Annotated in this window: 39 protein-coding genes (1 of these 39 running past the window's edge); 13 read left to right on the top strand and 26 right to left on the bottom strand. The window is 70.1% G+C overall.

Translation table 11 applies throughout. From position 1 onward, the window contains the following. A protein-coding gene (locus ABZ845_RS26795; RefSeq protein ID WP_360984182.1) for a CapA family protein crosses the window boundary here: on the bottom strand, positions 1 to 361 show its start. 857 nt of this gene lie to the left of the window's left edge; only the first 361 of its 1,218 coding nucleotides appear in the window; it begins with the start codon at positions 359 to 361; its stop codon lies beyond the left edge, outside the window. Between the two features lie 20 nt (positions 362 to 381). Between ABZ845_RS26795 and ABZ845_RS26790 the strand changes: the two genes are divergently transcribed. Next, on the top strand, positions 382 to 1,347 hold the full coding sequence (locus ABZ845_RS26790) for a hypothetical protein (protein ID WP_360984179.1): 966 nt from the start codon (positions 382 to 384) through the stop codon (positions 1,345 to 1,347). 20 nt (positions 1,348 to 1,367) lie between these two features. After that, positions 1,368 to 1,784: an NTP pyrophosphohydrolase gene (locus tag ABZ845_RS26785; protein ID WP_360984176.1), complete on the top strand. Its 417-nt coding sequence runs from the start codon at positions 1,368 to 1,370 to the stop codon at positions 1,782 to 1,784. 46 nt (positions 1,785 to 1,830) lie between these two features. On the opposite strand, the gene ABZ845_RS26780 is transcribed toward ABZ845_RS26785, so the two are convergent. The 9 genes from ABZ845_RS26780 to ngcE all read right to left on the bottom strand — a co-directional run bounded on the left by ABZ845_RS26780 (position 1,831) and on the right by ngcE (position 14,162). Continuing rightward, positions 1,831 to 3,354 (bottom strand): amino acid permease, encoded by a 1,524-nt coding sequence (locus ABZ845_RS26780; RefSeq protein WP_360984173.1) that lies wholly within the window; start codon positions 3,352 to 3,354, stop codon positions 1,831 to 1,833. Between the two features lie 181 nt (positions 3,355 to 3,535). Then, the gene (dxs, locus tag ABZ845_RS26775; RefSeq protein WP_360984170.1) at positions 3,536 to 5,473 is read right to left on the bottom strand and encodes a 1-deoxy-D-xylulose-5-phosphate synthase; all 1,938 of its coding nucleotides are present in this window, start codon (positions 5,471 to 5,473) and stop codon (positions 3,536 to 3,538) included. A 262-nt stretch (positions 5,474 to 5,735) separates the two neighbouring features. Further along, positions 5,736 to 7,028 (bottom strand): sugar ABC transporter permease, encoded by a 1,293-nt coding sequence (locus ABZ845_RS26770; RefSeq protein WP_360984167.1) that lies wholly within the window; start codon positions 7,026 to 7,028, stop codon positions 5,736 to 5,738. Further along, on the bottom strand, positions 7,025 to 7,816 hold the full coding sequence (locus ABZ845_RS26765; protein ID WP_360984164.1) for an ATP-binding cassette domain-containing protein: 792 nt from the start codon (positions 7,814 to 7,816) through the stop codon (positions 7,025 to 7,027). Before ABZ845_RS26765 ends, ABZ845_RS26770 begins: the two co-directional genes overlap by 4 nt. Before the next feature lie 177 nt (positions 7,817 to 7,993). After that, a complete protein-coding gene (locus ABZ845_RS26760) occupies positions 7,994 to 9,094 on the bottom strand; it encodes a sugar ABC transporter substrate-binding protein (RefSeq protein ID WP_360984220.1) in 1,101 nt (366 codons plus the stop codon). Between the two features lie 133 nt (positions 9,095 to 9,227). Next, positions 9,228 to 10,427, bottom strand: coding sequence for an ROK family transcriptional regulator (locus ABZ845_RS26755; protein ID WP_360984161.1), 1,200 nt, complete (start codon positions 10,425 to 10,427; stop codon positions 9,228 to 9,230). A gap of 277 nt (positions 10,428 to 10,704) precedes the next feature. Then, the gene (locus ABZ845_RS26750) at positions 10,705 to 11,628 is read right to left on the bottom strand and encodes a carbohydrate ABC transporter permease (protein ID WP_360984158.1); all 924 of its coding nucleotides are present in this window, start codon (positions 11,626 to 11,628) and stop codon (positions 10,705 to 10,707) included. Positions 11,629 to 11,686: 58 nt separating this feature from the next. After that, a complete protein-coding gene (locus tag ABZ845_RS26745) occupies positions 11,687 to 12,613 on the bottom strand; it encodes a sugar ABC transporter permease (protein ID WP_360984155.1) in 927 nt (308 codons plus the stop codon). Positions 12,614 to 12,710: 97 nt separating this feature from the next. Then, the gene (gene ngcE / locus ABZ845_RS26740) at positions 12,711 to 14,162 is read right to left on the bottom strand and encodes an N-acetylglucosamine/diacetylchitobiose ABC transporter substrate-binding protein (RefSeq protein ID WP_360984152.1); all 1,452 of its coding nucleotides are present in this window, start codon (positions 14,160 to 14,162) and stop codon (positions 12,711 to 12,713) included. Between the two features lie 490 nt (positions 14,163 to 14,652). Between ngcE and ABZ845_RS26735 the strand changes: the two genes are divergently transcribed. Together ABZ845_RS26735 and ABZ845_RS26730 are read left to right on the top strand one after the other, a co-directional pair. Continuing rightward, positions 14,653 to 18,030 (top strand): GH92 family glycosyl hydrolase, encoded by a 3,378-nt coding sequence (locus tag ABZ845_RS26735; RefSeq protein ID WP_360984149.1) that lies wholly within the window; start codon positions 14,653 to 14,655, stop codon positions 18,028 to 18,030. A 414-nt stretch (positions 18,031 to 18,444) separates the two neighbouring features. Continuing rightward, positions 18,445 to 18,810 carry a hypothetical protein gene (locus ABZ845_RS26730; protein WP_360984146.1) on the top strand — a complete coding sequence of 122 codons (366 nt, stop codon included), beginning with the start codon at positions 18,445 to 18,447 and terminating at the stop codon, positions 18,808 to 18,810. Positions 18,811 to 18,916: 106 nt separating this feature from the next. Here the strand turns inward: ABZ845_RS26730 and acnA are convergent, their stop codons facing one another. Beyond that, on the bottom strand, positions 18,917 to 21,646 hold the full coding sequence (gene acnA, locus ABZ845_RS26725; protein WP_360984143.1) for an aconitate hydratase AcnA: 2,730 nt from the start codon (positions 21,644 to 21,646) through the stop codon (positions 18,917 to 18,919). Between the two features lie 280 nt (positions 21,647 to 21,926). Between acnA and ABZ845_RS26720 the strand changes: the two genes are divergently transcribed. Both ABZ845_RS26720 and ABZ845_RS26715 read left to right on the top strand, forming a co-directional pair. Then, positions 21,927 to 23,135: a PP2C family protein-serine/threonine phosphatase gene (locus ABZ845_RS26720; protein WP_360984140.1), complete on the top strand. Its 1,209-nt coding sequence runs from the start codon at positions 21,927 to 21,929 to the stop codon at positions 23,133 to 23,135. A gap of 162 nt (positions 23,136 to 23,297) precedes the next feature. Then, positions 23,298 to 24,827 (top strand): UDP-N-acetylglucosamine 1-carboxyvinyltransferase, encoded by a 1,530-nt coding sequence (locus tag ABZ845_RS26715; RefSeq protein WP_360984137.1) that lies wholly within the window; start codon positions 23,298 to 23,300, stop codon positions 24,825 to 24,827. 139 nt (positions 24,828 to 24,966) lie between these two features. Here ABZ845_RS26715 and ABZ845_RS26710 read toward each other — a convergent pair whose 3' ends face one another. The 7 genes from ABZ845_RS26710 to ABZ845_RS26680 form a co-directional block, all read right to left on the bottom strand. After that, the gene (locus ABZ845_RS26710) at positions 24,967 to 26,148 is read right to left on the bottom strand and encodes an argininosuccinate synthase-related protein (protein WP_360984134.1); all 1,182 of its coding nucleotides are present in this window, start codon (positions 26,146 to 26,148) and stop codon (positions 24,967 to 24,969) included. After that, the gene (locus ABZ845_RS26705; RefSeq protein ID WP_360984131.1) at positions 26,145 to 28,010 is read right to left on the bottom strand and encodes a non-ribosomal peptide synthetase; all 1,866 of its coding nucleotides are present in this window, start codon (positions 28,008 to 28,010) and stop codon (positions 26,145 to 26,147) included. Before ABZ845_RS26705 ends, ABZ845_RS26710 begins: the two co-directional genes overlap by 4 nt. Continuing rightward, entirely contained in the window at positions 27,991 to 28,806 is an 816-nt protein-coding gene (locus ABZ845_RS26700; RefSeq protein WP_360984128.1) for a thioesterase domain-containing protein, read from the bottom strand. Before ABZ845_RS26700 ends, ABZ845_RS26705 begins: the two co-directional genes overlap by 20 nt. Positions 28,807 to 28,923: 117 nt before the next feature. Further along, positions 28,924 to 30,231 (bottom strand): M18 family aminopeptidase, encoded by a 1,308-nt coding sequence (locus ABZ845_RS26695; RefSeq protein WP_360984125.1) that lies wholly within the window; start codon positions 30,229 to 30,231, stop codon positions 28,924 to 28,926. Continuing rightward, positions 30,228 to 35,882, bottom strand: coding sequence for a MupA/Atu3671 family FMN-dependent luciferase-like monooxygenase (locus ABZ845_RS26690; RefSeq protein ID WP_360984122.1), 5,655 nt, complete (start codon positions 35,880 to 35,882; stop codon positions 30,228 to 30,230). Before ABZ845_RS26690 ends, ABZ845_RS26695 begins: the two co-directional genes overlap by 4 nt. Then, the gene (locus ABZ845_RS26685; protein WP_360984119.1) at positions 35,879 to 39,076 is read right to left on the bottom strand and encodes a beta-ketoacyl synthase N-terminal-like domain-containing protein; all 3,198 of its coding nucleotides are present in this window, start codon (positions 39,074 to 39,076) and stop codon (positions 35,879 to 35,881) included. Before ABZ845_RS26685 ends, ABZ845_RS26690 begins: the two co-directional genes overlap by 4 nt. After that, complete coding sequence (locus ABZ845_RS26680) at positions 39,036 to 40,367, bottom strand: MFS transporter (protein WP_360984116.1); 1,332 nt, start codon at positions 40,365 to 40,367, stop codon at positions 39,036 to 39,038. The genes ABZ845_RS26685 and ABZ845_RS26680 overlap by 41 nt, the downstream gene beginning before the upstream one ends. Before the next feature lie 345 nt (positions 40,368 to 40,712). Between ABZ845_RS26680 and ABZ845_RS26675 the strand changes: the two genes are divergently transcribed. After that, a complete protein-coding gene (locus ABZ845_RS26675; protein WP_360984113.1) occupies positions 40,713 to 41,198 on the top strand; it encodes an NUDIX domain-containing protein in 486 nt (161 codons plus the stop codon). A gap of 59 nt (positions 41,199 to 41,257) precedes the next feature. Here the strand turns inward: ABZ845_RS26675 and ABZ845_RS26670 are convergent, their stop codons facing one another. The 3 genes from ABZ845_RS26670 to ABZ845_RS26660 all read right to left on the bottom strand — a co-directional run bounded on the left by ABZ845_RS26670 (position 41,258) and on the right by ABZ845_RS26660 (position 43,376). After that, a complete protein-coding gene (locus tag ABZ845_RS26670; RefSeq protein WP_360984110.1) occupies positions 41,258 to 41,698 on the bottom strand; it encodes a DUF6299 family protein in 441 nt (146 codons plus the stop codon). Positions 41,699 to 41,826: 128 nt separating this feature from the next. Then, positions 41,827 to 42,246, bottom strand: a complete 420-nt coding sequence (locus tag ABZ845_RS26665; protein WP_360984107.1) for a RidA family protein — start codon at positions 42,244 to 42,246, stop codon at positions 41,827 to 41,829. Beyond that, complete coding sequence (locus ABZ845_RS26660) at positions 42,243 to 43,376, bottom strand: acyl-CoA dehydrogenase family protein (protein ID WP_360984104.1); 1,134 nt, start codon at positions 43,374 to 43,376, stop codon at positions 42,243 to 42,245. The genes ABZ845_RS26665 and ABZ845_RS26660 overlap by 4 nt, the downstream gene beginning before the upstream one ends. A gap of 284 nt (positions 43,377 to 43,660) precedes the next feature. Here ABZ845_RS26660 and ABZ845_RS26655 point away from each other — a divergent pair, with 284 nt between their 5' ends. The 3 genes from ABZ845_RS26655 (at position 43,661) to ABZ845_RS26645 (ending at position 47,523) form a co-directional block, all read left to right on the top strand. Beyond that, the gene (locus ABZ845_RS26655; RefSeq protein ID WP_360984217.1) at positions 43,661 to 45,319 is read left to right on the top strand and encodes an AMP-binding protein; all 1,659 of its coding nucleotides are present in this window, start codon (positions 43,661 to 43,663) and stop codon (positions 45,317 to 45,319) included. 15 nt (positions 45,320 to 45,334) lie between these two features. Further along, on the top strand, positions 45,335 to 46,147 hold the full coding sequence (locus ABZ845_RS26650) for a PaaX family transcriptional regulator C-terminal domain-containing protein (protein ID WP_360984101.1): 813 nt from the start codon (positions 45,335 to 45,337) through the stop codon (positions 46,145 to 46,147). 98 nt (positions 46,148 to 46,245) lie between these two features. Then, positions 46,246 to 47,523, top strand: a complete 1,278-nt coding sequence (locus ABZ845_RS26645; protein ID WP_360984099.1) for an aminotransferase class I/II-fold pyridoxal phosphate-dependent enzyme — start codon at positions 46,246 to 46,248, stop codon at positions 47,521 to 47,523. A gap of 112 nt (positions 47,524 to 47,635) precedes the next feature. Here ABZ845_RS26645 and ABZ845_RS26640 read toward each other — a convergent pair whose 3' ends face one another. Continuing rightward, on the bottom strand, positions 47,636 to 49,936 hold the full coding sequence (locus ABZ845_RS26640) for a bifunctional salicylyl-CoA 5-hydroxylase/oxidoreductase (protein WP_360984096.1): 2,301 nt from the start codon (positions 49,934 to 49,936) through the stop codon (positions 47,636 to 47,638). 2 nt (positions 49,937 to 49,938) lie between these two features. Next, positions 49,939 to 50,766, bottom strand: coding sequence for an enoyl-CoA hydratase family protein (locus ABZ845_RS26635; RefSeq protein ID WP_360984093.1), 828 nt, complete (start codon positions 50,764 to 50,766; stop codon positions 49,939 to 49,941). A gap of 273 nt (positions 50,767 to 51,039) precedes the next feature. On the opposite strand from ABZ845_RS26635, the gene ABZ845_RS26630 reads away from it, so the two are divergent. After that, positions 51,040 to 51,477, top strand: coding sequence for an ATP-binding protein (locus ABZ845_RS26630; protein ID WP_360984090.1), 438 nt, complete (start codon positions 51,040 to 51,042; stop codon positions 51,475 to 51,477). On the opposite strand, the gene ABZ845_RS26625 is transcribed toward ABZ845_RS26630, so the two are convergent. From ABZ845_RS26625 to ABZ845_RS26615, 3 genes are all read right to left on the bottom strand, one after another. Then, positions 51,434 to 52,924 (bottom strand): amino acid permease, encoded by a 1,491-nt coding sequence (locus ABZ845_RS26625; protein WP_360984087.1) that lies wholly within the window; start codon positions 52,922 to 52,924, stop codon positions 51,434 to 51,436. The two genes, ABZ845_RS26630 and ABZ845_RS26625, sit on opposite strands and share 44 nt — an antisense overlap. Positions 52,925 to 53,089: 165 nt before the next feature. Next, positions 53,090 to 54,097, bottom strand: a complete 1,008-nt coding sequence (gene argF / locus ABZ845_RS26620; RefSeq protein WP_360984084.1) for an ornithine carbamoyltransferase — start codon at positions 54,095 to 54,097, stop codon at positions 53,090 to 53,092. 106 nt (positions 54,098 to 54,203) lie between these two features. Then, complete coding sequence (locus ABZ845_RS26615) at positions 54,204 to 55,433, bottom strand: arginine deiminase (RefSeq protein WP_360984081.1); 1,230 nt, start codon at positions 55,431 to 55,433, stop codon at positions 54,204 to 54,206. Between the two features lie 185 nt (positions 55,434 to 55,618). On the opposite strand from ABZ845_RS26615, the gene ABZ845_RS26610 reads away from it, so the two are divergent. Then, positions 55,619 to 56,665 carry an SPFH domain-containing protein gene (locus tag ABZ845_RS26610; RefSeq protein ID WP_360984078.1) on the top strand — a complete coding sequence of 349 codons (1,047 nt, stop codon included), beginning with the start codon at positions 55,619 to 55,621 and terminating at the stop codon, positions 56,663 to 56,665. Further along, positions 56,662 to 57,561, top strand: a complete 900-nt coding sequence (locus tag ABZ845_RS26605; RefSeq protein WP_360984075.1) for a hypothetical protein — start codon at positions 56,662 to 56,664, stop codon at positions 57,559 to 57,561. Before ABZ845_RS26610 ends, ABZ845_RS26605 begins: the two co-directional genes overlap by 4 nt. The last annotated feature ends 110 nt before the right edge of the window (positions 57,562 to 57,671 follow it).

Raw genomic sequence — 57,671 nt, 5'->3', positions numbered from 1 at the left:
TCTTCGCGGTCTGCGGCGGCACCTGGAAGTCCGGGAAGCCCTCGAAGGGCCCCCGGGGTGTGCCCATGACCGGCTCGAAGTGGCAGATCGCCAGGTCGGCCTTGCTGATCACCGGCTTGATGCCGGCCATCATCGGCCCGAAGTCCAGCCCCTCCACACCCTTGCCGGTACGCTTCGCGTCCTTGCGCGCCTGGTCGACCAGCTCGGGATGCATCAGGATGTCGCCGGCGGCGGCGACCGTGAAGGAGCGCCCGCCCCCCTGCGCCTTCGCGTCGTCGGAGAGAAGGCCGCAGCCGGAGACGGCGACGAGGGAGAGCGGGGTCAACAATGTCAGCAGGGCGCGGCTGAGGCGTCTATTCACCGGGATATCTTGATACAACCATGAGAGCGACCCGTCCGCGTACGATAACGATCGCAATAGTCCTGCTGGTTGCCGCCGGTCTCGCCGGCGCGCTCACGACGCTGGTCCACGGTTCCCGCGGGACCGCCGCCAGGCCCGCCCCCGTGCGCCCCGGGCAGATCGACCTGGCACGCACGGTGGCGGACTACACGAGCCGGTTCGGACCCGGCCACGGCTACCGGCGGCCGAGCCAGGACGACCGCCAAGCGATCGCCGACGCGGTCGGACTGCTGCTCGACGGACACCGCCGGCAGGCTGAACAGCAGCTTTCACAAAGGGACTTCATCCTGCGCAACATCACCGACCAGGTTTCCGGACGCCACTTCGCGGAGGTGGCCGACCGCACGGACGACGCCGTGGCACCCCGCGGCTGGGGCCGGGTCTACCTCGATCTGGACCACCGCCCCGGATGGTCGGTGCAGGTACCGCACCCCGTTTTCGACCGGGGCACGGAGCAGTTGGGCGTGCAGGTTCTGCGTGGCTCCCCCGGCGGCGTCCTGATCATCGCGGGAGCACATCGCAAAGCCGGGGTCGGGAACTCCGCGGACGTCGCGCATCGCGAGGACACCGTCTTCAGCGCCGTCTGCGACGAGCTGGCCCGCCGCGGGATGCCGGGCATCCAGCTCCATGGCTTCGCCGCCTCCGCCGTCCCCGGCTACGACGTGGTCGCCTCCACCGGTACCGGGACGGCGGGCCGCCAGGACGGCCTCAGGCTCGCGGACGCCCTGCGCGCACACGACTTCTCGGTGTGCCGGGCGTGGGCACGGTCCTGCCCGCTTGAAGGCACCGAGAACGTGGAGGGCCACGCCGCCGCCGCCGACCACGTGCCCTTCCTGCATGTCGAGCTCTCCCCGACGGTGCGCGCCGGCGGACGGCCCGCCGAGCGGGCGGTCACCGCCATCGACGAGATCACCCGCGGATGGGCCGCGTCCACCGCGACACCGTGAGCCGGGGGACCATGGCAGATATGACGGACGCCGCGAACACCCCGGACACCCCGCACGCACCGGGCCCGGTCCTGCCCCTGGTCATCGTGGACGGCGCGAACGTCGTCGGGTCCGTGCCGGACGGCTGGTGGCGCGACCGGCGCGGCGCCGCCGAGAGGCTGCGGAACCGGCTGGTTCCCTGTGCGATGTCCGGCGTCGCCGGTCTGCCCGGACCGGTGGATCTGGTTCTGGTGGTCGAGGGCGCGGCCCGGGGCGTGCCCTCCGTGCCAGGGGTACGAGTCGAGGACGCGCCCGGCAGCGGTGACGACCGCATCGTGGAACTCACGGCAGCCGCCGGGGACCGTCCCTGTCTGGTCGTCACCGCGGACCGCGGGCTGCGGCACCGGGTGACCGCACTGGGCGCGGAGGTGACCGGCCCGCGCGCGGTGCTCCGCTGAGCGCCGACGGCCGTGGCTACGGCTACGGCTACGGCTACGGCTACGGCTACGGAGTGCTGCCCGCGGGTGGCCGCGGGACGTCTCCCGTCACGGCCCCCTCGCGCCGGGCCAGCCGGCTGTGCGTGCGGCCGTAGAGGAAGTACAGGACGAACCCGACGAGCAGCCAGCCCGCGAACCGCAGCCATGTCACCGTCGGCAGGTTCAGCATCAGCCACAGCGAGGCGCCCACCGACACGATCGGAAGGACCGGCACGAACGGCGTGCGGAACGAGCGCGGCAGGTCCGGCCGCGTCCTGCGCAGGATGACCACGCCGATCGCGACCACCACGAACGCGAACAGCGTGCCGATGTTCACCAGTGCCGCGAGTTCGCTCAGGCTGGTGAAGCCCGCGATGACGGCGATGACCACGCCGAGCAGCACGGTCGGCCGGTGCGGGGTCTTGAACCGTGGGTGGACATGGGAGAAGAAGCGCGGCAGCAGCCCGTCGCGGCTCATCGCGAAGAAGATCCGGGTCTGGCCGAGCAGCAGGATCATGCAGACGGTCGTCAGGCCGACCGCCGCACCGAAGCTGATCACCCCGGCGTACCAGGGGTGCCCGATGGCCTTGAAGGCGTCGGCGAGCGGCGCGTCCACGGACAGCTTCGAGTAGTGCTCCATCCCGGTGACCACGATCGACACCGCGACATACAGCAGCGTGCACACGAGCAGGGACCCGAGGATGCCGCGCGGCATGTCGCGCTGGGGGTTCCTGGTCTCCTCGGCCGTCGTCGCCACGATGTCGAAACCGATGAAGGCGAAGAAGACGACGGACGCCGCCGTGAAGATGCCGAGGACCCCGTAGTTCGACGGTGTCCAGCCGAACATCAACTGCACCAGCGGGCCGCTGAGGGAGCCTTCCGCCGCCACCGGCTGCGGCTTGGGAACGAACGGCGCGTAGTTGGCACCGCTGATGAAGAAGGCACCCGCGATGATCACGATCAGCACCACGGTCACCTTGATCGCGACGACGAGTTGGGTGACCCGAGCGGAGAGCTTGACGCCCACGACGAGGATGGCGGTGAGCACCAGGACGAGCGCCGCGGCGAGGATGTCGAAGCCGAACCCGTGCGCGCCGTCCCGGCCGCTGAGATAACCGGGAAGATGCCAGCCCGCATTGTCCAGCAGGGAGCGGAGGTAGCCGGACCACCCGACGGCCACGACCGCCGTGCCCAGGGCGAACTCCAGGACCAGGTCCCAGCCGATGATCCAGGCGGGCAGCTCGCCGAGGGTGGCGTACGAGAACGTGTACGCGCTTCCCGCGACCGGGACCGTCGAGGCGAACTCCGCGTAGCAGAGCGCGGCAAGCGCGCAGACGACGCCGGCGATCACGAAGGACAGGGAGACGGCCGGGCCCGCGTTCTCCTTGGCGACCTTGCCGGTCAGCACGAAGATGCCGGTGCCGATGATGACACCGATGCCGAATACGGTCAGGTCGAGGGCGGAGAGGGTCTTCTTGAGCGCGTGTTCGGGTTCCTCGGTGTCCCGGATCGACTGCTCGACGTTCTTCGCCCGGAAGAGAGTGCTGATCACGGCGTACCTCCCACGCTCGTCGTCCCCGACATGATCGGGAGGGGGCGTAATCCGTATGCCCCGCCGCAGGCGGATTCACGCAAATGGGCCGGTTTCGCCACCGTAATGATGGAGAAACCGGCCCAGGAACGACCATTCGGGCCGTTCGGTCGCGTCAGTCGGGCACGTCGTCCACGCCGCGTCAGTCGCGCGCGGAGTCCACCGGGTCAGCGGCCTCGGCGATGCCCGTACGGTCGTCGAACCGGCCGTCGAGCTTGGCGACGAGGCCGGTGACCTGGCGGGCGATGTCCGGGGCGGTCAGGCCGATCTCCGCCATGACCTCCTTGCGCAGGGCGTGGTCAAGGAAGCGCGGCGGGATGCCGAAGTCCCGCAGCGGTACGTCGACACCCGCGTCCCGCAGGGCCTGCGCGATCGCCGAACCGACACCGCCGACACGCGAGTTGTCCTCGACGGTGACGACCACGCGGTGCTGCGCGGCGAGCGGGGCGAGCGCCTCGTCGACCGGCTTGACCCAGCGGGGGTCGACGACGGTGGTGGAGATGCCCTGCTTGTCGAGGAGGTCTGCGATCTCCAGGCACATGGGCGCGAGCGCGCCGACGGAGACCAGCAGCACGTTCGGTACCGGGGCGTCCGCCTTGCGCAGTACGTCCATGCCGCCGACGGTGGCGACCGCGGGGACGGCGGGTCCGACGACGCCCTTGGAGTAGCGCAGCACGGTCGGCGCGTCGTCCACGTCGACGGCCTCGCGCAGCTGGGCGCGCAGCTGTTCGGCGTCGCGCGGCGCGGCGAGCCTGAGGCCCGGCACGACCTGGAGCATCGACATGTCCCACATGCCGTTGTGCGAGGCGCCGTCGTCGCCGGTGACACCGGCCCGGTCGAGCACGAAGGTCACACCGCACTTGTGCAGGGCGACATCCATGAGGACCTGGTCGAAGGCGCGGTTGAGGAACGTCGCGTACACCGCGAACACCGGGTGCACGCCGCCGGTCGCGAGGCCGGCGGCGGAGACCGCGGCGTGCTGCTCGGCGATGCCTACGTCGTAGATCCGGTTCGGGAAGGCGTCCGCGAATTTCTTCAGGCCCACGGGGTGCAGCATCGCCGCGGTGATGGCGACGATGTCCTCGCGCTCCCGGCCGAGCTTGACCATCTCGTCGCCGAAGACGGAGGTCCAGCTCGCGGCGGCGGCCTTGATGGGCAGGCCGGTGTCGGGGTGGATGACGCCGACGGCGTGGAAGCGGTCGGCCTCGTCCTCGACGGCGGGCCGGTAGCCGCGGCCCTTCTCGGTGAGGCAGTGCACGATGACCGGGCCGCCGAACCGCTTGGCACGGGCCAGGGCGGACTCCAGGGCCTCGATGTTGTGCCCGTCGATCGGGCCGACGTACTTGAGGCCCAGGTCCTCGAACATGCCCTGCGGGGCGATGAAGTCCTTCAGGCCCTTCTTGGCGCCGTGCAGGGTCTCGTAGAGCGGCTTGCCGACGACCGGCGTGCGCTCCAGCACCTCCCTGGTGCGGGCCAGGAACTTCTCGTAGCCGTCCGTGGTGCGCAGGGTGGCCAGGTGGTTGGCGAGGCCGCCGATGGTGGGAGAGTACGAGCGCTCGTTGTCGTTGACGACGATGACGAGCGGACGGTCCTTGGCGTCGGCGATGTTGTTGAGCGCCTCCCAGGCCATGCCGCCGGTGAGGGCGCCATCACCGATGACGGCGACGACGTGGCTGTCGCGTTCGAGCAGCTGGTTGGCCTTGGCGAGGCCGTCGGCCCAGCCGAGGACCGTGGAGGCGTGCGAGTTCTCGATGATGTCGTGCTCGGACTCGGCGCGTGAGGGGTAGCCGGACAGACCGCCCTTGGCGCGCAGCTTCGAGAAGTCCTGACGCCCGGTGAGCAGCTTGTGGACGTAGGCCTGGTGCCCCGTGTCGAAGAGGACCTTGTCCCTGGGCGAGTCGAAGACGCGGTGCAGGGCGATGGTGAGCTCGACCACGCCGAGGTTGGGGCCGAGGTGGCCGCCGGTCTTGGAGACAGCCCCGACGAGGAAGGTCCGGATCTCCTCGGCCAGCTGGTCCAGCTCCTCCAGGCTGAGCCGGTCCAGATCGCGCGGTCCCGTGATGCGGGTCAGCAGCGGCACCCGTGCCTCCTTGCGTTGAGCTGTTTCGAGCTTGCCGGGCCTGTCGAGTCTAATGTTCCGCTCCTGCGGATCTTGTACGGCCCACCACGTGACAGTGCCCGGCGCCGCCAAGGGCACCGGGCACAGGTCAGGATGTGGGGGCGCAGCGCCCCTCAGGGGCACGGGGCACTACCGATATGCGGATTCGCCGCCTGGGGGCCGCCGGCCACCTCGGACCGGCAGCGGGCAGATCGCCCGCGCCCCCACGGCGAGTGGCCGGTGGCTACGCCCGTCCCGCGGTCTTCTGCGTCTTGCGCGTCACCGCGTCGATGACGACGGTCGCCAGCAGAACACCACCGGTGATCATGTACTGAACCGGCGAGGCGATGCCCTCGAGGGCAAGGCCGTACTGGATCGACACGATCACGAGCACACCGAGCAGCGCGTTCCACGTGCGGCCCCGGCCACCGAAGAGCGACGTACCGCCGATGACGGCCGCGGCGATCGCGTTCATCAGCAGGTCACCGCCGCCTGCGCCCTGGTTGGCGGAGGCGATCTTCGAGGCGATGAACAGGCCGCCGAGCGCGGCGAAGGTGCCGGAGATCGCGAAGACCGAGATCCGGACCATGGCCACGTTGATACCGGCACGGCGGGACGCCTCGACGCTGCCGCCGAGCGCGAAGATCTTCCGGCCGTACGCGGTGCGGCGCAGGACGAAGTCGGTGACCAGCAGCATGCCGATGAAGATCACCACAGCGAGCGGGAGGCCCTTGTACTGGTTGTAGATGACGGCCACGGCGAACGCGAGGATCGCCAGCAGCGCCGTCCGCAGGATCGTCTCGCTCAGCGGCCGGGACGGCACACCGGCGACCTCGCGCCGCTTGTTGCCGAAGAAGGAGCTGACGAAGTACAGCACGGTCACCGCGAGCGCGAGCCCGTAGGAGGCGGCCACGTCGGAGAAGTAGTACGTCGTCAGCTTGGCCACCAGGCCGTCGCTGTTCAGGTTGATCGTGCCGCTGTCGCCCAGGATCTGGAGCATGAAGCCGTTCCAGAACAGCAGACCGGCCAGGGTCACGGCGAACGCCGGTACGCCGATCTTCGCGAAGACGAAGCCGTGGAGGGCTCCGGCGACCGTACCGGTGAGGATGGCCAGCACGAAGGCCAGTACCTCGTTCATGCCATGCGTGATGTTCAGCACCGCGAAGGCGGCGCCCGCAACACCGGACACCGAGCCGACCGACAGGTCGATCTCACCGAGCAGCAGCACGAAGACGATGCCGACGGCGATCAGGCCCGTGCCGACCATGGCGACGGAGATGTCGGAGAGGTTGCCCGCGGTGAGGAAGTTCGAGTTCAGGCTCTGGAAGATGATCCAGATGATCACCAGGCCCAGGACGACGGGGATCGAGCCCAGGTCACCGGCCTTCATCTTGCGCTTGAACTCGGTGATGTAGCCCGCGAAGCCCTGTTCGCGCACCAGCAGCCGGGGGTCGACCGCGGTGACCGCCTTCGCGGCGGCCTCGGTGTTCTCCACGACGGTGTCCTCGGGGGGCGTGGAGGTCTTGTCGATGCTCACTTCTTGATCTCCCCATTGCTGCGCGCCGCACGACGGGTCACGGCGTTGTCCGTGGCGCCGGTGATGGCGGAGATGATCTCTTCCTGCGAGGTCGTCTTGACCTCGAAGACACCGTTGTTGCGGCCCAGGCGCAGCACCGCCACCTTGTCCGCGACGGCCTTCACATCGGCCATGTTGTGGCTGATGAGGATGACGGCGTGACCACGCTCACGCAGCCGCTCCACGAGGTCGAGGACCTGGGCGGTCTGCTCGACGCCGAGGGCGGCGGTGGGCTCGTCGAGGATGACCAGCTTGGGCTCGCCGAGCATGGAGCGGGCGATGGCCACGACCTGGCGCTGACCGCCGGAGAGCGAGGCGATCGGAATGCGGACGCTGGGGATGCGGATCGACAGCGTGTCGAGCAGCTCACGCGACCGGCGCTCCATCTCGACCTCGTCCAGGACACCGAACCTGCGCAGCTCCCGGCCCAGGTAGAGGTTGCCGACGACGTCGATGTTGTCGCACAGGGCGAGGTCCTGGTACACCGTCGCGATGCCCAGGCTCTGGGCGTCGTGCGGCTTGTTGATCTGTACGGCCTTGCCGTCCCACTCGATGACACCCTCATCGATGGGGTGCACGCCGGCGATCGTCTTGACCAGCGTGGACTTTCCGGCACCGTTGTCGCCCACGAGGGCGACCACCTCACCGGCGTGGACCTCAAGCTCTACGTCGGTGAGCGCCTGAACGGCACCGAACCGCTTGGAGACCCCGCGCAACGCCAGCACGGGCGTAGCGGACACGTGAACCAACTCCTTCGCCGCCTGACCCGGCGGGAGGTTGTGCAGAAGTTTGGGGGATGTTCCGTCCGGCGCCCCGCAACGAGCTTGCGGGGCTGGTGAGTGCGGGGCGCCGGAGGAGCCTTGATCGCCAGTCCCGTAAGGGAATTCAAGAACGAATTCCCTTACGGGGAAAGGACTGGGTGGGTATTACTTCAGGCCGATCTTGTCGCAGGCCGCCTTGTACTGCGCGGTGCAGATGTCGGGGATCGTGTAGACGCCGTCCTTGATGACGGTGTCCTTGATGTTGTCCTTGGTCAGCGACTGGACCGCGACCAGGACCGACGGGACCTGCTTGGTGGTCGGGCTGTCGACCTTGTCCTTGGCGACGGAGTCGAGCGCCTTGCCCTGGGCGAGGTCCACGGCCATCTCGGCGGCGGCGTCGGCCTCGGGGGCGTACGGCTTGTAGACGCTCATGTACTGCTCACCGGCGACGATGCGCTGCACACCCGCGAGCTCCGCGTCCTGGCCGGTCACCGGGACGTTGGAGATGCCGGCGGCCTTGAGGGCGGTGATGATACCGCCGGCCATGCCGTCGTTGGCGGAGTAGACGCCGACGATGTTCTGCTTGCCGATGGCCGTGATGGCGCCCTCCATGTTGGAGTTGGCGTTCTCCGGCTTCCAGTCCTTGGTGTCGTACTCCTTGCCGATGTTCACCTTGCCGTCGAGCACCTCGTGGGCGCCCGCCTTGAACTGCGCGGCGTTCGGGTCGGTGACGGAGCCGTTCATCATGACGATCTTGCCGGACTTGGCCTTGGAGCCGAGCGCCTTGAGGAGGGCCTCGCCCTGGGTCTTGCCGACGGTCTTGTTGTCGAACGAGGTGTAGGCGCTGATCGGGCCCTGCGCGAGACGGTCGTAGGCGACGACCGGGATACCGGCGTCCTTGGCCTTCTGGACCGAGCTCTGGATGGCCGCGGAGTCCACCGCGTCGACGATGAGCACGTTCACCTTGTTGGTGATCATGGTCTCGACCTGCTGGTTCTGCAGGCTGGCGTCCTGCTTGGCGTTGGCGTAGACGACCGTGCCCTTGCCGTTCGTGAGCTCCTTGACCTTCTTCTCGATCAAGGGGCGGTCGAACTTCTCGTAACGCGCGGTCTGGTTCTCGGGGAGAAGCAGACCGACCTTGATGTCGTCGCCCGCCTTGGCGCTGGACGAGGACTTGGAGCCGCCGCCGGACTCCTTGGCGCTGCCGCATGCGGCCAGCGAGACGGCCATGGCACCAGCAGCAACGGCGAAGGCCGCACGACGCATACGCGTGTTCACTTCACAAACCTCCCTGACGAGGCCGCGACGTTGCGGCCGAGGTGGCTGGAAGTCAACTCGGCCACACGTGCGAGGTCAAGAAGTAAATCCTTAACGGGTTGGCAACGATGCCATCCGTTCTCTAAGTGAAGGCGGGCACGGCCGCGGGGGCATTCCCCTCAAGAAGGGTCGAATCGCCCATCTCATTGAGGGCGAGAGCAAGCGCTCCGAGCACCTCGGCGCGGCCCCCGAGCGCCCCTGGAAGCACCGACAGCTGGCGGGCCGCGCTGGGGATCGCGTACCGGCCGACGGACTCCCTGATGGGCGCCAGGACCAGCTCTCCGGCCTCGGCGAGGTCACCGCCGAGGACCACCCGGCTCGGGTTCAGCAGATTGCAGAGGTTGGCGACACCGCTGCCGATGTGCCGGCCGACGTCGGCGATCACCCGGCGGCAGCCCGGATCGCCGTCCCGCGCCAGCCTGACGACGCCTTCCATGGTCAGATCGGTGCCGTGGCTGGACTGGAGCAGCGGCAGGACGTAGCGCGCCGCCGCGAACGTCTCCAGGCAGCCGCGGTTGCCGCAGCGGCAGACAGGACCGGATTCGTCGAGGGTGATGTGCCCGATCTCCCCGGCGGTTCCGCCGGGCCCCCGGTAGATCTTGCCCTCGATCACCAGACCTGCGCCGACACCGCTCGCGACCTTGATGTACGCCAGGTCCCTGACCCCTCGGCCACTGCCCCAGACCAGTTCGCCGAGGGCTCCGAGGTTGGCGTCGTTGTCCACGTACACCGGCACGCCGAGCCGCCCCCGCAGCTCCTCGGCGGGCTTGGCCCCGGTCCAGCCCGGCAGGATCGACGTGGACCCCAGCGTGCCCGACTCCACATCGATCGGACCGGGCACGCCAAGACCCACGCCCGCGACCTTGGAGCGGTTCACCCCGGTCGCCTCGATCAGCCTGCTGACCAGCCGTTCCGCCCGGTCGAAGCCCTGCGCGGCGGAGGAGTCCACATCCAGCGGCTCCGACTCCTCGGCGAGCACCTGATGGGCGAGGTTGCCGATCGCCACGCGCAGATGCGTGTGCCCGAAGTCGACGCCGATGACGATCCCGGCGTCACCGCTCAGGGAGACGCTGCGGGCCCTTCGGCCACCCGCCGATGTGGGCGTGACCTCGACGGTTCCGCTGTCCTTGAGCTCCCGCACGATGTTGGAGACCGTGGCCGCGGACAGGCCCGTCGTCCTCGCGATCTCCGCCTGGGTGAGGGATCCTGCCAGCCGCACGGCGCGTACGACCCGCTCCAGGTTGGCTCGGTGCAGCGACGACTGCGACCCTGGAGTCTCCACGACGACCTCCTGAGAACGGGGCCGCCTCGATGAGGCCCCGCCTATGTCCAACTAGTGAACTCTAAGCTGAGCTGTTCGGGTTGCCTCCCGTCAAGAGGTTGAGCCGCATCCGGGTCCCTGGGCGCACATCCGTGCAGGGCAGACACATGTGTGCGCGCCGCTCCCCGCCGGGAACGGCGCGCGGCCAGCCCGCCCGCCGGGCACTGTGACCAAGCGCACAGGGGCGGCTACTCCACCGGTGCCGATACTTCAAGAACTCGGCCGGTTCAAGGCTTGGCTACTTCAGGGCCCCCGCCGTCAGCCCCTGCACCACCTGCCGCTGGAAGACGACGTACGCCGCGAGCACCGGCAGCATCGCCATCACCAGGCCCGCGAAGAGCCCGGACCAGTCGCCCTTGTAGCCCTGACTGGCGGCGAGCTGCACCAGGCCCTGTGTCAGGACGTGCTTGTCGGGGTCGGTGTTCAGCACCGTGGGCAGCATGTACTGGTTCCACTGACCCAGGAAGTTGAAGATGCCCACGCTGATCAGCCCCGGCTTCGCCATCGGGAGCATGATCTGGAAGAACGTGCGGGTGTGCGAGGCCCCGTCCACGAACGCGGCTTCCGCCACCGAGGTCGGCAGCGTGCGGAAGAAAGCCGTCAGGAAGAACACCGTGAACGGCAGCGAATAGGCGATGTAGACCAGGATCAGACCGTGAATCGTGTTGAGCAGCCCCATGTTGTTCACGACATAGAACAACGGGACCAGCGCCAGCATGATCGGAAAGCTCATGCCGCCCACGAACAGGTAGTAGATGAACCGGTTGCCGGGGAAGTCGAACCGGGCCAGGACGTACGCCGCCATCGATCCCAGCACCAGCGTTCCGATGAGCGACCCCCCCACCACCAGGACGGTGTTGAGGAAATAGTCGCTCATATTGGCGTCGGTCCAGGCCCGTGCCCAGTTGTCGAAGTGGAGTTTGTCCGGCAGCGCCCAGGGTGAGCTGAAGATCGAGTCGTCGTCCTTGAAGGATGTCATCACGGCCCACAGCAGCGGCAGGACCACCATGAACGCCCACAGCACGAGGACGCCGTGCGAGAAGACATTGAGGACGGCACCCTCCCGCTTCTCGCGGGGCCGCCCCTTTGCGGGGGCCGCGGTCCTGGTGACGGCGGAGCCGGATTCCGCCGGGAGAGGGGCGGGCGTTTCGGTCGTCTTCATGATCAGATCTCCAGCCGCACGATCAGGACTCCAGCCATGTGATCGGATCCGCGCATGCTCAGAACTCCACCCGCTCGCGCCGGCCGAGCCGCATCACGATCGCCGCGAAGAGCAGCGTCACGACGAGCAGGGCGACACCGATCGTGGTCGCGTAGGCGGCCTGACCGTCACGGAACGCCTTCTGGTAGACGTACAGCACCATGACGGTGGTCGAGTAGTCGGGGCCGCCCGGTCCGGTCGTCATGATCTGTACGACCGCGAACGACTCGGCACCCAGGGCCAGGATGCCCATGTACACCCAGCCGGACTGCACGGTGTCCCACAGCAGGGGCAGCGTGATCCGGAAGAACGTCGTGGTGCGGCCCGCGCCGTCGAGCAGCGCCGCCTCGTAGAGGTCCCCCGGGATGGAGGCCATGCCCGCGGAGAAGAGGACCACGAAGAAGCCGACCGTGGACCACACGAGGACCGCCATCACACACCACAGCGCGAGGCTCGGATCGCCGAGCCACAGCGGCTGGATGCTCCCGAGCCCGATGCCGCGCAGCAGCGAGTTGATCGCGCCGCTGTCCGGGTTGTACGCGAAAGCGAACAGCAGCGCGACGATGGCGATCGAGAGCACCTGCGGGAAGAAGTAGACGATCTTGTAGAAGGACGAGCCGCGCACACCGGTGATCACCGGTCCGCCCTTCCGGCGCCGTCCGCCCACATTGATCATGAACGAGAAGAACAGCGCCAGACTGATCGTCACCAGCGGGAGCAGCAGCGCGAACAGCAGGCTGTGCCACAGCGACTTCCAGAAGATGTCGTCGTGGAACATCCTTTTGTAGTTGTCGAAGCCCACCATCTTGAATTCGGGGCTCAGGCCCGTCCAGTCCGTGAACGAGTAGTAGATGGACTGGATGAACGGCCATACGACGAACAGCGCGTACAGCCCGAGGGGCACCGCCAGGAACCCCACGATGAACCGGTACTTGCCGTGGTGCATTACTACCGACCCCGATCTCGCCGCTGCTGCCTGAGGGATTGGCCGCCGGTCCTGGAAGCCGTGAAACGGGCCGGCGGCCACCGCTGGTGACGGTCCCTCACTGGTGCTTGTAGTGCTTGATCGTCGTGTCCTTCGCGGCCTCGTCGGCGAAGCCCTGGATCTTCTTGACGGCCTCGGCCGGGCTGAGGCGTCCGGCCATCATCTCGCCGAGGCCGGCCACACCGATCTTCTCCTTCTGCAGCTGCACGTACCAGTCCTGCAGACGCGGGTTCAGGACATTGCTGCCCGCCTTCTCCAGCGCCGCGACACCGGACTTGAGGCCCGGAGTGAGACTGATACCCGTGGTGCCGCCGTTGAATGCCGTCAGCGACTTGACCTTGGTGGTGAAGTTCTTCGAGGACGCCTCGCTGAGCATGATGCGCAGCTGCTCCATACCGCCGTACGGGTTCGCCGCCTTGGCCGGGACGATGAAAGGCTCGCCGCCGGAGGCCCAGATCGTGCCGAAAGGCATCTTGTCGGAGGCGTCGATGCCCGAAGGCGCGGAGACGGCGAGGTCGAAGTCGGCCGGGATGACGTTCGCGGACTCGTTCTCCACCCAGGAGCCGTTCGGGATGAACAACGCGTTGCCCTTGGCCCAGGCGGTCTGCGACTGGATGTGGTCGAGCCCGGGAGTGCCCTTGAGGATGTAGCCCTTCTTGTACAGCTCGTAGTACGCCTCGAAGCATGCCTTGACGGCTGGATGCTTCCAGGCGTTCGGCTCAAGGTTGTCAATGGCGTCAAGTACCTCGCGACCGCCGACCTTGCCGATCATCGGATACAGGGAGAAGGGGATGTAGTACGGGTACTTGCCCGCGTACGTCCAGCCCGCGATGCCCTTCTTCTTGGCCTTCTCGCAGACCTTGAGCATCTCGTCCCAGGTCTCCGGGTACTTCTCGCCGAGCGAGTCGAGGAGCTTCTGCGAGTACCACACGCCGTACACCGTGTAGGCGTAGTACATGATCCATACGGGGTTGCCGTCGAACTGCCCCATCTCGACGATGCCCGGACGCAAAGTGTCGCGGACCTTCTTCGCGGGATCGTCGAACGAGGGCGCGTCAAGGAGCGGTGTCAGGTCGGCGAGCTGCTGCTTGCCGACGAGAACGCCCATGTCCATCTGCTCGGCACCGGAGTTGTCGATGAGGTCCGGCGGATTTCCCTGGTTGAACCGGGGCTGGAGGGTGGACTGGATCTTCTGTGTGGCGGAGAACTTGACCTTCGCCTTGGGGAAGTCCTTCTCGTAGATCTTGACCGCGTCCTCGGCGTACTCCTTTCCGAAGCCGCCGTCGAAGAGCACGAACTCCATCTGCGCGCTCTCGTTGACGCCGAGGGGGTTCTGCTTGGTCTTCTTGCCCGCCTTGGCCTTGTCGTTCCCGCCGCCTCCGCTGCTGGCGCAGGCGGACAGGAAGCTCATCGTGGGAACGGAGACCAGACCGAGCGCGGCGGACCGCTTGATCAGATCACGGCGGCCTACGCCTGCGGGTTCTGCGCGCTCTCCGGAAGTGGATCCCATGCTCAAGTCCTCGCCTTCTCCAGGACTCAGGCGGTGAACCGGATCCTCCCCGGCACCGCGGTGATGGTGAAGCTCGGGTCGTGCACGAGGGATTCAGTGGGACAGCACGGCGTTCGATCGCACCGCACTCCGGTCGAACGGACGGCCGTCTTCCGATTCCCCCCGGGTCCTGCCAGTCGTGCCCGTCTGCGGCTGCCGCAAACGCAGAGGGCAGCCGCTCCGGTCGCCGACAGGTATAGTCCACTTCCCGCCAATGGAGCAAGATCGAATGCAAGGTTGGCGCCGCGCTTTTCCGAGTTGAGACCTCGCGGAAACAACCCGCGACGGGCACACGCCGGGGAACATCAAGAATGGCCGTATCTCCGCATTGAGCCCGAATGCCACACCCAACGCCCTTGACACCATGAACCACTTGACGACCTACTGGTCCCTGCGCGGCCAACTTGACAACGTTGTCCATATTTTCACGGCGCAGGGAGGGTGCTTGCGTATGCGGCACAGATCTCGGCACAGACGGGCTCCTACGGCGGTCGTGGCAGCGGCCGTCTTCGCCTTGCTTCCGGCCACCCAGGGCGCGGCGGTGGCACTGCCGGCGCGGGCGGCCGTTGCCGATCAGGCGTTCGCCTCGTCGTTCGAGCCGGGCGATACGGCCCCCACATGGCTGGACACCGTGGACACGGCGGCGGACGGTTCGCAGCGGGCGTCCGGCGTGGACGGCACCATGGACGGGGGCACCACGCCCGCACCCAAGAACATGCGCACCCTGGTGGACCGCGGCCCCGCCGGCTCCCCGACCGCCAAGACGGGCGCGGGCTTCACGGGCAAGCGGGCGCTGTGGTACGCGGGCAGGCACACGGCGGACGGGCGGGCGTACTCCTACAACAAGGTCTTCGACGTCGACGTGAGCGTCGGACGGGACACCCAGCTGTCGTACCGCGTCTTCCCGGCGATGGCGGACGGGGACCGTGACTACGACGCCACGAACGTCTCCGTCGACCTGGCCTTCACCGACGGCACGTATCTGAGCTCCCTCGGCGCGCTCGACCAGCACGGCTTCCCGCTGACCCCGCAGGGCCAGGGCGCGTCCAAGAGCCTGTACGTGAACCAGTGGAACAACATCGTCTCGCGGATCGGATCGGTCGCGGCCGGCAAGACCGTGGACCGGATCCTGGTCGCGTACGACTCGCCCAAGGGTCCCGCCAAGTTCCAGGGCTGGCTGGACGACATCGTCCTGAAGACCGTGCCGCCCGACAAGCCTCAGGCGCATCCGTCCGACTACGCGGTGACCACTCGCGGCACCAACTCCAGCGGTTCGTTCTCGCGCGGCAACAACTTCCCGGCGACCGCCGTCCCGCACGGCTTCAACTTCTGGACGCCGGTGACCAACGCGAGCTCGCTGAGCTGGCTGTACGACTACGCACGGGCCAACAACGCGGACAATCTGCCCACCATCGAGGCGTTCAGCGCCAGTCATGAGCCGAGTCCCTGGATGGGCGACCGGCAGACGTTCCAGGTGATGCCGTCCGCCGTCTCCGGCACCCCCGACACCGGCCGGGCGTCACGGGCGCTGTCCTTCCGGCACGAGAACGAGACCGCACGGCCGTACTACTACGGAGTGACCTTCGAGAACGGCCTGAAGGCGGAGATGGCGCCCACGGACCACGCGGCGGTGCTGCGGTTCACCTACCCCGGCGACGACGCGAGCGTCATCTTCGACAATGTGACCGAGCAGGCGGGGCTGACGCTCGACAAGGCGAACGGCGTCGTCACCGGCTTCTCGGACGTGAGGTCCGCACTGTCGACGGGCGCTACGCGGCTGTTCGTCTACGGCAGGTTCGACGCGCCCGTGACGGACGGGGCGGCCTCCGGGGTGAAGGGCTATCTGCGCTTCAAGCCGGGCGCCGGTCACACGGTGACACTGCGTCTGGCCACCTCTCTGATCAGCACCGCCCAGGCCCAGGACAATCTGCGCCAGGAGATCCCCGACGGCACCTCCTTCGGCCAGGTGCGCGCCCGGGCCCAGCGGGCCTGGGACGGGCTGCTCGGCAGGGTCCAGGTCGAGGGCGCGACGGCGGACCAGCTCACGACGCTGTACTCCTCGCTCTACCGGCTGTACCTGTACCCCGACTCGGGCTTCGAGAAGGTGGGTTCGGCCTACAAGTACGCCTCGTCCTTCTCCCCGCCGAAGGGCCCGGACACCCCCACCCGCACCGGAGCCAAGATCGTCGACGGCAAGGTGTACGTCAACAACGGCTTCTGGGACACCTATCGGACGGCATGGCCCGCGTACTCCCTGTTCACGCCGAAGCAGGCCGGTGAACTGGCCGACGGCTTCGTGCAGCAGTACAAGGACGGCGGCTGGACCTCACGATGGTCCTCGCCCGGCTATGCGGACCTGATGACCGGCACGTCCTCGGACGTGGCGTTCGCGGACGCCTATGTGAAAGGCGTGAAGTTCGACGCCAGGACGGCCTACGACGCGGCGGTGAAGAACGCGACGGTCGTGCCGCCGTCCGCCGGAGTCGGGCGCAAGGGCATGACCACCTCGCCGTTCCTCGGCTACACGAGCACCGGCACCCGCGAGGGCATGTCGTGGGCGATGGAGGGCTACATCAACGACTACGGCATCGCGAAGATGGGCCGGGCGCTGTTCGCCAAGACCGGAGAAAGGCGCTACAAGGAGGAGTCGGCGTACTTCCTCAACCGCGCCCAGGACTATGTCGACCTCTTCGACTCCAGGATCGGCTTCTTCCAGGGCCGCGACGGGCACGGCGGCCGGCGGCTCGACCCCTCGGCGTACGACCCGCGGGTGTGGGGCTACGACTACACGGAGACCAACGGCTGGGGCTATGCCTTCACGGTCCCGCAGGACAGCCGGGGCCTGGCGAACCTGTACGGCGGGCGTCCGGGGCTCGCGCACAAGCTGGACACCTTCTTCGCGACGCCTGAGACGGCCGAACCGCGGTTCGCGGGCTCGTACGGCGAGGTCATCCATGAGATGACGGAGGCGCGCGATGTCCGGATGGGCATGTACGGGCACTCCAACCAGGTCGCGCACCACGTCCTGTACATGTACGACGCCGCGGGCGAGCCCTGGAAGGCGCAGGCCGGCGTCCGCGAGGTCCTCTCCCGCCTCTACACCGGCAGCGAGATCGGCCAGGGGTACATCGGAGACGAGGACAACGGCGAGCAGTCCGCCTGGTACGTCTTCTCGGCGCTGGGCTTCTATCCGCTGGTGATGGGCAGCGGTGAGTACGCCATCGGGTCGCCGCTGTTCACCAGGGCGACCGTGCACCTGGACAGCGGAGCGGACCTGGTGATCAAGGCCCCGCGCAACAGCGCCGGGAACGTGTACGTCCAGGGACTGACGGTGAACGGCAAGCGATGGTCGTCCACGTCCCTGCCGCACGCGCTGCTGGCCAAGGGCGGGGAGCTGGACTTCGACATGGGTCCGCGGCCGTCGTCCTGGGGCACCGGGAAGAACGCGGCACCGGTGTCGATCACCCAGGACGACAAGGTGCCCTCGCCCCGCGCCGACGTGCTGAAGGGGGCCGGCGCGCTCTTCGACGACACATCGGCCACGGAGGCGACGGTGACGAGCGTCGACCTGCCGGTGACCGGGCCGGCCAAGGCGGTGCAGTACACCCTGACATCCCCGGCGGACCACACGAAGGCCCCCGGCGGCTGGACCCTCCAGGCATCCCGGGACGGCACGAAATGGACGACGCTCGACGAGCGCTCGGGCGAACGCTTCACCTGGGACCGGCAGACCAGGGCGTTCTCCGTCCCGCACCCGGGCTCGTACGCGCACTACCGGCTGGTGCTGAGCGGGGAGTCGACCTTGGCGGAGGTGGAGCTGCTGGCCTGACACAGCGTGTATCAGCCTTGTCAGTCTTACGGAGGAACGCCCTTGACATCGTTGTCCACCGCTGAAGTACAGTCATGCACAGACCATTAGGACAACGTTGCCCCACCGGCCGCGAGCGCCATCGGTGACACAAGCCATCAATCACCCGGTCCGGCTCTCTCCCCCCGTGCCGGTCCGGCTCGCGGACCGGGTGGCACGCACACCTGCCACCCGGTCCGCCCGGAGCCCCCGCCCGACGAACCCCGCCGCCCGCCAGGGCTCCCGAAGCGACCCATGGCAACCCACGGCAACCCGATGGGTACGGAACGTCACTCGTCGGGGCGGTGTTGCCCGTCCTCGCCCACGCGGGGGCAACCCTAGTGCTCTGGTGGTCATCTACCACTACGAACGAAGCGATTGGGGAGAGGGCGGGCTGTGCAGGGTTCCGGTGCGGACGGTGGCCGCGGTAAGACCATCGCCGGTTCCTGGTGGTCGGCCGCGGTGGCGAACCTCTTCATCGGTCTGGGCGCGATACTTCCCGGCGTGTGCGTGCGCTGGCTGCTGACGAGGTACGCACTGCTCCCCTGCTACGACGCGTTCGGCTGTGCCAGGGACGCCGCGGACCACACCGTCAGCATGGTCCTCGGCGCGGTGCTCGGCAGCGCGTTCGTCCTCGGCATGATCCTGGTGGTGGACGTGCTCGTGCCGTGGCAGGAGGGCAGGTCGATGAATCTGTGGCTCGGGATGACCACGTTGGTACCGGCGCCGTTCGCCATCGCCACGGTCGCCGGATGGATCTAGTGCCGCGGCAGGCAGAGGACCCCGCCTTGCCGGCCAGGTCGCCGCACAACGTCCGAGGGCCGTATCCCCGCCGGGGATACGGCCCTCAAGTGCCTTACCGGACCGCTTACTTGCGGATCAGGTTGCGCAGCACGTACTGCATGATGCCGCCGTTGCGGTAGTAGTCGGCCTCACCGGGGGTGTCGATGCGGACGACCGCGTCGAACTCGACGCCCGAGTCGGTGGTGACCTTGACCGTGCGCGGCGTCGTGCCGTCGTTCAGCTCGGTGACACCGGCGATGGAGAAGGTCTCCTCACCGGTCAGGCCGAGGGCCTCGGCGCTCTGGCCCTCCGGGAACTGCAGCGGCAGGACGCCCATGCCGATGAGGTTCGAGCGGTGGATGCGCTCGTACGACTCGGCGATGACGGCCTTGACGCCGAGCAGGGCGGTGCCCTTGGCGGCCCAGTCACGGGACGAGCCGGAGCCGTACTCCTTGCCGGCCAGGACGACCAGCGGGATGCCCTGCTCGATGTAGTTGCGCGAGGCGTCGTAGATGAACGACACCGGCGCCCCGTCTTCACCTTCGGCGGACCGGGTGAAGTCGCGGGTGTAGCCGCCCTCGGTGCCCGGCGCGATCTGGTTGCGCAGGCGGATGTTGGCGAACGTACCGCGGATCATGACCTCGTGGTTGCCCCGGCGGGAGCCGTAGGAGTTGAAGTCACGACGCTCCACACCGTGCTCGGTGAGGTACTTGCCGGCCGGGGTGTCGGCCTTGATGGCACCGGCCGGGGAGATGTGGTCGGTGGTGACCGAGTCGCCCAGCTTGGCGAGCACGCGGGCACCGGCGATGTCGGTGACCGGGGCCGGCTCCATCTCCATGCCCTCGAAGTACGGAGGCTTGCGGACGTACGTCGACTCGGCGTCCCACTCGAAGGTGTTGCCGGTCGGGATCGGCAGGGACTGCCACTGGGCGTCGCCCGCGAAGACGTCCTGGTAGGACTTGTTGAACATGTCCTCGCCGATGGCGTTGGCGACGACGTCGTTGACCTCGGCCTCGGCCGGCCAGATGTCCGCCAGGAAGACCGGCTTGCCGTCCTGGTCGGTGCCCAGGGCGTCCTTGGTGATGTCCACCTTCATGGAGCCCGCGATGGCGTAGGCGACGACCAGCGGCGGGGACGCCAGGTAGTTCATCTTGACGTCGGGGTTGATCCGGCCCTCGAAGTTGCGGTTGCCGGACAGGACCGAGGTGACCGCGAGGTCGTGGTCGTTGACGGCCTTGGAGACCTCCTCCGGCAGCGGGCCGGAGTTGCCGATGCAGGTGGTGCAGCCGTAGCCGACGAGGTTGAAGCCGACCTTGTCGAGGTACGGGGTCAGGCCCGCCTTGTCGAAGTAGTCGGTGACGACCTTCGAGCCCGGGGCGAGGGTGGTCTTGACCCACGGCTTGCGGGTCAGGCCCTTCTCGACCGCCTTCTTGGCCACCAGGGCGGCGGCGACCATGACGTACGGGTTGGAGGTGTTGGTGCAGGAGGTGATGGCCGCGACCGTCACCGCACCGTGGTCGATCGTGTAGGTCGTGCCGTCGGGGGCGGTGACCTGGACCGGGTTGGACGGCACGCCGTTGGTGGCGGCCGGCGCGTCGGAGGCCGGGAAGGACTCCTTGCCCGCCTCGTCGACGGTGTCGACGTAGTTGCGCACGTCGACCTTGAACTGCTCGGCGGCGTTCGCGAGGACGATGCGGTCCTGCGGGCGCTTCGGGCCGGCGATGGAGGGGACGACCGTGGACAGGTCCAGCTCGAGCTTCTCGGAGAAGTCCGGCTCGGCGTGCGGGTCCAGCCACAGACCCTGCTCCTTGGCGTACGCCTCGACCAGCGCGACCTGCTGCTCGGAACGGCCGGTCAGGCGCAGGTAGTTGAGGGTCTCACCGTCGATCGGGAAGATCGCGGCGGTGGAGCCGAACTCCGGCGACATGTTGCCGATGGTGGCGCGGTTGGCGAGCGAGGTGGCGGCCACGCCCTCGCCGTAGAACTCCACGAACTTGCCGACGACACCGTGCTTGCGGAGCATCTCGGTGATGGTCAGCACCAGGTCGGTGGCGGTGGTGCCGGGCTTCAGCTCACCGGTGAGCTTGAAGCCGACGACGCGCGGGATGAGCATGGAGACCGGCTGGCCGAGCATCGCGGCCTCGGCCTCGATGCCGCCGACGCCCCAGCCGAGGACACCGAGGCCGTTGACCATGGTGGTGTGCGAGTCGGTGCCGACGAGGGTGTCGGGGTATGCCTGGCCACCCCGGACCATGACCGTACGGGCCAGGTGCTCGATGTTCACCTGGTGGACGATGCCGGTGCCGGGCGGGACGACCTTGAACTCGTCGAAGGCGGTCTGGCCCCAGCGCAGGAACTGGTAGCGCTCCTTGTTGCGGCCGTACTCCAGCTCTACGTTCTGCTTGAACGCGTCCTGGGAGCCGAACTTGTCGGCGATCACGGAGTGGTCGATGACCAGCTCGGCCGGGGCCAGCGGGTTGATCTTGGCGGGGTCGCCGCCCAGCTCCTTCACGGCCTCACGCATGGTCGCGAGGTCCACGACACACGGAACACCGGTGAAGTCCTGCATGATCACGCGGGCCGGCGTGAACTGGATCTCCTGCGACGGCTGGGCCTGGGAGTCCCAGTCGCCGAGGGCACGGATGTGGTCGGCGGTGATGTTCGCGCCGTCCTCGGTGCGGAGCAGGTTCTCCAGCAGGACCTTGAGGCTGTACGGCAGGCGGGCCGAGCCCTCCACCTTGTCCAGCCGGAAGATCTCGTACGACTCGTCGCCCACCTGCAGCGTGCTGCGGGCGTCGAAGCTGTTCGCCGACACGACAGTCTCCTTCATTGATGTGCGCGTACCACCGCATCCTGCCGCCACGACAGTTCGGCCGATCAGCTAAGGTAAGGCTAAGTTAGGCATCCCTTACCAGGCCGGCGGCTGCGGGGCGCCTCGGCAGATATCTCGATGTCGAGATAACTCTAGTACATGGGGGCCGGATGGTCATGTCCGGCCCGGGTCCACCGCTGCCCATGTCCGTCCCGGGGCCGGTCCCGCCTGACGTGAGGGAAGGGGGGATCGGTGTGAGACTGGGCACGGAAGGGGTGATCCCGTGTCGGACCCAGCGCGCGAGTCCTTCGGTCCCGACACCGCCGTCGACGAGATTCGGCTGGAAGAGCTGATCATCGAGGCGCAGACGGCCCTCCCGGTGGAACTGCCCGGCCTGGCGAACCGGTGCGCCTCGGCCCTCGGACTGGACACCGCGCTGATCTACCTCGTCGACCTGCAACAGCGAATCCTCATCCCGCTCGACGAGGAACTGGAGCCGCTGCCGGTGGACCGCTCGTGCGGCGGCTGGGCGTACCGCACGGTCTCCCCGCGGGTGGTCGAGGCCGACAGCGGCCTGATCGTCTGGATGCCTCTGGTCGACGGTGCGGAGCGGCTGGGCGTGCTGGCGGTACGGACCGCCTCGCTCGACGGGGTGCGGATGCGCCGCAGCCGGATGCTGGCCCATCTGTTCGCCATGCTGATCACCTCCAAGCGCGCCTACAGCGACTGGCTCGCCGGCCGCACCCGCACCGCGACCATGCGGTTGCCCGCCGAGATGCTGCGGGCCTTCCTGCCGCCCAGCACCGTCGGCAGCAGAAGATGCGTCTCGACCGCCGTGCTGGAACCGGCGTACGACGTCGCCGGCGACGCCTTCGACCACTCGGTGATCAAGAACGTGCTGCACACCATGATCCTCGACGCCATGGGGCACGATCTGACCGCCGGCCTGACCACGTCGGTCGCCATGGCGGCGGCGCGGGAAGCCCGCCGTGGCGGCCGCACCCTGGCGGACATCGTCGGCTCCGTCGACCAGGCGCTCGCCCGGTGGCTGCCCGACCAGTTCTGCACCGGCGTGCTGTGCCGGCTCGATGCCGAGACGGGGGTGCTGCGCTGGGTCAATTGCGGCCATCCCCCGCCCCTGCTGATCCGTGACGAGCGGGTGCTCGCCGGGGCGCTGGACAGCCCCCCGCAGCCGCCGATCGGCCTGGTCGGGTCGCTCGCCCCCGGGGCCCGGCAGGTCCACGAGACGACACTGGAACCGGGTGATTGCGTCCTGCTCTACACCGACGGTGTCGTGGAGGCCCGCGACGCGAACGGTGAGGAGTTCGGCCTCGACCGGTTCACCGAGTTCATCATCCGCTCCAACGCCGCCGGCCAGCTCCCGGCCGAGGTGTTGCGACTGCTCAACCACGCCATCCTCGATTACCAGCGCAACCAACTGCGGGACGACGTGACCATCCTGCTCTTCGAATGGCGCCCGCAGCACCGGTGACGCGGCAGGGCGCCGGGCCTCACCGTGCTCGTGCTCCGCGTTCGGCGGGACCGGACGCCCTCCGGAGTCACCGCCTCCTCCCCCTCGGGCGTCACTGAAGGTGACTCACCCGAACAGACCCCCCAGCAGGCGCCATCTCATATCTGAGATAGCCTCAGCCTCATGTCAGACGACTACCTCGTACGTATCGGCAAGCTCATCCGTGACGCCAGGCAGCACCGTGGCTGGACCCAGGCGCAGCTCGCCGAGGCGCTCGGCACCAGTCAGAGTGCCGTCAACCGCATCGAGCGCGGCAACCAAAACCTCAGTCTTGAGATGATCGCCCGAATCGGTGAAGCCCTGGACAGTGAGATCGTGTCCCTGGGCTATGCGGGCCCCATGCATCTGCGGGTGGTCGGCGGCCGTCGGCTGTCCGGCGCCATCGATGTGAAGACGAGCAAGAACGCCTGCGTGGCCCTGCTGTGCGCCTCGCTGCTCAACAAGGGGCGCACGGTACTGCGCCGGGTCGCCCGCATCGAGGAGGTCTACCGCATCCTCGAGGTGCTCGGTTCGATCGGTGTGCGGACCCGCTGGATCAACGACGGCGTCGATCTGGAGATCGTGCCGCCCGCCGACCTCGAGATGAGCGCCATCGACGCCGCGGCCGCCCGCCGTACGCGCTCCATCATCATGTTCCTCGGGCCGCTGCTGCACCGTATGGACCGCTTCAGGCTGCCGTACGCCGGCGGCTGCGACCTCGGCACGCGCACCATCGAGCCGCACATGATCGCGCTTCGCCGGTTCGGTCTCGACGTGACCGCCACCGAGGGGGCCTACCACGCCGTGGTGGACCGGTCCGTCTCGCCCGACCGGGCGATCGTGCTGACCGAGCGCGGTGACACCGTGACCGAGAACGCGCTGCTGGCCGCCGCCCGCCACGACGGGGTCACGGTCATCCGCAACGCCTCCTCCAACTACATGGTGCAGGACCTCTGTTTCTTCCTGGAGGCGCTCGGCGTCCAGGTCGAAGGCATCGGCACCACCACGCTGACCGTCCACGGCGTGCCGGACATCGACGTCGACGTGGACTACTCCCCCTCCGAGGACCCGGTCGAGGCGATGAGCCTGCTGGCCGCCGCGGTCGTCACCGAGTCGGAGCTGACGGTGCGCCGGGTGCCGATCGAGTTCCTGGAGATCGAGCTCGCGGTGCTGGAGGAGATGGGCCTCGATCACGACCGCGGTACCGAGTACGTCGCCGACAACGGCCGTACCCGGCTGGTGGACCTCACGGTGCGGCCCTCCAAGCTGGAGGCGCCGATCGACAAGATCCACCCGATGCCGTTCCCCGGCCTGAACATCGACAACGTCCCGTTCTTCGCCGCCATCGCCGCCGCCGCGCAGGGCAAGACACTGATCCACGACTGGGTGTACGACAACCGGGCCATCTACCTGACGGACCTCAACCGCCTCGGTGGCCGCCTCCAGCTGCTGGACCCCCACCGCGTGCTCGTCGAGGGCCCGACCCGCTGGCGCGCCGCCGAGATGATGTGCCCGCCCGCGCTGCGGCCCGCGGTGGTCGTACTGCTGGCGATGATGGCGGCCGAGGGCACGTCCGTGCTGCGCAACGTGTATGTCATCAACCGCGGCTACGAGGACCTGGCCGAGCGCCTCAACTCGGTGGGCGCGCAGATCGAGACGTTCCGGAACATCTGACGGTCCTCCGGTCCTCCGGTCCTCCGGTCCTGCAGTCCTGCAGTCCTGCAGTCCTCAGAGGTGTGCCGCCGTGTCTTGCCGACCCTCGCGCATGCGGGTCCGGAGGAGGTGCGGCGGCGCCTCCGGGATTTCTCCGGGGTCAGCCGCCGAGGCGGATCGACTCGCGCTCCCAGTCCTCACGATCGCGTACATAGCGGGGCGAGCCGGCGACGATCGACTGTGTCTCGCAGGTGCCGGGCCGCAGGCGCCACCGCACGGTGCCGGTGACGCGCGAGGCGCAGGACTCGATGAACGACTGAGCCGCTTCCCGCAGTTCACCGAACCAGCGGCCCTCGAGCGCTTCACGCACCCAGATCTGCTCCAGGTGCATCTTCTCCCGTATGGTCTCCGCCGCCAGGGTCGCGGTCTCCAGATGCCGGTAGGTCCCGAGCAGCACCGTGGCCGCGGGCATCTCGCGGAGTTCGAGGACCTTCTGGCCGCCGGAGAGATGTTCGAGTCCGCTGTAGCGGCCGATGCCGTGAGCGCCGGCCCGGTGGTTGAGGGTGTCCACGATCCGCCGCAGCGGGAGGCGGGTCCCGTCGACGGTGACGGGCACTCCCTGGGCGAAACCGATCTCGACGCTCTCGTCCGCGACGGTCTCGTCCCGCACGCTCCACCGATAGAGGTGCTCCGGAACGCTGTGCTCCTCGGGGTCGTCCAGCACACCGGACTCGAACTCACGGCACCAGAGGTTGGCGTCGATGCTGGCGATCCGCTTGCTCATATGGACCAGCCCGGCCTCCTCCAGTTCCCGGCACTTCTGCTCGCGGCCGACCGGATCGAGGTCGTACGGGGTGCCGTAGTACCCGCTCCAGCCGAGGAGTCCGAGCGCGCCGTTGAGTCTGCGCAGGGTGTTCTGCGACCGGTTGGCGGTGTGCAGTACTCCCCAGGCGTCGAGGCCGGTCGCGATGTCCATGGCCAGTTTGGCGATGAGGGGTCTGCTGAGGGAGGAGCTGATGGGATGGGTTCCGAGGTAGATAGCCTGGGCGGCGATGGCCGGGCGGACATGGTCCTCGGCGAACATGTCCCGTCCGTCTATGACATGCAGGTGCACGGAGAGCTGCTCGGCCACGAGCCGCTGCTCGTCCATGTCCTCGCCCGCGCCGAGGTCGACGCTGACGGCGTGGATGCCGGTGAAGCCGGCTTTCGCCAGCCTGAGGAGCAGATAGCTGCTGTCCAGTCCGCCGCTGAACAGGGTGACCACGGGACGTTTCGGGTCGAACCGGTGCGGTGCGAGGTCGGCGAAGGAGCGGATGAGGCGGCTGTTCCGTGTGGGGCTCAACGTGCGGACTCCTGATCCAGGATGCGGCGCAGCTCGGCGGCGAAGGCGGCCGCGGTGGGCTCCAGCAGCAGTGCTGCCAGGGGAATGGGGAGTCCCAGCCGCGCGCGGAGTTCCTCGATGACGGAGAGCACCTGGAAGGAGTTGCCTCCCAGGTCGAAGAAGTCGTCGTCGGCGTGGACGGCGGGCACGTCGAGCACCCGGCACCACACCTCGGACACCACGCTTTCGAGGTCTCCGGCAGCGTGGAGGGCCGTCGCGCGACTCTTCCGCCCGGGGGCGGGTTCCGCCGTCCGTTCAGCCGCCCGGTCCTCCAGCAGCAGGCGGTCCAGCTTGCCGCCCGCCGTCAACGGCAGCGCGTCCACCACCTCGATGGCCGTGGGCACCATGGAGCGCGGGAGCCAAGTACGCAGTGTCTCGCGTGCGGTGGACACGAGAGCCTCCGTATCCCCGGCCGCCTCCGGTACGAGGTATGCGGCGAGCTGCTTCCCGATGCCGGAGCCGTGCGCGACGACCGCTGCCTGCCGGACGCCGGCGACCCGGGAAACGGTGGCCTCGATCTCGCCGAGCTCGATACGGATGCCACGGATCTTCACCTGGCGGTCGACACGGCCGAGGAACTCCAGGACGCCGTCGGGGCGGGCCCGTACCAGGTCGCCCGACCGGTAGAGGCGGCTCCCCGGGCTCACCGAGGGGGACTCCACGAAACGTTCGGCGGTGAGCTCGGGCCGCTTCAGATAGCCGAGGGCCAGGCCGGCGCCGCCGATCCAGAGCTCTCCGGGCTCCCCCTCCGGCACCAGGGACCCGTTCTCGTCGAGGATCCACAACTCGGTGTCCTGGATGGCTGAACCGATCAGCACGGTGTCGAGGCCGGGATCGCGCGGGCAGACCCAGGCCGTGCAGTAGATGGTGCACTCGCTGGGGCCGTAGAGGTTGGTGAGCGAGGCGGAGGAGCGTGCGTAGAAGCGCTTGACCAGCTCCGGGCCGAGCGGCTCGCCACCGGTGAGCACCTGGCGGATTCCGTCGTACCGCTCCGCCGGATCACGGGTCAGCAGAAAGAGTTCGAGGAGGGAGACGACGCAGTAGAACGTCGTGATCCTGTGGTCCCGGATCAGCGCCGCGAGATGGTCGGCGTCGCGCTGGCGGCCCGGCGCGGCGATGACGACCGTGGCACCGGCGAGCAACGGCCAGTAGGTCTCGCTGAGATACATGTCGAAGCTGCACACCGTGTGGTGGATCATCCGGTCGCGCTCGTCCATGCGGTGCGTGCCCTGCAGGGCGAGCAGCCGTGAGACGAGGGCGCGATGGCTGATCAGGGATGCCTTGGGGCGGCCGGTGGAGCCGGAGGTGTGGATGACGACGGCAGGGTCCTCGGCCGAGCCGCCGACCGGGAACGGCGCGGCGTAGTCGGTGCCGGGGTCGGTTTCGGTCCCGATACCGGTCTCGGTTTCGGTTTCGGTTTCGGTTTCGGTGAGGATGAGGGTGCCGGACCGCGTGTCCGAGAACCGCCCGCTGAGTGCGGAGCTGGTCATCACCGCCTTGGGGGCGCAGTCGTCCACGGTCCTGAGCGTGCGCCGCAACGGCTCATCGACATCGACGGCCGCGTGGGCGGCACCGGCGAACACCACGCCGAGCATGGCCACCAGGAATTCGGCGGACCGTTCATGATAGACCACGACGCGGTCCCCGGCTCCCACACCACGGGCTCGCAGCGCGGCGGCGGCGCGCAGCACCCGGTCCTTCAACTCGCCCATGCTGATGACGGTTTCGCCGGATATCAGCGCGGGAAGCCCGGGGTCGCGATTCCAGCGCTCCAGCAGGAGGGCGTCGATTCGGTACGCGGGGTCAGCCGCGGCGATCGGCATGGGAGTGCCCCTCGCGGTCGGTGCGCAGGACCCGGCTCTGTCGCACGGCGAACTGGTCGAGGTTGCCCGCGAGGGCGTTCACCAGCAGGGCGGGGCTCTCCGCCAGGAGCATGTGCCCGCCCGGCACCCAGACCGTGCGGGTGTTGTCGCTGAACATCGCCCAGTCGGCGGTCCGGTCCTCGGGGCAGAGCGGGTCCTCGTCGCCGAACACGGTGAGCAGCGGGCAGCCGAGCGGCGGGTGCGGGTCCGACGAGTAGTCCTCGACGGCCCGGATGTCCGCGACGACGGGCGGCAGGGCCAGCCTGAGCATCTCCTCGTTCCCTGCCAGCAACTCGGGTACGCCGCCGTATTCTTCGAGGATCTCCAGGATCTCGCCGGTGTCGTCCGTGTCGCCCACCGAGCGGCGATCCGGGTCGGGCTTCTCCGTCACCGCCCACTGCGACACCACAACGAGGCCCGCCACCGAGCCGCCGCCCTCGCGCTGTACGGCGCGCACGGCCTCGAGAGCGATGACCGCACCGGAGCACACACCAACCACGACCAGCGGTGCCGTGCCGGGCAGGGCGCGGATCACGGCCACCACGTCGTCCACCAGACCGGGCAGCCGCGGGATGCTCTCCCTCACGCGCGACTCCCTTCCCGGCAGCCGGGCCGTCGCCACCATCCAGGGGGCGGGGGCGTGGTCGGCGAAGGCCCGGCCGCTGGCCGCCCCCGCACCGGCGTGCGGGACGATCAGGACGCGGAGCGCCGCTTCCCGCGGGTCTGCGCCCTTGAGCGTGAAAGTACGTGGGACCACGTCTCGCTCTCTCCTGAGGGGATGTTCGCCGGTTGCCGGGCGGCATCGGGCCGCCGCCCGGCAACGGTGGTTGGGCGGGCCGCCGGGAGGGCGCGGCCCGGAAGGGATGCGGTGAGGTCAGCCGGCCGTGACCAGCTCGGTGAGCGCCCGGGCCAGGTATCCGGGATCGTCGGCCCCGACCAGCTCACGCGCTGAGTGCATGGACAGGCCGGGCACTCCCACATCGACAGTCGTCACGCCCAGGCGCGCTGCGGTGATGGGCCCGATCGAGGTGCCGCAGGGCATCGCGTTGTTGGACACGAAGCGCTGCCAGGGCACATCGGCGCGCTCGCATGCCGCGGCGAACGCGGCGAGGCCGGTGCCGTCGGTGGCGTACCGCTGGTTGACGTTGACCTTCACGACGGGCCCGCCGCCCGGCAGTGGATGGTTGTCCGGGTCGTGCAGCTCGGTGTAGTTGGGGTGCACCGCGTGCGCCATGTCGGCCGATGCGCAGAGCGAGCCCGCGAGCGCCCGGGACCAGTCCTCGGTGCCGCCGCCGCGCGCGGCGACCGAGCGGCTCAGCACCCGCTCCAGCAGTGGGCTCTGCGCGCCGGCCTCGGAACCGCTGCCCACCTCCTCGTGGTCGAAGGCGGCGAGCACCGGTATCCGGAACAGGCCGTCCGGGGCGGTGTTCCTCGACCAGAAGTCGGCGGCCGAGGTCAGCGCCGTGACCCCGGCGTGGACGGACACCAGGTTGTCGAGGCGGGAGGACACCAGGAACTCACGCTCCGCGCCCAGATGACCGGGCGCCTGGATGTCGTGCAGCATCAGGTCCCAGCCGAGGATCCGGGCCGGATCCACACCGGCGTGGTCCCCGATCCGGCGCAGCAGCGCGCCCTGCTCCGGTCTGCCGAGGGACCACACGGGCTGCATCTGGCGCTGCCGGTCGAGTGCCAGGCCGTCGTTGACCGAGCGGTCCAGGTGGATGGCCAGCTGCGGCACCCGGCACAGCGCTTCATCGATCTTGACCAGGGCCGAGGTGCCGTCCCGCAGGGTGAGCCGTCCGGAGATGCCCAGGTCCCGGTCGAGCCAGGTGTTGAGCGGAACGCCGCCGTAGACCTCGACCGCGATCTGCCGCCATCCCGCGTTTCCGGTGTCGGGCGTCGGCTTGACACGGAGGTTGGGCGAGTCGGTGTGCGCGCCCAGGATCCGGAACGGCGCGTGCGCAGGTGCGCCTTCGGGGACGTACCAGGCGATCAGGGCGCCGCCGCGGATGAGGAAACTCCCTCCCGTCCGCCCCGTCCACTCCGCGGTCCCGCTCAGCTCGGTGAAGCCGGCCTTCTCCAGCCGGCGCGCGGCCTCGGCGACGACGTGGTAGGGCGAGGAGCCGTCGCTGAGGAAGGCGAGCAGGTCCTCGGTGTGGCTGTGTTCCATGGGGGGTGTCATTCGGCGTCCGCCTCCCTGGGCGTTGCGTGGGGGTCGATGAGGGTCGCGAGCCGCCGGTCGGGCCGCGCGCACAGGTCCTGGAGCAACGTGACGTAGGAGGCGAGGATGTCCTCGGCGGACTCCCGCTTCCACAGGTCGGTCGAGTACTCCAGGAAGGTCCGGTAGCCGAGGCCGGGATCGCGGCGCGGCGTGATCCCGAAGCACAGTTCCGCCCGGGCCACCGGCGGGGCGAGATCTTCGACCTCGGTCTCAAGACCGGGAATCTCGATCTCGGTGTCGGCGTAGTTCTGGAAGGCGAGCACGATGGGCACACGGTCGGGGACCTCGTCGGCGCCTGCGTCGCGCATCGCCCGCATGATGCGCGCGGTGGGCAGGACGTTCGCCATGGCCCCCAGCGCGCCCGCGGCGGTCCGGGTCACCAGGTCGGCGAAGCTTCCCCCGGCGTCGGCCCGGACACGGACCATGACGGCCGTGGTCACCATCGCGACCAGTGAATCGGTGTGCGAGCCCTGCCGGTTGACGTAGGGGACGCTCAGCAGCACATCGCTGTGACCGGAGAGCCGGGCGATGTGGACGCCGAGTGCCGCCGCAGCGACCGCGAACGGGGTCACATGTCCGGCAGCCGCGAACTTCTCGACCGCGGCCCGGACTTCGCCGGGGATGACGCCGCGTACGGTATCGCCGTCACCGCTCAGCTTCTCGGGTCTCGGCCGGTCCGTGGGGACGTCGACGCGGCACGGGGCGCCCTCCAGATAGGCCGCGCAGTGCGCCGCGCGGCGGGCCTCGGCCTTCGGGTCCCTGGTCGCCAGCTGGTGCCGGGCGTAGTCCGTGGCCTGTGACGAGGGCGCCTCGAGGGCAGCGGGCAGATGAGCCGCTGCCGCCGTGTAGAGCGCCGCCAGCTCGGACATCAGCACCGAGTGGGCCCAGCCGTCGGCGCTGATGTGGTGCAGTACGAACATCAGCACCCACTCGTCCTCGGCGAGCCGCAGCAGCCGCATCCGGGGAACCGTCGGGAGTGTGATGTCGAACGGGGTCGCGGCCGTCCGGCGGCACAGCCCCTCGGCGCGCTCGGTCCGCTTCTCGGGCGCCAGGCGTGTGAGATCGTCCACCTGTATGCGGACCGGTGGCGCGGCCTGCACCTCCTGCCACCAGGCTCCCTGGCCGTCCTGGGTGTAGCGGGTACGCAGGGAGGTATGCCGGGCCACCAGCTCGGTGAGCGCCGAGCGGAGGGCTTCCGGGTCCAGGGCGCCCTTGAACCGGATCCTGGTCGGGACGTTCCAGATCTGGGGCTGCGGGAAGGAGCGGTGCCCGGAGATCATCCGGTCCTGCTGGTCGCTGACCGGCGCGCGCTCGACCGCCTCACCCGCGTCCGCGCCGCCCAGTCGGCGGGTCATCGCGCCCAGGGTCGCGTCGGCGAAGAAGTCGTCCAGCGCGATGTCGGCGTGCAGCACGTCGCGCACCCGGTTGACCAGCTTGATGGCGGCGATCGAGCTTCCCCCCAGGTCGAAGAAGTCGGCGTCGTCGTCCACCTTGTCGACCTGGAGGACCGACTTCCAGACGGCGCGCAGTACTTCGGCTCGGGACCTGGCGGCTGAGACGGCCGCGGGGCGGACGGCGGCTGTGTCCCGTACCAGCCGGGTCCGGCCGTCGGCCACGGCCCGCAGGATACGGTCGAGGTCGCCGAGGTAGCCCCGGGCCGTGTCCGCGTCGAAGAGGTCCGCGTCGTACCGGATCCGCAGGCGCAGCCCGTCGCGGGTCCGCACCGCCATCAACGCCATTTCGAGCGGCGAGGATTCGGTGCCGCCGTCGACCTCCAGGGCGCGCAGGCCCGGGAGTTGGATCCGGGTTAGGGCATCGGTGCCGAAGTCCGCCGACACCGTGATCAGCGGCCTCGGATTGCCCCGGTCGGGGTTGAGTGCCGTCATCAGCGCGTCCAGGTCCACGTGTTGACGCGCGTCCGCCTCGAACAGCGCGTCCCGGGTGGCCCGCACGGCGTCGGTCAGGGACATGGTCCCTCTCAGCGAGGCCCGCAGCGGAAGCAGCGCGACATGGAAGCCCACGGTGTTCGCGGCCTCGGGCGTACGTCGGCCGAAGGTCGAGCCGACGACGAACTCGTCCTGGCCGGAGCGCTCGCGCAGCACCAGCTGCCAGGCGGTGAGCAGCGTGGTGAAGAGCGTGACCCCCTGCTCGCCGCTCCACTCCTGGAGCCCGGCCGTACGGTCGCCGTCAAGGCGGATCTCGACGGCCGAGCCGCTCCCGGCCACCCGGTGGCCCCGCGGCCGGTCGGCGGGCAGTGCGAGCGCCGGGGGCAGCGGGACGAGATACCGCCGCCACCACTCCAGATCGGCCTGGAGCCGCTCGGGCTCCGCCGCGCCGACCGTCGTCCCGGCGGGCTCCGGGAACCTCGCCGGACGGCCTTCCACCGCGGCCGTGTACAGCTCCTGGAGATCGGAGGCGATGATGCCCGCCGAGTGCCCGTCGGTGATGATGTGGTGCAGGCCGAGCACCAGTATGTGGTCGTCCTCGGCGAGGGTCAGCAGCCGCGGTGTGAACAGCGGTCCTTCGGCCAGGTCGTAGGGCCGGGTGCTCTCCTCGCGCAGCACTGCCGCGATGGCCGCGTCGGCGTCCCGGCCCCGGGAGTCCGTAACCTGGAGGCGGACGGCCGACCGGGCGCGTACGACCTGGCGGACCGTCTCCTCTTCGCCGCTGCCCGGACGGAACACCGTCCGCAGCCCGGCGTGCCGCTCCACCAGCCCGGCCACGGCGGCACACAGCGCGGTCTCGTCCAGCGTGCCGTGCAGCCGCACCGCCTGGACCTCGTTGTACGCGGCCCGGTCACCCATCAGCTGGGAGGCCAGCCACAGGCGCCGTTGCGCATCGGTCGCGGGCGCCGGCACCTCGGCCTCCGGCCGGGGCCCGGCCCGCTGGTGGCGTCGGCGCAGGGCGTCGAGATGCTCCAGCCCGGAGCGCGTCAGCTCGGCCGGCATGCCGAAGTCGACGAGCGCGGCGATCTCGTCGACGCCCGCTTCGCGCAGCGCGTCAACGACCGGGGAGCAACTGTCCACGGTGCCGATCAGCGCCCGCTGGTCGCAGTAGCGGTCGTATGCGCGCCGGAAGAGGTGGTCCAGGTCCTCGTCGCTCGCGGCGGCGACGTCCCGTGGATCGGCGCCGGACGAGCCGGCGGCGGAGCGCATCTGGAGCGAGGACCGCAGATAGCGGCTCATCGGCTCCCGTGCCTGTGCGCGGGCCGTCGCGTGGTCGTCGCCGAGATAGGTGTGGAGCAGTACGGTGACCCGTCCGGCGTCGGGGCCGAGGCCTGTCTGCTCCCGGATCTTGCGGTAGTGCCCGATGTTGTCGGCGAGCTCCTCGACCGTCTGGTTCATCAGGTTGGTGACTATGCCCAGTCCGCGCCGCGCCGCCTCCTCGTAGGAGTCACGGCTGCCCCCGGTGGCCAGGAACATGGGTGGTGTGTCCTGCACCGGGCGGGGGTGGACGCGTACCTCGGTCTCCCGGCCGTCCCCGGTGGTGCGGGTGAGGGTTCCACCGCGCCACAGGGTGCGCACGTCGTCGAGATGGGCGAAGCCGATCTCCTTGCGGCGTTCGAAGCGGTCCGGGTGGAGGGCGAAGTCCTGTGCGTGCCAGCCGGTCGCGCAGCCGAGGCCGACACGTCCGCCGGAGAGGTTGTCGACGACCGACCACTCCTCGGCCACTCGGACCGGATCGTGCAGCGGGAGGACGACGGATCCGGCGTTGAGCCTGATCCGGCCGGTCTCACGCGCCAGGGCGGATGCCAGCACGGAGGGGTTGGGAAAGAGGCCACCGAAGGAGTGGAAGTGGCGCTCGGGCATCCAGAGCGAACTGAAGCCGCGCTCGTCGGCGAAGCGGGCGGTCTCGACGATCAGGTCGTAGGCGTCGGCGGGCCGGGGCCCGCTCCCGCCGCGGCTGCGGCTCTGCCGGCCGTCGCCGTCGGTCGTGTCCGGGTGGTCGCCGAAGAAGTACACCCCGAAGTCGGGAGCGGGGCGACGGCGTGCGGGTCTCGGCGCGGAGGCCGGGACGGGGCGTGGACGGCTGGTGGGGAAGAACCCGCCGTCGCGCAGCGCGCGCAGCGAGTCCTTCACCGCGTCCGAGACCCGCGCGATGTCGCCGTCGGTGTGCGCGGTCGAGAGGTAGAAGCTGCGCCACTCCCAGACGTAGACGCCGCGCAGCAGCAGGTGCCGGTAGAGCAGTTCCATGGCGGCCCGGTGGGTGAAGCGGAACATGGAGCCGAAGTGGCTCAGTCCCAGGGGGAATTCCTCGTCGCGGAAGAACGCGGAGAGATCCGCCGCGAGTTCGTCCGTCCTGGCGTTGAGCCGCTCCTGGAGGCGGGGGCCCTCGGCGATCAGATGGCCGAGTGACGCCTTGGCCGCCACCATGGACAGCGGGTGCTGCATGTATGTGCCGCCGAAGAAAGTGGTCTCGGCGCCGGGGCGGCTGTCGTCCCCGTAGCGCCAGAAGCCGCCGTCCACCCCGTCGAGGATGTCGGCGCGGCCCGCGATCGCGCCGATCGGGTAGCCGCTGCCCAGCGCCTTGCCGTAGGTGGCCAGGTCGGGGACGACTCCGAAGTGGTGCTGGGCGCCCCGGGGATGGGGGCGCAGACCGGTCAGCATCTCGTCGAAGAGCAGCACGATCCCACGGCGCCGTGTGAGTTCGCGCAGGGCGCGCAGGAACCCGACGGGACGCAGCGCGGGGTTTCGGCACTGGACCGGTTCCACCAGGACGGCGGCGATGGTGTCGCCGAGCGCGTCGATCGTCTCCAGTGCCCGCTCGCTGCCGTACTCGAGGACCAGCAGCTCGGACACCGCGCTGTCCGGGATGCCGCGCGAGACCGGCACGGCGCGCCCTGCGTCCGGTCCCGGGCGGCCGAGCACGGAGTCGATATGGCCGTGGTACGAGCCGCGGAACATGACGATACGGTCGCGTCCGGTGGCGGCGCGGGCGAGCCTGATCGCGGCCGAGTTGGCCTCGGTACCGGAGTTCGCGAACGCCACCCGCTCCAAGCCGGTCAGCCGGGCCAGCAGCTCGGCGGCCTCACCGGCCTCGGCCGGCCGGGGACCGAAGCGCAGGCCGTGGGAGAGATGCTCCTGGACCGCCCGGGTGACGAACTCCGGCTCGTGGCCGAAGAGGAGCGCGCCGAAGCCCATGGTGATGTCGGTGTACTCGTTTCCGTCCACGTCCGTCAGGTGCGCGCCGCGTGCCGATCGTGCGGCGAGCGGATAAAGCGTCTCCTTGGTGGAGCGGCGGAACCCGACGACCGCCCGGCTGTCGGCGAGGACCGCGCGGTGGCGCTGGGCCAGTTCCCTGGACGTGCGGGTGCGCTCGATCAGCCGGTGCCCGAGGGCATCGGCATGCGCCCGCTGCACGCGACCTGCGGCGTCACCGGCCGTTCCGGAGCCCTCGGGGAGGGTCACCCTGGGACCGTGCTGGACGGGCGTCCCAGGGGCTGCCGGTGCCGGTGCCGACGGCTGAGCCGGTGCGGGTGCGGGGTCCGGTGCGGGTGCCGGGTCCGGTGCGGGTGCCGGGTCCGGTGCGGCGATGCGCCGCCTGGCCTCCGCGAGCTGTTCGGTGAGCTTCCGCGAGAGTTCCGCGGTCTGGTCCGCGGCGCTGCCGGTCATCGGGTCCGCCCTGCGGTGAGCAGGGTGACGGCTTCGGAGAGCTGGGCGAGCATCGCGGACTGCGTCCTGGCCAGCAGGTCGATCTGGCGGGCGAGTTCGGCGACCTCCGCGCGGGTGGCGTACTCCGTGCCGGGGGGTTCGTGCGATCCCGCACCGGGGACGTCGGCCGATACGGATGCGCCGGGCGGCGCGGGGACGGCGGGCTGTACCGGATCCGGATCCGGAGCTGGGGCCGGGGCCGGGGCCTCCGGTGCCCCGGTCCGGGAGGCGATGAGGGCTGCCACCAGCTCGGGCGTGCCCGCGTCCTCCAGGATCTCCTGGACGGCCATGCGCACCCCGAACTCGGCCTCCAGCTGCCGCAGCATGCCGATCAGCTGGAGCGAGTCGGCTCCGAGCCCTACGAAGGTCTGCCCGGCGGACAGCTCGTCGGTGCCGTAGCCGAGATGCTGCGCGGTGAGCTCCCGTACCCGGTCGAGTACTGCCTGCTCGGTCATGCCGTCCTCCAGGGAAGGGGTGCGTACGGGCGCGCGGTCCGGCGGCGGACCGGGGCGGGGTGCGGGGCCGGTCCAGTGGGAGCGGTGCTGGAACGGGTAGACGGGCAGCGGGATCCGTCGGCCGCCGCAGCCGTCGAGGAGCGCTGCCCAGTCGATGCCGACGCCCGCACAGTGCAGCCGCGCCACCGCCCTCCACAGTCCGTCCAGGCCGGGTCCGTGGCCCTGGGTCGGAACGCAGAGGGTGTCCGGCACGGCGCGCCGTGCCAGTCCGGTCAGCGGTGCTCCGGGGCCGAGCTCGACCAGCGGGCCCGAGATCGCCGGCGTGCGCAGGACGGCGTGGAAGTCGGCGGTCCCCCGGGCCTGCCGTACCAGGTGGTCGGCGTCGGGCAGCCAGCCCGGGGGACAAGTCCTGCCGTCGACGCCGCTGACGAAATGGACTTCCACGGGGCGCAGTTGCGCGTCACCGACGGCCTCCCGCAGTGCGTCGAGCATCGGGTCGAGCAGTGCCGTGTGGAAGGCGCGGTCGACCGGGAGCGGTTCGGCCCTCTCGCCGTGCGCGGCCAGCCAGCCACGGGCGGCTTCCACCGCTTCAGGCCTGCCCGCGACCACGTTGTTCAAGGGCCCGTTGCTGACGGCGAGTTCGAGGCGTCGGTGCCCCGAGTCGCCCATGGCGTCGATGAGCTGCCGCACCCTGTGCCGGGGTGCGAAGACGGCCAGCATGGCGCCGGGTTCGGTGCCCTGCATCAGCAGGCCCCGGCGGCAGACCAGCCGCATGCCGTGCTCCAGCGACAGCGCGCCCGCGACGCACAGGGCGGCGTACTCGCCGACGCTGTGCCCGCCGACGACGGACGGCGAGACCCCCAGTGACCGCCAGAGCCGGGCCTGTGCGACCTGGAACGCGAAGACCGCCGGCTGGGCGAAGGCGGTGTCCCACCGCTGGGGGCCCTCACCGGCGAGCAGCCGGTCCAGGAAGTGGTGCTCCCCGGTCTCCTGCTGGTGGACGCGGGCGCACTCCTGGAGAACCTCGGCGACCACCGGGAAGCGCTCGGCCAGGGCGGCGGCCATCCCCGGACGGCCGCCGCCCTGGCCGCTGAAGAGGAAGGCGGGCGCGGCAGCGGTCTCGACGGTGCCGGTGCAGTGGCCGGCGGTGGGCGGCACGGTGCCCTGCGGTTCCTTCAGGAACGCCTCCAGCGCGTCGGCCAGGCCCTCGGGGGGCGCGGTGAGGACGAGCCGGTGCCGTAAGTGGCGTCGGCCGAGCGCGACCGTGGTCAACACGTCTGCCGGGTAAGGACTGTGATGGCTCGTCAATGTGTCATGGAAGGAACGGGCCAGCTCCCGCAGCGCCTCGGGACTCTGCGCCGACAGCGGCAGCAGACCGGGGACCCCTGCGTCACCGTTCCGTGCCGGGACGGGCGGCGGCTCCTCAAGGATCACGTGGGCGTTCGTGCCGCCCATGCCGATGGAGTGCACGCCCGCGCGCCGCGGTCCGTCCGCGAGCCAGGGTGTCACGCTCGTCGGCAGGACGAAGGGACTGTCCTCGACGCCGAGCAGCGGGTTGGGGCGGCTGAAGTTCACCAGCGGGGGGATGACGCCGCGGCGCAGCACCAGGATGGCCTTGATCAGTCCGGCGAGGCCGGACGCGCTGTCCAGGTGGCCGATGGCGGGCTTGGTGGAGCCGAGCCCGCAAAAGCCCCTGCGACCGGTGTGGCGGCGGAACGCCTCGGTGAGCGCCGTGAATTCGACCGGATCACCCTTGAAGGTGCCGGTGCCGTGCGCCTCCACGTAGCCGATGGAATCGGCGGGAACCCCGGCCATGGCCAGCGCGCCGAGCACCGCGTCCCGCTGGCCCGCCGCACCGGGGGCCGCGAAGCCCGTCCTGTCCGCACCGTCGTTGGTGACCGCGGAACCCAGGAGTACGGCGTGCACGGTGTCCCCGTCGGCGAGAGCCTTCACCAGCGGCTTGAGCAGGACGGCGGCGGCGCCGTTGCCGCCCACGGTGCCGTCCGCCGCGGCGTCGAAGGCCCGTACCGTACCGGTCGGGGAAATCGTCGAGCCCTTCACATGGCGGTGGCCGGTGATCTGCGGAAGGTGCAGCGCGGCGGATCCGACCACCATCAGGTCCGCGTCGCCGGCAAGCAGCGCCTGGCAGGCCAGGTGGACGGAGACCAGGGCGCTGGAGCAGGCGGTCGCGACATTCACCGCCGGTCCCTCGAGCCCGAGTCTGAAGGCTGCCCGATGGGCCGTGAAGTCCGGGTAGTTGCCGACCTGGATCTGCTTGACGGTGGTCCAGTCCTCGGCCCGGCTGACCTCGGCGAGGTTGTGGGCGAGGTAGCTGTGCAGCGAGTACAGCCGGTAGCCGGTGCTCGCGTACACGCCGATCCGGGCGCCGGAGCCGGAGTAGCCGCCGTCCTCCAGGGCGTGGTGGCAGCACTCCAGGAACAGCCGCTGCTGCGGGTCGGTCATGGCGGCCTCACGGCCGCTCATCCCGAAGAACCCGGCGTCGAAGCCGTCGATGCCGTCGAGGAGCGCGCTCGCTCCGGTGAAGTCGGGGTCCCGGTAGCGGGCCTTCGGCAGGCCCGCCGCCGCGAACTCGGCCTCGGTGAAAGACCGTACGTGCGATACGCCCGACCGGATGTCCCTCCAGTACTGCTCCGGTGTCTCAGCCCCCGGAAACCTCAGCGCCATCCCGATGACGGCCATCCGCCGGTCCCTCATCGTCTTCCCCCTTGTCGTGCCGGCCCACTGCCTCCCCCGTCGGCATTCCGCGTCGCCGTAGCACCTGGGCCACGAAGACGAGCGCGAGCGCGATGGCGGCGCCGTGGGCGACGCCGACGACCGACAGCGGTGTGAAGGTGTCGAGCGCGGCGGCGACCGCGATCATGCCGACGCCGAAGCCGAGGTTCTCCACGGTGGCGGAGAGCCCGAAGGCGTGTGTCCGCAGCGTGCCCGGCAGCGTCTGCAGGTGGGAGGTGTACGACACCTCGGTGAGCCCGTCCGCCGCTCCCGCCAGAAGGGCGATCAGGACGGTCAGGGCCCAGGGGAACCCCGCGAAGGCCAGAATGAAGGTGGCCGACATCGCGATGGTGCCCAGTCCGAACCCCAGGGCGCCGACCGACCGGTCCGTTCGCTCGGTGCAGCGCTGCAGCACCTGCTGCACGAGGACGTTGCCCAGTGCCCACACACACCAGAAGACGCTGACGAACACCGCCGGGTGGTGGGCGTCGAGCCGTGTCGAGTACACGGGCAGCGCCGCGTTGTGCGAGGAGGAGCCGAGGGCGTCGATGCCGCGCAGGGCGACCATCAGGCCGAGCACCGGGGCCGCGCTCAGCGCGGTGAAGGCGGCGGGAAGCCTGCCCTTGTACGCGCCGTCCGCGCTCTTCTTCCCGTTCTCCCCGGAGCCGTCGTCGTCCGGGCTCAGGGACATCGGGAGCAGCGCGACCGTGAGGGCGCAGACGAGGAACGTGGCCATGTCCGCCAGGAACGCCGCGGTGTAGCCGAGCAGCGACACCACCACGCCGGAGGACGCGAACCCGGCCACCATGGCTATCGAACGCCCGCCGACCATCAGTGAGTTCGCCCAGGTGTGGCGCCCCTCCCCCACGATGGACGGGATCGAGCTGCGCAGGGCGACCATGAACAGAGTGCCGGCACCGCCGACCACCGCCGAGACCGTGAACAGCGAGGCCGTGTGGAAGCCGTCCGGGGCCGCCACGAGAAGCACCAGTGCCGCCGCCTGGGCCAGGTTCGCCCAGAGCATGACGCTTTTCACGGACCACCTGGCGAGGACGGCCCCCGCGACCGAACCGGTCACGAATCCCGCGGCGAGCCGCACCGCCATGAACACACCGACCGCCAGCGCCCGGTCCGTCACCGCGTACACGTACAGATTGAGCGCCACCAGGTTGAGAAAGGTGCCGTAGGAGGAAATGGCGTAGCCGGTCACCAGGATCCGGTACGGGCGTAAGTCGAGCTCGCCCTCACTCGACGTCACGAAGGCTCCTTCCATGAGAAGCCGCCACCGTGGCGGAGTCGGACATGGGCCGCTGCCTTTCGAACAGATGCGTGGTCTGCTCCGTGACTATAGGCAGACGCACGGTCATCTCGCAGGTCCACGCGGGGATTCGCGGAGCCGTCCTTCACCGCTCCGAGGTACGCCGTCGCGCGCGAGGACCCAGTCCTCCAACAGGCGACATGCACGCCGTCGGCCGCCGTACCGTAGGGCCATGACTGTGCCGCCGTTCAGCAACACGACCGACGACATGTGGTCCATGATCCACGCCCTCGCCGGCCGGCTCAGGCTCAAGTCCACCAATTTCCTGACCTCCGGGGGGCCGGAATGACACCCGGGTGGCTGCCGCCCGAGCAGTACATCGAGACCATCGCCCGCGCCTCGTCCTATGCCTGCCTCTACTTCACGGACACCGCCGGCCGTCCCTTCCAGATGCGCTCCCACAACAGCCGGGAGGTCTGGCAGTGGCCGGGCGGCAACCTGGAACGCGGCGAGACACCTTGGGAGGGTGCCCGGCGCGAGTGCCTTGAGGAGACCGGCATCGACTTCCAGGGGCCGCGACGCCTCCTCGGCGTCCATTTCATGCTGCAGAGCGTGAGCTGGCCCTCCAATCACATCGGCTTCATCTTCGACGGCGGCGAACTCACCGAGGCTCAGCTCGCCCAGGTGCGGCTCACCGATGAGCACACCGAATGGCGGGTGCGGACGGTCGACGAGTGGCGGCAGGACATGAGGCCGGTCAACTTCGCCCGCCTCGAGGCGATCCACACCGCACGGGAGACGGGAGCGGTCGCCTACCTGGAGCGTGGCTGAGCGTGGCCGGGATGCCCGGCGGCCGACGGCTGAGGCCGGTCGGGCGCCGGGAGGGAGAGTCACCTCCGCACGAGCCTGATGTCCCGGTCGCGTGCCGCGTGGAAGCGGGGCAGAGGCAGGCCGGTGCCGCTGAGTTCCATCACGGTGGCCTCGACGTGCGCACGCCCGGTGCGGTACGCGCCCTGCCGGGCCTCCGAGTTGGCCCAGCGGTGCCAGGCGCCGTCGCACGCCGCCAGGGTGCCGCCGACTCCATGATGGACACGGGGGTCACGCTGGGAGACCGAGGAGGACACGAAGACGGGTCCGCCACGGCGGGTGCAGCGGTATCTGCCGGAGAGGGTGATGGTGCCGTCCGAGGCCAGACGCCCGGTCCGGTCGACGGTCACCTCCTCGCCCGGGCCGGACCGGCCGCCCGAGCCTGACAGGGCGCCCGAGGCGGGAGCGACGGACAGCAGCAGGGCGGCGCCGATGACAACCCCGAAGAGCTGGCGCACGGACATGAAGTACCTCCTGACGTGGGGGGACTCCACAGGTACCGGGCCATGGCGCCGGATAGCGTGATCTTCACCCCTTCGCGGCGAGTCCACGCCGACCGTCCGCCTTGTGCCGGGGAGTTGTCCGCGCGGGGTCAGAGCACGGCGAATCCGTCCAGTTCCACCAGTGCTTCCTCGTCCCACAGCCGGGCGATGCCCACGACCGCCATCGCGGGGTAGTCCCGGCCCGCCAGCCGGTGCCAGATGCGGCCGAGTTCGGGGGCGTGGACCCGGTAGTCGGCGACGTCCACGGCGTAGACGGTGACCCGCGCGAGGTCGGCGGGGGTGCCTCCGGCGGCCCGCAGTGCCGTGAGCAGATTGGTGAGTGCTCGCTCGAACTGCTCGGGGAGGGAGCCTCCGGCCACCTTTCCGTCCGCGTCCAGAGCGGTCTGCCCGGCCAGGAACACCACCCGGGAGCCGGTCGCGACGACGGCGTGCGAGAAGCCGGTGGGCGGGGAGAGGGTGGGCGGGTTGATCCGCGTGAGGTCGGGACGGTCGGGCTGCTCGCTGGTCACGGGGCCTCCACGGTGGCGTACAACTCCTTGGCGATGATGGCGCGCTGGACTTCGCTCGCGCCCTCGTAGATCCGCGGCGCGCGCACCTCGCGGTAGAGGTGTTCGAGGAGGTGGCCGCGGCGCAGCGCGCGGGCGCCGTGCAACTGGACTGCCCTGTCGACGACGTACTGCGCGGTCTCGGTGGCGAGCAGCTTCGCCATGGCGGAGCGCCGCGGGACGTCCGGGGCCCCGTCGTCGTACGCCGTCGCCGCCGCGTAGACCATGAGCCGGGCGGCCTCGACGCGCAGATCCATCTCGGCGACCTGGTGGGCGACGGTCTGCAGGTCCTTGAGCTTGGCGCCGAAGGCGTCGCGTCCCGCGGTGTGGGCGAGCGTGGCGTCCAGGGCCGCCTGCGCCATTCCGACCGCGAAGGCGCCGACGCTGGGCCGGAACAGGTTGAGGGTGCCCATGGCGACGCGGAAGCCGCGGTCGGGCTGCCCGAGGACGTCGTCGCCGGTGACGTGCACGTCGTCGAAGGCGAGGGTGCCGATGGGGTGCGGGGAGAGCATGTCGAGCGCGCCGCCGGTCAGCCCGGGGCGGTCGGCGGGTACGAGGAAGGCGGTCACGCCACGGGAACCGGCGCCAGGGGTGGTGCGCGCGAAGACGGTGTAGAAGTCGGCCTCGGGGGCGTTGGAGATCCAGCACTTCTCACCGGAGAGCCGCCAGCCGGAGGCGGGGCCGGGGCCGGGCGCGGCCGTGAGCGACAGCGCCGCCGCGTCGGAGCCGGCTCCGGGCTCGCTCAGCGCGAAGGCCGCGACCGTGGTGCCGGCGCGGACGCCGGGCAGCCAGCGGGCGCGCTGGGACTCCGTGCCGTGCGCATGCACGGGACAGGCGCCAAGGCCCTGCAGGGCGAGTGCCGTCTCCGCCTCCGTGCAGGCGTAGGCCAGGGATTCCCGCATCAGGCACAGTTCGAGCGCACCGGCGGTGAACAGACGGTCCAGCAAGCCGAGTTGGCCGAGCTCGGCGACCAGCGCCCGGTTGACCCGGCCCGGCTCCCCCTTCTCGGCGAGCGGGCGCAGCCGTTGTTCGGCCCACGTGCGCAGTTCCGCACACCAGGCGGTTTGCGTGGGATCGAGTGAGAATGCGGTCATTGCCGGTCCCCTCTCCCTGACGGCACACCCGGACCGGGTGGGTTGCTCACCCGACCGTATCGCGGACCGTTGACTGTCGTCACCAACACGATACGCTCGTTGCGCGAGCCCACCACGACGAGGGGCGTACCGCCATGGAACCGAGGGACGCCATAAGCGCCGGTGCCGCGGAAAACGCGCGCGCCATGGACGCCGACACGGACGCCACACGCGCCGCGGAATCCGCGGGCGTGGCACCGCCGCCACCCCCGCCACCTGCCGGGGCGAGACCGGCGGCGGGCTCCATGCCCAAGGCCACGCACGACGACACCACCGGCTCCGGCGCCCCGACCGCGCACCGGGACACCTTCGCGCGTGACCACCTCCCGCCGCGCGCCCAATGGCCCGAGCTGCGCTTCGATCTTCCCGGTCTGCACTACCCCGAACGGCTCAACGCCGCCGCCGAGCTGCTCTCCGGCACCGATCCCGACCGCCCCGCCTTCCGCACGGCGGACGGAGCCGTATGGACGTACGGGCAGCTGCGATCCCGCGTCGACCGGATCGCGCACGCGCTCACCTCCCGTCTCGGCGTCGTCCCCGGCAATCGCGTCCTGCTGCGCGGCCCCACCACCCCCTGGCTCGCCGCCTGCTGGCTCGCGGTGCTCAAGGCGGGCGCGGTCGCCGTCACGGTGCTCGCCCAGCAGCGCCCGCACGAACTGCGCACGATGTGCGAGATCGCCCAGGTCGGCCACGCTCTGTGCGATGCGCGCTCGGTCGAGGACCTCGCCAAGGCCGACGTCCCGGGACTGCGCATCGCCACCTATGGCGGCGACTCCCCCGACGACCTGCTGCGCCTTCCGGTACCCGATGAGCCGTACACGCCCGTGGACACGGCGGCAGACGACGTGGCGCTGATCGCGTTCACCTCGGGCACCACGGGTCGCCCGAAGGGCTGTATGCACTTCCACCGCGACCTGCTCGCCATAGCGGACACGTTCTCCCGTCATGTGCTCGAACCGCGCCCCGACGACGTCTTCGCGGGCAGTCCCCCGCTCGGCTTCACCTTCGGGCTCGGCGGGCTCGTCGTCTTCCCGCTGCGGGCCGGGGCCAGCGCGCTCCTGCTCGAACAGGCAGGGCCCAAGCAGTTGCTGCCCGCCATCGCCGAGCACCGTGTCTCGGTACTGTTCACCGCGCCGACCGCCTACCGCGCGATGCTCGACGAACTGGGCGCGAGCGGCGGGGACATCAGCTCGCTGCGACGCTGTGTGTCGGCCGGCGAGAACCTGCCCGAGGCGACCTGGCGGTCCTGGTACGAGCGCACCGGGCTGCGCGTCATCAACGGCATCGGCGCCACCGAACTGCTGCACATCTTCATCTCGGCCGCCGACGACGCCATCCGCCCGGGAGCCACCGGAGTCCCGGTGCCGGGCTGGCAGGCGCGCATACAGGACGCTGGCGGCGCACCCCTGCCCGACGGGGAACCGGGACTGCTCGCGGTACGCGGCCCCGTCGGCTGCCGCTACCTCTCCGATCCCCGGCAGCGCGACTATGTACGGGACGGCTGGAACCTCACCGGTGACACCTATGTCCGCGACGCCGACGGCTACTTCCGCTATGTGGCACGGGCCGACGACATGATCATCTCGGCCGGGTACAACATCGCCGGCCCTGAGGTGGAGGACGCCCTGCTGCGCCATCCCGATGTGGTGGAGACGGCGGTCGTCGGGCGGCCGGACGAGGCGCGCGGGCAGATCGTGGTGGCGTACACGGTACTCAGGGCGGGCGCGTCCCGCGATCCGGAGGAGTTGCGCACATTCCTGAAGTCCGAGCTGGCACCGTACAAATGTCCGCGCGAGTTCGTCTTCCTGGACGCTCTGCCGCGTACGGCGACGGGCAAGCTCCAGCGCTTTCGGCTGCGCGCGGCGGCCGGCCCGGACGAGGACGCGGCCGGTGATCTTGGGTGACGTGGACGATCTAGAGTGATCGACGTGTCCGATCAGCACGCTCCCCGGTCCCTCATCGTCACGTTCTACGGCGCGTACGGCCGCTTCGCACCCGGCCCGGTGCCGGTGGCCGAGCTGATCAGACTGCTCGCCGCGGTCGGCGTGGACGCGCCCTCCGTACGGTCGTCGGTGTCGCGGCTGAAGCGGCGCGGACTGCTCCTGCCTGCCCGTACGGCCGCGGGCGCGGCGGGCTACGCCCTGTCTCCGGACGCGCGGCAGCTGCTCGACGACGGCGACCGGCGCGTGTACGCGACGGCGCCGCCCAAGGACGAGGGCTGGGTGCTCGCGGTGTTCTCGGTGCCGGAGTCGGAGCGGCAGAAGCGGCACCTGCTGCGCTCCAGGCTGGGGGGCCTCGGCTTCGGCACCGCGGCCCCCGGAGTGTGGATCGCGCCCGCGCGCCTGTACGAGGAGACGCGGCACACGCTGGAGCGGCTCGGCCTCGACCCCTACGTGGACTTCTTCCGGGGTGAGCACCTCGGTTTCGTGCCGACCGCCCGGGCAGTGGCCCGCTGGTGGGACCTGGAGGCCATCGCCGTACAGCACGAGGAGTTCCTCGGCCGCCACGCGGGCGTGCTGCACGCCTGGCAGTCCCGTGAGGACACCCCGCCGCAGGAGGCGTACCGGGACTATCTGCTCGCCCTGGACTCCTGGCGCCATCTGCCTTACGCCGACCCGGGCCTGCCCTCCGAACTGCTCCCCGAGGACTGGCCGGGCGCCCGTTCGGCGGCGGTCTTCCAGGCACTGCACGAACGGCTGCGGGACGCGGGGGCCGTTTTCGCCGGGGTGTGACGCGGGGGGCACGGCCGGGGACCAGGACACCGCACCGCCGCCACGACCAGCCCGGATTTGTATCCTCGGCAGGCGACCACGCCCATGAGAGGAAACACATGACCACGGAGCTGAGCCCCGACGTCCCGGCCGGGCCGCTCGAGCAGGCCCGCAGGGACTACCAGGAGCTGGCGGCGCGCGGGCTCTCGCTCGATCTCACCCGTGGCAAGCCGGCGCCGGAGCAGCTCGACCTCTCCAACGCTCTGCTCGGCCTGCCCGGCGAGCGGTACACCTCCGCCGACGGTACCGATCTGCGCAACTACGGTGGTCTGAAGGGACTGCCCGAGCTCCGGGAGCTCTTCGCCGAGGCGCTCCAGGTGCCGGCCGGCCAACTGCTCGCGGCGGGGAACTCCAGCCTCGAGCTGATGCACGACTGCGTGGTGCACGCCCTGCTGAGCACGCTGCCCGGCGCCGAGTCACGCTGGGTCGACCAGGAGCGGATCGCCTTCCTGTGCCCGGTGCCCGGGTATGACCGGCACTTCGGGATCTGCGAGCGGTTCGGGATCGACATGATCCCGGTGCCCATGACCGACGAGGGTCCGGACATGGACCTCGTGGAGCGGCTCGTCGCCGAGGATCCGGCGGTGAAGGGCATGTGGTGCGTGCCGAAGTACAGCAACCCGACGGGCGTCACCTACAGCGATGCGACCGTGGCACGGCTTGCCTCGATGCCCACCGCCGCGCCCGACTTCCGCGTCTTCTGGGACAACGCCTACGCCGTCCACCACCTCACCGGGACGCCCGCCGAGATCGCCGATCTGCTCGCCGCCTGCGTCGAGGCGGGCCACCCGGACCGGGCGTTCGTGTTCGGATCGACCTCGAAGATCACCATGGCAGGCGCGGGTGTCGCGTTCTTCGGCTCCTCGCCCGCGAACGTGGAGTGGCTGCTCGCCAGGAGCGCCAAGCGGTCGATCGGCCCAGACAAGATCAACCAGCTGCGGCACGCGCTCCTGCTGCGGGACGCGGACGGGCTGCGGACCCATATGGAACGCCATCGCGCCCTGCTGGAGCCCAAGTTCGAGGCGGTGGCACGGATCCTCGACGCCGAACTCGGCGGCACCGGGCTCGCCGCCTGGACCTCTCCCGAGGGTGGATACTTCGTGACGCTCGAGGTGCCCGAGGGGTGCGCCAAGGAGGTGGTCAGCCGTGCCGCCGAGGCGGGCATCGTGCTGACCCCGGCCGGTGCCACCCACCCGCACGGTGCCGATCCGAGCGACGCGGTGATCCGGATCGCGCCCAGCTACCCGGCACTCGACGAGCTGGAGCAGGCGATCGAGGGACTCACCGTGTGCGTGCGGCTCGTCGGGTACGAGCGGCAGTCCCGCCGACCGGCCTGACGACGCCCTGGGGTTCCCTGGCCCAAGGCCCCGGCCCTTGGGTTTCCTTGCCCAAGACCCCAGAGCCTGTCCGGCAATTCCCTTCGTCCGCCCGCCGCGCAGGCGGGAATTGTCAGGCAGGCCCCAGGGTGAGCCTCGGTTTGGGGGCGTCCGTACGGCCCGTCTGGGGCCGGCGGCTGCCCGCCCGGTAGGGGGTCGGCCAGGTCACGCCGGGGCCGGTGTAGCCCTGCTCGGCCGCCGCGTGCAGGGTCCAGTGCGGGTCGTAGAGATGCGGACGGGCGAGCGCGCACAGGTCCGTACGCCCGGCCAGGATCAGGGAGTTGACGTCGTCCCAGGACGAGATGGCGCCGACCGCGACCACCGGGATGCCGATCTCCTGGCGGATGCGGTCCGCGTAAGGCGTCTGGTAGGAGCGGCCGAACTCCGGCTGCTCCTCGGACGCCACCTGACCGGTGGACACGTCGATCGCGTCGGCGCCGTGCGCGGCGAAGGCGCGGGCGATCTCGACGGCCTCTTCGGCCGTGGTGCCGCCCTCGGCCCAGTCGGTGGCGGAGATCCGTACGGTCATGGGCTTCTCCTCGGGCCACACCGACCGTACGGCGTCGAAGACTTCGAGGGGGAAGCGCAGCCGCTTGGCGAGTGTGCCGCCGTAGGCGTCCGTGCGCCGGTTGGTGAGCGGCGAGAGGAAGCCGGAGAGCAGGTAGCCGTGGGCGCAGTGCAGTTCGAGCAGGTCGAAGCCGCAGCGCGCGGCCCGCCATGCGGCAGCGGCGAACTGCTCGCGGATGTCGGTCAGTTGTGCCCGGGTGACCTCCCGGGGCAGCTGGCTGTCCGGCCTGTAGGGGATCGGGGAGGCTGCCACCAGGGGCCAGTTGCCCTCCTCCAGAGGCTCGTCCATGCCCTCCCACATGAGCTTGGTGGAGCCCTTGCGGCCGCTGTGCCCGAGCTGCACGCCGATCGCGGTGCCCGGCGACTGGGTGTGCACGAAGTCGGTGATCCGCCGCCACGCCTCCGCCTGCCGGCCGGTGTACAGGCCCGCGCAGCCCGGGGTGATCCGGCCCTCGGCGCTCACGCACACCATCTCGGTCATCACCAGACCTGCCCCGCCCAGCGCCCGTGCGCCCAGGTGGACGAGGTGGAAGTCCCCCGGGACGCCGTCGCGCGCCGAGTACATGTCCATCGGCGAGACCACGACCCGGTTGCGCAGGGTCAGGCCGCGCAGCCGGAACGGGGTGAACATGGGGGGCGTGCCGGGCGGGCAGCCGAAGTCCCGCTCCACCGCCTCGGTGAACTGCTCGTCCCGCAGCCGCAGATTGTCATGGGTGACGCGGCGGCTGCGGGTGAGCAGGTTGAAGGCGAACTGACGGCCTGGCTGGCCGACATAGAGCGCGAGGTTCTCGAACCACTCCAGGCTGGCCCGCGCCGCGCGCTGTGTGGAGGCCACCACCGGGCGCCGCTCCTCCTCGTAGGCGACCAGGGCCTCGCGCAGCGAGTCGTGCTCCTCCAGGCAAGCCACCAGCGCCAGCGCGTCCTCCACGGCCAGCTTGGTGCCCGAGCCGATCGAGAAGTGCGCGGTGTGCGCGGCATCGCCGAGCAGGACCAGGTTCTCGTGCGACCAGCGCTCGTTGACGACGGTGCGAAAGGTGGTCCAGGCCGAGTTGTTGGAGCGCAGGGACCGGCCGCCGAGCGCGTCCGCGAAGATCTTGGCGCAGCGCTCGATCGTCTCGTCGGTCTCCAGTTCCGCGAATCCGGCCGCCCGCCAGACCTCCTCGCGCATCTCCACGATCACGGTGGAGGAGTCGGCCGCATAGGGGTAGCCGTGCAGTTGCATCACGCCGTGCTCGGTCTCGGCGATCTCGAAGCGGAACGCGTCGAAGGCGAAGTCGGCGGCCAGCCAGATGTAGCGGCAGCGGTGGGACTCGACAGAGGGCCGGAACACCTCGGGGTACGCCTCGCGGGTGCCGCTGTGCACGCCGTCGGCCGCGATCACCAGGTCGTACGACTCGGAGAGCCGGGCGGGGGGCGGTGCCTCGGCGCGGAAGCGCAGGTCGACGCCGAGCGAGCGGCAGCGCTCGTGCAGGATCTCCAGGAGTCTGCGCCTGCCGAGCGCGGCGAACCCGTGGCCCCCGGATGTGTGGCACATGCCCCGGTGCACGATGTCGATGTCGTCCCAGCGTACGAACTCCTCCCCCAGCGCCGCGTAGACGGCGGGGTCGGCGTGCTCGATGCCGCCGAGGGTCTCGTCGGAGAGGACCACGCCGAAACCGAAGGTGTCGTCGGGGGCGTTGCGTTCCCAGACGGTGATCTCGCGGCCCGGGTCGAGGCGTTTGAGGAGGGCCGCCGCGTACAGACCGCCGGGTCCGCCGCCGACGACGGCGACGCGCAGCGGCCGCTGGGCCCGCGCGGACGTGGTCATGGCTACCTCCCTTGCCACTTGGGGGGCCGCTTCTCGGTGAAGGCGGCGTGGAACTCGGCGTAGTCCTCGCCGTTCATCAGCAGTGCCTGCGTCGCGGCGTCCAGTTCGACCGACGCGGCGAGCGGCATGTCCAGTTCGGCGGTCAGCAGCGCCTTCGTCTGGGCGTACGCGAGCGCCGGACCGTCCGCGAGCCGGCGGGCGAGCGTCTGGGCGGCCTCGTCGGCGCGGCCCTCGTCGGCCAGCTCGCTGATCAGCCCGATCCGCTCGGCCTCGGGCGCCCGCACCGGCTCCCCGAGCATGAGCAGACGGGTCGCGTGGCCGAGCCCGACGACCCTCGGCAGCAGATAGGCGGCGCCCATGTCGCCGCCGGAGAGCCCGACCCTGGTGAACAGGAACGCGAAGCGCGCGGAGGGGTCCGCCACCCTGAAGTCGGCGGCCAGCGCGAGGACGGCCCCGGCGCCCGCGGCCACTCCATGGACGGCCGCGATCACCGGGAACGGGCACTCCCGCACGGCCCGGACGACCTGCCCGGTCATCCGGTTGAAGTCCAGCAGTTGGGCGGTGTCCATGGACAGGGTGGCGCCGATGATCTCGTCGACGTCGCCGCCCGAGCAGAATCCGCGACCCTCTCCGGCCAGGACCAGGGCCCGGACGGACTTCTCCCGGGACAGCTCGGCGAGCAGATCGCGCAGGTCGGCGTAGGCACCGAAGGTGAGCGCGTTGAGCTTGTCGGGGCGGGCCAGGGTGACGGTGGCCACTCCGTCGCTGATCGCGCACCTGAGATGGCGCCACTCGGCGGTGCGGGCGGCGGATCCGGTGAAGGGACTCATGACGTGCGGCCTCCTCGGGCGGGGGCGGCTCGGCTGTCTTCTGCCTGGACGCAGCCGGGAATGCTGCCTCTCCGACGAAGTTATCACTCATCTGTGACTGTCGTCATGAGTGCGCGATACGTTCTCACACGTTCGGGTCACACGTTCGGGTCACACGTCCGGGCGAAACCCGGGGCCCGTCCCGCTCACGGCAGGCCGTACCATTCCTCTTGCTTGAAAGCAGGAGAGCCACCTGCGCCGTGAACGGAACCGACCGAACCCGACGGAACCGCCTTGTACGAATCCCCCGCCCCCGCCTCCTGGCGCGTCGCCCTTCCGAGCACCGCCGCGGCCGTGCCGGTCGCCCGTGCGCTGGTCCGTACGGCGCTCGCGGAGCGGGAGGGCGCGGCCGACAGCGACACCGCGGAACTGCTCACCGCGGAACTGGTCGCCAACGCCGTGGAGCATGCCACGGGGGACGGCCCGATCGAGCTGGTGGTCGAGCTGCTGCCGACGGGCTGCACGGTCGAGGTGCACGACCCCGATCCGGCGCCGCCGGGCAATCTGACGCACCCGGCGGCTCCGGCCCCCGACCCCTGGCAGGAGCACGGGCGAGGCCTGCTGCTGATCCGCAGCCTCAGCTCGTCCTGCGGTCACCGCCCCACCGAGTCCGGCAAGGCGGTGTGGTTCAGACTGCCCGCGATCCCGCGGCAGTGGCGGCGTCCGGCGTGACGGTCCCGGAATCCGTCCCGGTCCCGGCCCCGGCCTCCTGCGACACGAGCCTGGAGCCCCGGCGCCCGTAGAGCGCGTAGACCAGGCACCCCGCCGCCACGAACGCGGCGAACTGCACCCAGGTCGTGAACCCGGTCTCGTACATCAGGTAGAGGCAGAAGCCGACCCCGAGCAGCGGCACCACGGGGTACAGCGGCACACGGAAGGTGCGCTCGAGACCCGGTTCGCGGCGGCGCAGGGCGATCACCGCGACATTGACCACGGCCATGACGGCGAGGGTGCCGATGGTGCACAGGTTGACCACCGAGTCGAGCGAGGCGAAGGCCGCCGGAAGGGCGAAGACGACCGCCACGATCAGGGTGCCGGCGACCGGCGTCGAGGTCCTCGGCGAGACCCGCTCGAAGACGCGCGGGACGAGGCCGTCACGGGCCATCGACATCAGGATGCGGGTCTGCCCGTACATCACCGCGAGCACGACCGAGGCGATGGCGACGACCGCGCCGAAGGCGATGACGCCACCGCCGATCGTGGAGCCGGTGACCTGGTTGACGACGTACGACAGCGCGGCGGGACGTCCGCCCACCTCCGGACCGCCGATGGCGCCGATCGCGGCGAGCGCGACCGCGCAGTACAGGATCGTCACCAGGCCGATGCAGACGAGGATCGCGATGGGGATGTTCCGGCGCGGGTTCCTGGCCTCTTCACCGGCGGTGGTGATCGCGTCGAAGCCGATGTACGAGAAGAACGCGGCCGTGGTGCCCGCGCCGATACCGCCGATTCCGGCGGGCGCGAACGGAGTCAGATTGCCGTGCTTGAAGGCGGTGAAGCCGATCGCGCAGAAGACGACGAGGACGGCGAGCTTCAGGACGGCCATGGCGGCGGTGGCCCGGGCGCTCTCCCGCACGCCCCGCACGAGCAGGACGCAGGCCAGGGCGATGACGATCACGGCGGGCAGGTTGACCACCCCGCCGTCGGAGGGCCCGCCCGAGAGCACGGCGGGCAGCTGGTGGCCCGTGACACTGTGCAGCAGCTCGTTGACGTACTGGCTCCAGCCGACCGCGACGGCCGAGACGGACACGCCGTACTCCAGCAGCAGGCACCAGCCGACGAGGAAGGCCGTGCCCTCGCCGAGGCCCGCGTAGGCGAACGAGTACGAGGATCCGGAGACGGGGATCGCGCCGCCCAGCTCGGCGAACGCGAACGCCGTGAAGACACAGGTCAGCGCGGCGAGCACAAAGGAGACGACAACGGCGGGCCCCGCCTGGGAGACCGAGTCGGACAGGCCGACGAAGATGCCGGTGCCGACGATCGCACCCACCCCGAAGCAGACGAGCTGGAACAGTCCCATATGGCGCTTGAGGCCGTGGCCCGAGAGATCGGCGCCCGCCTCGGCGACGAGCATCTGGGGGGACTTGATACGGAGGGGGCCTATGGGGCTGCCGGGCATACGGGTGGTGCTCTTTCCGTGGTGCGGAGCGACGGGTTCGTCGCATGCCGGTCGCCGGAATGGGTTGTTCCGGGCCGTCGAAGAACGTACGGGAGGGGTTCCGGGTCCCGCTGCCGCGGCGGGCACGGACGGGGATCTTGTGGCGAGGACGCTCGTGCGGGGGCTTCAGGCGAGGGTGGCCACCAGGACGGCCTTGATCGTGTGCATCCGGTTCTCCGCCTCGTCGAAGACGACGGAGTGCTCGGACTCGAACACCTCGTCGGTGACCTCCAGCTCGGTCATCCCGTGCCGCTCATGGATCTCGCGGCCGACATCGGTGCCGAGGTCGTGGAACGCCGGCAGGCAGTGCAGGAACTTCACGTCCTCGTTGCCGGTGGCGCGCAGCACGTCCATGGTCACGGCGTACGGGCCCAGCAGCGCTATGCGCTCGTCCCAGACCGCCTTGGGCTCCCCCATCGACACCCACACATCGGTGGCGACGAAGTCCGCGCCGCGCACGCCCTCCTTGACGTCGTCGGAGAGCGTGATCCGGGCCCCGGAGGCGTCGGCGAGCCGCTGGGCCACCTCCACGATCGTGTCGTCGGGCCACAGCAGCCGGGGCGCCACGATACGGACGTCCATGCCGAGGAGGGCACCGGTGACGAGATAGGAGTTGCCCATGTTGTAGCGGGCGTCACCGAGGTAGGCGAAGGCGATCTCGGTCAGCGGCTTGTCGCTGTGCTCGGTCATGGTGAGCACGTCGGCGAGCATCTGGGTGGGATGCCACTCATCGGTGAGGCCGTTGTAGACGGGGATCCCGGCGTAGGTGGCCAGCTCCTCCACGACGCCCTGCCCGTGCCCGCGGTACTCGATGGCGTCGAACATCCGGCCGAGAACCCGGGCGGTGTCCTTGACGGACTCCTTGTGCCCGAGCTGCGAGCCGACGGGGTCCAGGTAGGTCGTACAGGCTCCCTGGTCCGCGGCGGCGACCTCGAAGGCGCAGCGTGTACGGGTCGACGTCTTCTCGAAGACCAGTGCGATGTTCCTGCCCGTCAGATGACGTGTCTCCACTCCGGCCCGCTTGGCCGCCTTGAGCTCCGCCGCCAGCTCGATCAGGAACCGGAACTCCTCCGCGGTGAAGTCCAGCTCCTTCAGGAAGTGGCGTCCGGCGAGGGCGGTGGGGACAGTCGCCATGAGGCGCTCCAGAGGTGACAAGGGGACGGGGTGAACAAGGGAACGAATGGAAGTCTATACGACGCTCCACATTTCTATACGATCTGGGGTCGACACCCACGGTACGTCACCCGTAAACCGCGTCTCTCTCCACCGGACAGCTCATGCACCGCGGCCCGCCCCTGCCCCTGCCCAGTTCACTGCCCGGGATCTCGATCACCTCGATCCCCTGCTTGCGCAGATGCGTGTTCGTGGTGGAGTTGCGCTCATAGGCGATCACCACACCCGGCTCGACCGCCAGTACGTTGCAGCCGTCGTCCCACTGCTCGCGCTCGGCCGCGTGCACGTCCTGGGTAGCGGTGAGCACACGGATCTCGCTCAGGCCGAGCGCCGCCGCGACGGCGCGGTGCATGTGCTCCGGCGGATGGTCCGTGACCTTGAGCTCCTTGTCCCCGCCGCCGGGCTCGATGGTGTACGAGCGGAGCATGCCGAGCCCGGCGTACTGGGTGAAGGTGTCGCCGTCGACCATGGTCATCACCGTGTCGAGATGCATGAAGGCACGCCGCTTGGGCATGTCGAGCGCGACGATGGTCCGGGCCGATCCGGCGGCGAAGAGCTTGTGCGCGAGCATCTCCACGGCCTGAGGAGTGGTCCGCTCGCTCATCCCGATGAGCACCGCACCGCTGCCGATGACCAGCACATCGCCGCCCTCGATGGTGGAGGGGTAGTCGGCCTGCCCCTCGGACCAGACATGGAAGTCCTCGCGCCTGAAGAGCGGGTGATGCCGGTAGATCGCCTCGAAGTGAACGGTCTCCCGCTGCCGCGCGGGCCAGCGCATGGCGTTGATGGAGACCCCGTCGTATATCCACGCCGAGGTGTCGCGCGTGAAGAGGTGGTTGGGCAGGGGCCCCAGGAGGAAGTCGTCCAGCTCCATCGCATGGAACCGCACCGACGTCGGCTCCGGATGGCGCTCCAGGAATTCGCGCTTGGTCATGCCGCCGACCAGCGCCTCGGCGAGATCCGACGACGGCAGCGTCTCGAAGGCGGCCCGCAGATGGTCGGTGGCGAGCGGTCCGTACTCCTTCTCGTCGAAGACCCGGTCCAGGACGAGTGACCGGGCCGCCGCGACGTCGAGCACCTCGGTGAGCAGATCACCGAAGAGATGGACGGCGACCCCGCGGTCGCGCAGCACGTCGGCGAACCCGTCGTGCTCGGCGCGGGCGCGGCGCACCCACAGCACGTCATCGAACAGGAGCGCGTCCTTGTTGCTGGGGGTGAGCCTCTTCAGTTCGAGATCAGGTCTGTGCAGGATGACGCGGCGCAGCCGCCCGGCCTCGGAGTCGACATGGAATCCCATGCCTCCATCCTGACCATTCGGGTGCCTGTTCACCCCCTCTTCGCGATGAAGCCGACCGTTTGCTTTCGTCTTCTTGACGATAATCGACGGGCTGATTATCGTCGTCATGACGAGAACGAGGGGCGGCGAACGCCGTGCGGGCTCACGGGCTCACGGGTTCACGACGCGAGGGGGCAAGGGACAACATGGCGGACATCACACGGCGCTTCGGCTGGCGGCATCTGCGCGGGGCTCCGACGGCACACATCCGGCACCACCGGGCGGGGCGGCTGGTCCACGACGGGCCGGGGCTCAGCTTCTGGTACCGCTCGCTGACCGCAGCGCTGTCCGAGGTCCCGGTGGACGACCGGGAACTGGCGATGACGTTCCACGCCCGTACGTCCGACTTCCAGGACGTGGCGGTGCAGGCGACGGTGACCTTCCGCGTCAGCGACCCGGGTGTCGCGGCGGAGCGCATGGACTTCTCCATCGACCCGGACACGGGCGTCTGGCGGGGCGCACCGCTCGAACAGCTGTCGACGCTCCTGACGGAGACGGCCCAGCAGCACGCGCTGGACGTGCTGGCCCGCACGCCCCTGTCGGCGGCCCTGGTCGACGGCGTCTCATCGGTACGGGAACGGGTCGCGGCCGGACTCGCGGCGGAACCCCGGCTGCCCGCGACGGGCATCGAGGTGGTCGCGGTCCGGGTCGTGGCGCTGCGCCCCGAACCCGAGGTGGAGCGCGCCCTGCGCACGCCGGCCCGCGAACAGATCCAGCAGGAGGCCGACCGGGCGACGTACGAACGCCGTGCCGTGGCCGTGGAGCGAGAGCGCGCCATCGCCGAGAACGAGCTGGCCAGCCAGATCGAACTCGCCCGCCGTGAGGAGCAGTTGGTCGAGCAGCGCGGCACGAACGCGCGCCGCGAGGCGGAGGAGCACGCGGCGGCCGACGCGGTGCGCGCGCAGGCGGAGGCCGCGCGCACGGTGCGGCTGGCCGAGGCGGAGGCGGCACGTGCGGTACGGCTCGCCGAGGCGGAGGCCAGGTCCGCGCGGGAGGTCGGTGCGGCGCGCGCCGAGGCCCAGGCGGCGTGGCTGCGGGTGCACGCCGAAGTCGATGTGTCGACTCTGCATGCGCTGACCGGTACCCGGCTCGCGGAGAACCTGCCGCGGATCGACAGCGTGACGCTCTCGCCGGATGTGCTGACCGGGCTGCTGGCCCGGCTGGGCGCACCCGCCACCGGGGAGGCGCGTTGAGTCTCGCGCCGCGGGCCGTGCTGGTCCACCGCACCACCGAGTACGAGGAGCTGGTGGCCCGGCACGGTACGCACGGGCAGGCCGCGTTCTTCCTGGCATCGCGGGGGCGGTCCATCGAGGACGTGGTGGCGCGCCACCGCCGGGCGCGGGAGGCCCTGGCGGAAGTGGCGGCGGCGGTGCCGCTGACCTGGCGTCAGGCGCGGGTGGAGCGGTCCGACCTGGATCGGTTCCTGTTCGCGCCCGAGGACGTGGTCGTCGTGGTCGGGCAGGACGGACTGGTGGCGAACACGGCCAAGTACCTCACCGGGCAGCCGGTCGTGGGCATCGACGCGGAGCCCGGCCGCAATCCGGGGGTGCTGGTGCGCCACCGCGCGCGTGACGCGGCGACACTGCTCGCGGCCTCATTGGCACCGGGTATCCGGGCCGAGGAACTCACCATGGTCGAGGCCTTCGCCGACGACACCCAGCGGCTCGTCGCGCTCAACGAGATCTATCTGGGCGCGGCCGGCCACCAGACGGCCCGCTACCGCCTGGGCCTCGACGGCGACAGGGGTGCCGTCGAGGCCCAGGCGTCCTCCGGGGTGCTGGTGGGGACGGGGACCGGGGCCACGGGGTGGCTCCGGTCGCTGTGGCAGGAACGGGACAGCTCTCTCGCCCTGCCCCGCCCCACCGAGGACCGGCTGCTGTGGTTCGTCCGCGAGGCATGGCCCTCGCCGGTCACCGGGACATCGCTGGTGGCGGGCGAACTCACCGCCCGGGCATCCCTGCGGCTGACCGTCGAGTCCGAACGGCTGATCGCCTTCGGGGACGGAATGGAGCACGACGCGCTGGAACTGACGTGGGGACAGTCGGTCCGGCTGGGGATGTGCGAGCAGCGGCTGCGGCTGGTGGGGTGAGGGTTCCGCCCGCGGGGGGGGGGTGCCTCTATGTCTTTCGTCAAGGTGCCTCTGTCGGGTTTGGGGTGATTCGGTCTTGCTGGGATTATGCGGCGAGCTCGACGTCCGCG

The sequence above is a fragment of the Streptomyces sp. NPDC047022 genome, assembly GCF_040644155.1.
Classification (GTDB): domain Bacteria; phylum Actinomycetota; class Actinomycetes; order Streptomycetales; family Streptomycetaceae; genus Streptomyces.
This window is presented reverse-complemented; position numbering and strand designations above follow the sequence as displayed.

Bases quoted from the DNA above. Each gene is read 5' to 3' on its own strand.
- ABZ845_RS26750 (WP_360984158.1), bottom strand. From the start codon at position 11,628: ATGAAGACGACCGAAACGCCCGCCCCTCTCCCGGCGGAATCCGGCTCC.
- ABZ845_RS26785 (WP_360984176.1), top strand. From the start codon at position 1,368: ATGACGGACGCCGCGAACACCCCGGACACCCCGCACGCACCGGGCCCG.
- ABZ845_RS26745 (WP_360984155.1), bottom strand. From the start codon at position 12,613: ATGCACCACGGCAAGTACCGGTTCATCGTGGGGTTCCTGGCGGTGCCC.
- ABZ845_RS26640 (WP_360984096.1), bottom strand. From the start codon at position 49,936: ATGACCACGTCCGCGCGGGCCCAGCGGCCGCTGCGCGTCGCCGTCGTC.
- ABZ845_RS26660 (WP_360984104.1), bottom strand. From the start codon at position 43,376: ATGACCGCATTCTCACTCGATCCCACGCAAACCGCCTGGTGTGCGGAA.
- ABZ845_RS26715 (WP_360984137.1), top strand. From the start codon at position 23,298: ATGTCAGACGACTACCTCGTACGTATCGGCAAGCTCATCCGTGACGCC.
- ABZ845_RS26790 (WP_360984179.1), top strand. From the start codon at position 382: ATGAGAGCGACCCGTCCGCGTACGATAACGATCGCAATAGTCCTGCTG.
- ABZ845_RS26670 (WP_360984110.1), bottom strand. From the start codon at position 41,698: ATGTCCGTGCGCCAGCTCTTCGGGGTTGTCATCGGCGCCGCCCTGCTG.
- ABZ845_RS26685 (WP_360984119.1), bottom strand. From the start codon at position 39,076: ATGGCCGTCATCGGGATGGCGCTGAGGTTTCCGGGGGCTGAGACACCG.
- ABZ845_RS26735 (WP_360984149.1), top strand. From the start codon at position 14,653: ATGCGGCACAGATCTCGGCACAGACGGGCTCCTACGGCGGTCGTGGCA.
- ABZ845_RS26635 (WP_360984093.1), bottom strand. From the start codon at position 50,766: ATGAGTCCCTTCACCGGATCCGCCGCCCGCACCGCCGAGTGGCGCCAT.
- ABZ845_RS26690 (WP_360984122.1), bottom strand. From the start codon at position 35,882: ATGACCGGCAGCGCCGCGGACCAGACCGCGGAACTCTCGCGGAAGCTC.
- ABZ845_RS26760 (WP_360984220.1), bottom strand. From the start codon at position 9,094: ATGCGTCGTGCGGCCTTCGCCGTTGCTGCTGGTGCCATGGCCGTCTCG.
- ABZ845_RS26625 (WP_360984087.1), bottom strand. From the start codon at position 52,924: ATGCCCGGCAGCCCCATAGGCCCCCTCCGTATCAAGTCCCCCCAGATG.
- ngcE (WP_360984152.1), bottom strand. From the start codon at position 14,162: ATGGGATCCACTTCCGGAGAGCGCGCAGAACCCGCAGGCGTAGGCCGC.
- ABZ845_RS26695 (WP_360984125.1), bottom strand. From the start codon at position 30,231: ATGACACCCCCCATGGAACACAGCCACACCGAGGACCTGCTCGCCTTC.
- ABZ845_RS26615 (WP_360984081.1), bottom strand. From the start codon at position 55,433: ATGGGATTCCATGTCGACTCCGAGGCCGGGCGGCTGCGCCGCGTCATC.
- ABZ845_RS26705 (WP_360984131.1), bottom strand. From the start codon at position 28,010: ATGCCGATCGCCGCGGCTGACCCCGCGTACCGAATCGACGCCCTCCTG.
- ABZ845_RS26610 (WP_360984078.1), top strand. From the start codon at position 55,619: ATGGCGGACATCACACGGCGCTTCGGCTGGCGGCATCTGCGCGGGGCT.
- ABZ845_RS26675 (WP_360984113.1), top strand. From the start codon at position 40,713: ATGACACCCGGGTGGCTGCCGCCCGAGCAGTACATCGAGACCATCGCC.
- ABZ845_RS26645 (WP_360984099.1), top strand. From the start codon at position 46,246: ATGACCACGGAGCTGAGCCCCGACGTCCCGGCCGGGCCGCTCGAGCAG.
- argF (WP_360984084.1), bottom strand. From the start codon at position 54,097: ATGGCGACTGTCCCCACCGCCCTCGCCGGACGCCACTTCCTGAAGGAG.
- ABZ845_RS26655 (WP_360984217.1), top strand. From the start codon at position 43,661: ATGCCCAAGGCCACGCACGACGACACCACCGGCTCCGGCGCCCCGACC.